Origin of the sequence: Flavonifractor sp. An92 (assembly GCF_002159175.1) — a bacterium.
Classification (GTDB): domain Bacteria; phylum Bacillota; class Clostridia; order Oscillospirales; family Oscillospiraceae; genus Pseudoflavonifractor_A.
Map to the genome: position 1 here is coordinate 114808 of NZ_NFGZ01000003.1, position 55851 is coordinate 170658.

Genomic DNA, 55851 nt, shown 5'->3' on the forward strand with positions numbered 1-55851 from the left:
GTCTCTCCGTGGCCCTGGAGTACGAGAATGGCGTCTTTGTCCGGGGGGCCACCCGGGGCGACGGCCAGGTGGGGGAGGACGTCACCGAGAACCTGCGCACCATCCGCTCCATCCCCCTGCGCCTGCCGGAGACCCTGCCGTCCCTCATCGTCCGGGGCGAGGTGTTCATGCCCCGGCAGGTCTTTGAGGAGTTGAACGAGGCCCTGGAGCTCCAGGGCAAGCCCCTCTTTGCCAACCCCCGAAACGCCGCCGCCGGGTCCCTGCGTCAGCACGACCCCAAGGTGGCGGCCAGCCGCAAGCTGGACATCCGGGTGTTCAACATCCAGTGGGCGGAGGGAAAGACCTTCACCACCCACAGCGAGACCCTGGAATATCTGGAGAGCCAGCGCTTCAAAGTGATTCCCCATGAGACCTGCGCCGATATCGCCGCGGCTGGTACTATCATCCAGCGCATGGGCGACGAACGGGAGAGCTACCCCTTCGACATCGACGGCGCGGTGGTGAAGGTGAACGACCTCTCCGACCGGGAGACCCTGGGCTCCACCGCCAAGTTCCCCCGCTGGGCGGCGGCCTATAAGTATCCCCCCGAGCAGAAGCCCAGCCGGGTGGTGGACATCGTGGTCCAGGTGGGGCGCACCGGCGTGCTCACCCCCAAGGCGGTGGTGGAGCCGGTACGTCTGGCGGGCACCACCGTCACCAACGCCACCCTCCACAACCAGGACTTCATTACCGAGAAGGACATCCGCATCGGGGACACGGTGCTGGTGCAGAAGGCGGGGGAGATCATCCCCGAGATCGTCTCTGTTTTGAAGGAGAAGCGGCCGGATGGAACGGAGCCCTATTTCCTGCCTAAGGAGTGCCCGGTGTGCGGCGCGCCGGTGGAGCGGGACGAAGACGGAGCCCATGTGCGCTGTACCGGCGCGGAGTGCCCGGCCCAGCGGCTGCGCCACCTGGTCCACTTCGCCAGCCGCGACGCCATGGACATTGAGCACCTGGGCCCCGCCGTGGTGGAGGCCCTGGTGGGGGCGGGGCTGGTGAAGGGCCCCGGTGACCTCTACCACCTGGAGCCCCAGAGCGTGGCTGCCCTGGACCGGATGGGGCAGAAGAGCGCCGAGAACCTGATGGCTGCCATTGAGAAGTCCAAGTCGGCGGGGCTGGGGCGGCTGCTCTTCGCCTTCGGCATCCGGCAGGTGGGGCAGAAGGCGGGCAAGGTGCTGGCCGCCCGGTTCGGCACCCTGGACGCCCTGATGGCCGCCACCGAGGAGGAGCTCACCGCCGTCCCCGACATCGGGGCCATCACGGCCAAAAGTTTGCTGGACTGGTTCCAGAACCCCCAGAGCCGCCATCTGATTGAGACCCTGCGGGAGGCCGGTGTGTCCTTCGACAGCACCGAGGAGCCGGTGGGGGACGCCCTGGCGGGTAAGACCTTCGTCCTCACGGGCACGCTGCCCACCATGGACCGGAAGGAGGCCGCCGCCCTTATCGAGGCCCAGGGGGGCAAGGTGACGAATTCGGTGTCCAAAAAGACCAGCTACGTGGTGGCGGGTGAGGCCGCCGGGTCCAAGCTGAAAAAGGCCAACGACCTGGGCATCCCCGTCCTCAGCGAAGAAGAGCTGCTGGCCATGCTGGGCCGCTGATCTATAAACAAAAACAGCCTGGACCGATCTGGTCCAGGCTGTTTGGCATTTAAAGAGCCGCTTCGATGGCGTCAATGACGATCTTCATGGCCTTGATGCGGGCGTAGCGCTTGTCCACCGACTCCAGAATGTGCCAGGGGGCGTTTTCGGTGTTGGTCTTTTGGAGCATCTCGTTGACCGCCACCTCGTAGGCGTCCCACTTCTCCCGGTTGCGCCAGTCCTCATCGGTGATCTTCCAGTGCTTTTCCGGGGTGTTCTGCCGCTCGTTGAAGCGGGCCAGCTGGGTGTCCTTGTCGATCTGGACCCAGAACTTGACGACCACCATGCCCGCGTCGGTGAGCTCCCGCTCGAACTCGTTGATCTCGTCATAGGCCCGTTTCCAGTCGTTCTCGGTACAAAAACCCTCCAGGCGCTCCACCATCACCCGGCCGTACCAGCTCCGGTCAAAAATGGCGATGTGGCCGGTCTTGGGGAGCCGCGTCCAGAAGCGCCACAGATAGTGCCGGGCCAGCTCATCGGGGGTGGGGCTGGCGATGGGGATGACCTCATAGCCCCGGGGGTCCAGCGCCGAGGCCAAGCGCTTGATGTTGCCGCCCTTGCCGGCGGCGTCCCAGCCCTCGTAGAGCACCACCACCGGTACCTTTTTCCGATAGAGCTCGTTGTGGAGGGCCTCCAGCTTCTTGCGGCATTTCTTCAGCTGCTCCTGGTACTTTTTCTCCTCCAGGTGGTGGTCCAGCGACACCTCAGCCAGGGGCTCCATGGGGAAGAGAGGCCAGGCCCGCCGGGGCGGCGCGGGATAGACCGGGTGCTCCAGCGCGGCGCAGATGCGCTCATAGAGATAATCCGCCGCCGTGAGGTTCGCCTGGGCGGCGTTGGTACTCTCGATGATCTTCCAGGGCGCCCAGGGGTAGTGGGTGGACTCCAGATAGTGGTCGAAGGCCTCCAGCGTGCGGTGGTAGTTTTTGTTCTGCCGCCAGTCCGACTCGGAGGCCCGCCAGGCGGTGTCCTTATCGTCGGCCAGCTTGGTCAGGCGGGTGTGCTGGGTCTCGGCATCGATGTGGAAGAACAACTTGATGAGCAGATACCCCGCCGCGGCCAGCTGCCGCTCAAACATCTGGATGCTCACCAGCCGCCGGGCGTACTCCTCGTCGGACAGATCGCCCCGCAGGTACTCCCGCACCGTCTCGTCCATCCAGCCCAAGTCCAGAAAGAGGAGCTTCCCCTGGGCGGGGATGGCGGCGAAATGCCGCTTGAGGAAGGGCCAGCGGCGTTCCTCCTCCGTGGGCATCCCCACGGAGCGCACCTGGAAAAAGCGGGGGTCCAGCTCTTTGATGAGCGAGCGAATGGCGCTGCCTTTCCCAGCGGCGCCCCAGCCCTCGATGAGCACGATGACCGGCAGTTTATGCTCCCGCAGCTTCTGCTGGAGACCCGCCAGATCCAGACGGCGGGTCTTGAGGAGTTCCTTACACTCGGCGGTCGTGCGCGTGTCTTCGCCAAAGTTCCAATCGGTCAGCATCTCCGTGTCCTCCTTTTGTTCAAATTGCCTGCTTAATCATAGTGTACCGCACTCCGACCCGGATGACAAGCCGCAAGCTGAAATCCAAATCGGGCTTACCCTTGTGGGAGAGCGGCTTTTGTGCTATAATTCCTACGTTAGACATGCCGGGGCGGGGAGGCCGCTCCGGTGGGAAGCGAGGTTGAGCGATGAGTAAAAACGCGTACGAGAGCCCGCTGTGTTCCCGCTATGCCAGTGCGGAGATGCAGTATATTTTCTCCCCCGACCAGAAATTCTACACCTGGAGACGGCTGTGGGTGGCCCTGGCCCGGGCCGAGATGGAGCTGGGTCTGCCGGTGACCCAGGAGCAGATCGACGAGATGGAGGCCCATCTCACCGACATCGACTACGAGATGGCCGCTGAGAAGGAGAAGCAGCTCCGCCATGATGTCATGGCCCACATCCACACCTTTGGAACGGCCTGCCCCAAGGCCATGTCCATCATCCACCTGGGCGCTACCAGCTGCTATGTGGGCGACAACACCGATGTGATCCTCATGCGCCAGGCTCTGGAGCTGGTGCGGGACAAGCTGGTGCAGGTGCTGAACCATCTGGCCGCCTTCGCCAGACAGTATAAGGCCCTGCCCACCCTGGGCTTCACCCATTTCCAGCCCGCCCAGCTGGTCACCGTGGGCAAGCGTGCCACCCTCTGGATGAACGAGCTGCTCATGGACCTGGAGGAAGTGGAGCACCGCATCTCCAGCCTGAAGCTGCTGGGCTGTAAGGGCACCACCGGCACCCAGGCCTCCTTCCTGGAGCTCTTCGAGGGCGATCACGAGAAGTGCCGCGCCCTGGAGCAGAAGATCGCCGCCGAGATGGGCTTTGACGCGGTGGTGCCGGTGTCCGGCCAGACCTATTCCCGCAAAATGGACTACGCCGTGCTGTCCACCCTCTCCGGCATCGCCCAGAGCGCCAGCAAGTTCGCCACCGACCTGCGGCTGCTGTGCCACCTGAAGGAAGTGGAGGAGCCCTTTGAGAAGCATCAGATCGGCTCTTCCGCCATGCCCTACAAGCGCAACCCCATGCGCTGCGAGCGGATCTGCTCCCTGGCCCGCTATGTGATGTGCGACGCCCTCAACCCCGCCGTCACCGCGGCCACTCAGTGGTTCGAGCGGACCCTGGACGACTCGGCCAACAAGCGCATCTCGGTGCCCGAGGCTTTCCTGGCCGTGGACGCCATTCTGAACATCTATTCCAACGTGGCAGCCGGACTGGTGGTCCACGAGAAGGTCATCCGCAAGCATGTGATGGAGGAGCTGCCCTTCATGGCCAGCGAGAACATCATGATGGACGCCGTCAAGAAGGGCGGCGACCGGCAGGCCCTCCACGAGCGCATCCGCGTCCTGTCCCAGGAGGCGGGCGCCAACGTGAAGGACCGTGGTCTGAGCAACAACCTGGTGGACCTTATCGCCGAGGACCCGGCCTTCTCCATGCTCAGCCGGGACGAGCTCACCGCCCATCTGGAGCCCGAGCGCTACATCGGCCGCTGCCCGGAGCAGGTGGAGGAGTTCCTCCAGTCCTGCGTCCAGCCGGTGCTGGAGCGCTACGCCGCGGCTCTGGGCCGCGCGGAGACCGAGCTGACGGTGTAAGCCAGCATCCCACCATCCCAACCGGACCCGCCGAAACGCGGCGGGCATTTGTAAGGAGGTCTTTCTCATGGAAAACAGCAAGGTGCGCCGTATTGGCGTCTTTACCAGCGGCGGCGACGCTCCCGGCATGAATGCCGTGGTCCGTTCGGTGGTCCGTACCGCCATCCACATGGGCATTGAGTGCATCGGCATCCGCCGCGGCTATCACGGGCTCATCAACGGCGACTTCACCACCCTGGACTTCAACAGCGTCAGCGGTCTGTCCCGTCGGGGCGGCACCATGCTCTACTCCGCCCGCAGCAAGGAGTTCATGGTCCCCGAGGGCCGTGAGAAGGCCGTGGCTACCTGCAAGCTGCTGGGAATCGACGGCCTGGTTGGCATCGGCGGCGACGGTACCTTCCGTGGCCTGCAGGAGCTGTCCAAGCTGGGCATCGCCGTGGTGGGTGTCCCCGGCACCATCGACAACGACATCGCCTGCTCCTCCTACACCATCGGCTATGATACCGCCTGCAACACCGCCATCGACTCCATCGATAAGCTCCGCGACACCATGCAGTCCCACGAGCGCTGCTCCGTGGTAGAGGTCATGGGCCGCCACGCCGGGCATCTGGCCCTGTATGTGGGCGTGGCCTGCGGCGCTACTGCCGTGGTGGTCCCGGAGCAGGACATCGACTATGAGCACGACCTCATCGAGCCTATCCGCCGTGCCCGTATCAGCGGCCGCACCCACTTCATGGTCATCGTGGCCGAGGGTGTCGAGGGCGGCGCTTACGGTGTGGCCGAGAAGATCCGCGAGGCCACTTCGCTGGACACCCGCGTCACCATCCTGGGCCACGTGCAGCGCGGCGGTGCGCCCAGCGCCCGGGACCGCGTCACCGCCACCTATATGGGCTATGAGGCGGTGAAGCTCTTGGCCGCCGGCAAGACCAACCGGGTCATCTGCCTCCAGGAGGACAAGTACGTGGACTTCGACATCAACGAGGCCCTGTCCATGAAGAAGAGCCTGGATGTGCAGACCTACACCGTCATGCGGGCGCTCACCGGTATGGAGCAGGTGAAGCTGAAGAATCCCTAATTGGATCAAAGCAAACCGGAGAGGAAATCCTCTCCGGTTTCTTTTTGACCATTTTCGAACATGATTGACGAATTTATAGAGAACTGTTATAATCCCATCAGCTGCTTGGAATACATGACGAGAGTTCTGCTGGAACACCAAATGGCGGATCACAGCCTTTTAGGCAGCAAAGCGATCGGAACGATTCTGTTGAAGCTGGCTCCTCCGGTGATGCTGGCGCAGTTGATCCAGGCTCTCTATAACATCGTCGACAGCTTTTTCGTCGGAAAATACTCCACGCACGCCCTCACGGCGCTCAGTGTCATTTTTCCCATTCAGGTCATCATCATTGCGCTGGCGGTGGGAACCGGAGTAGGGGTCAATACCTATATGGCCCGGATGTACGCACTGGGACGGGACGACGAGGCGGACCAGACCGCAGGGACCGGCGTTGTGTTGGCGCTGCTGACCTGGGCAGCCTTTGCACTGGTCTCATCGGCCATCATGAAGCCCTATGTGATGACCTCTGCCACCTCGCCCATCGCCATCGAATACGCGATGACCTATGGTACCATCGTCTGCGTCGGAAGTATTGGCACATTCCTGGAGGGGATCTGGACCAAAGTCCATCAATCCTCCGGCCATATGTGGATACCCATGGCGGCGCAGGCGACCGGCGCGGTTACGAATATGATCCTGGACCCGCTTCTGATCTTTGGAATCGGACCGATTCCGGAATTGGGCGTTGCCGGAGCGGCCTGGGCCACTGTTTCCGGCCAGGTCGTCGCCGCGGTCATTACCGGGATTGGCGGCTTTCGCATCCCGCCGCTGCCGCGCACGATGCGGTACATCGCCGGCAAAATTTACTTTTACGGCTACTCGTCCATAGCCATTCAGATCCTGTACACAGTATATATCGTGATCCTGAATATGATCCTGGCCGGCTTTTCCGACGCCGCGATCACCGTTCTGGGACTGTACTACAAAATGCAGAGCTTCTTCTTCATTCCGCTGTTTGGCTTACAGACCTGTGCGGTCCCCGTCATCAGCTATAACTATGCCCATGGAAGCCATGACCGCTGCCGAAGCACCATGCGATGGTCTCTGTTGATCTCGTCGGTGTTCATGATCGCCGGAATCCTTTGCTTTGTCTTTTTTCCGAGCGGAATCATCCGCCTGTTCTCTGACAGCGCAGAAGTTTTGGAGATTGGCAGGATCGCGTTCCCAATCATCGGATGCAGCTTTATTTCTGCCGTGTTCTCTCTGATGATGCCGGTGTTTTTCCAGGCGATCGGGGACGGAAAGACCAGTCTGCTTCTGGGCTTCACCCGTCAGATCTTCTGTTTAGTCCCCATCTTCTGGCTGCTGTCTCAAATCGGCCTGAACTACACCTGGCTGGCATTTCCGCTTTCTGAGACGATCACCGGTGGAGTAGGCACCTGGATCTACCTGAAACGAATCCGTACCTGGAGCGCGATACAAAAAGCTTAAGGAAAAGGAAAAATCGGAGCCTTTGGCAATATGCCAAAGGCTCCGATTTTCTATATCAGGCTGCTTTCGCCAGGGTCTCTGTCAGATAATCAAAGAAAACGGTGCCGCCCACATCGCAGTCAAGTGGGATCAAACTCTCCAGGAAGGTGCGTTCCCCGTTTTCGTCCAGGGTGCAGACCAGGAAGTTGCTTTGACCGTAGAGGATGCCACCGGCCCAGCCATTCTCGTCCATATAGGCGCCGCCGGCCAGCACCATGTTGGCGGGATCGGCGGAGTGAAACTCACAGACCACTCGGTAGACCTCCACCTCCGGACCGTCCCAGCTCCAGCCGTAATAGCTGAGGGGAACCTTCTCCACGGCAGAGACGCGCCAGTCATCCAGATCCCCGTCCTGGGCGCTCTCATAGCGGGCCTCGCCCATGGCCAGGGCCTCCTGGAGCACCTCCTCCGGCACGTCGATGGTACCCAGGATGTGATTCTCGGTGGGGCGCTCATCCCGGTAGACCAGGATGTTTTCACCATTAAAGTAAATATCCCGATCGCAACTGGCCAGTTGTTCGCCCCAGCCCTCCACAGTCATCAGACCGCTGAGGGAGACCGCCTTGGTGTTGGGATCCAGAGAGGAGTAGTCCCAGTATTCCAGCTCCGGCCAATGGTCGGTGAGCAGCTCCTTCAGATTGGCTTCATAGAGCTTGCCGTCCCGCTGATAAAAGAACTGGTAGGGGGAGGCCAGTTCATTCTCTCCATCGCCGTCCAGGTCCAGGATCTGTCCCTCGAAATAGACCCGGGCCAGGATAGACGGGGTCCCATCCTCCGCGAAGGTGTAGTAGTCCTGAATGGTGGTGGAGTAGCCCGGCTCCATCTCGCCAAAGTAGCTGATGACCAGACCTTCCTGCCCGAAGAGGTCGGAGAAGAAGGAGATGGACCAGCTCTCGCTGTCGGGAAACGTGACAAAGCATCGCGCGTCCCAGGTACCGTCGGTGCTCTCCACATCGACCACGGCGGCATAGATGTTGCCGTCGGTGGAGCGGTAGGGCCGGATGGTGTGGTCACTCGTCTGGTAGCCGCCCAGCCGCTCGGCGCAGTCGTTGGTGTGGCGCTCTACGGTGACGGTGGGGGCTTGATAGGGCTCCAGATCCTCCAGAGGGATGGTCAGGGTCGGCTCCCAGTCGGGGACCGCGGTTGGGATAGTAGGCTGTTCGGCGGCGACATTGGAGCGGAACTGCCAGGTGCCGTCCTCCATCTCCTCCAGGGTCACGCACTTCCAGCCGTCGCCGAAGAAGCTGTCCTCATAGTAGAGGGAGACCAGGTTCCCGTTCCGGGTACCGGCGGAGATAATGACGTTTCCCCGGTAATTGGTGTCGCCGTGGAAGTGGTAATAGAGGTCAAAGTCCGCGAGATACTGGAAGTGGTCGAAGCCGACCTGGTTCATGTCCTCCAGGGTGAGGCCGGTGTTGGCAGTGAGGACCGCGTCCATCTGCGCCACGGTCAGGATGGTGGCCGGGCACGCCTGGTTTTTCATATCCAGCGCGGCGTCCAGCGCCTCCTGGTCCACCCCCTCCGGGGCGGTGCGGTCATTACCGTCGCCGTTGTAGAAGAGCTCGAAGAGATCGATGTCCTCGGGCTTTTCATAGGAGCAGCAGAGGAACTGGTTATGCATATTGATGCCGGTGTTGTAGGCGTTATTGAAAAACTGCTCGTTGAAAAACGCCAGCTCCTCACCGGTGAGGGGCGTGTCCTCCGAGGAGTGGGTGGGCTGGGGCGCGGCGAAGGTACAGGCGCTCACCACAGCGGCCAGCAGCGCCGCCGACAGGATGGCCGGGGCCGCCCACTTGGGCCGGCGTGCGATGCGCTGGACCCGGTCCTTGAGCTGCCGCTTTCCGGCGGCCATGGTGGTGGCGGTGAGCAGGGGATTGGCGGGGGTGCGCTCCACGGGAATGAGGGACAGCAGGGTCTGACCGTAGGCGAAACGCTCGCCGTCGCCCAGTCGGTGGAGGGCGCCCTCGTCACAGGCCAGCTCGCAGTCGATGCGGGAGCAGATGGCCGCCGCCCATACCAGCGGATCAAACCAGTAGATGGTGAGGCACACGCAGCGCAACAGGGACCAGAGGGGGTCCAGGTGCCGGGCGTGGGTCTCCTCGTGGATGAGCACATGGCGCAGCCGATCCGGGTCAGCCGCCACCTCCGGCGTCAGATAGATGGAGGGACGGAAGAGACCGAAGAGACAGGGGGAGGCGAGGCTGGGGCAGAGGTAGACCGGCCGCCGCTGGTGTTCCAGGGGGAAGGGAGTGCGCCGTCTGCGCAGCTGATACCAGAAGTGGAGGTTACAGCCCAGGAAATAGAGGGCCATCACCGCCATACCCGCCGCCCAGATCCAGCCCAGTACCTGGGACAGAGGGATGGAGTGGTTTTGGGCGGGTGCAGGCGTATTGCTCTGAACATCGGTGGTAACGGCCGTTTCCGGCGCGTGGTTGAGGACCGGCGCGCCCGCAGACGGCTTCCGGTCCGTCTGGGGTTGGATGGGAAGGTACACCGGGCGGGCCATGGTCTGGCTGACCGCCTGTTGGACCTCAGTCCCGGCGTTGAGCACCGAGAAGGGGAGGGCGGGCAGCTCCACCGGCACCAGCAGGCGGATCAGCACCAGCCCCCACAGGGCGTACTGAAAGCGGCGGGGAATGCGGCTGCGGAAACAGAAGCGGAGGATCAGCAGCGCCGCAATGAGGACCGAAGAGGTGATGAGGATGTCTTTCATAAAGCGTCTCCCTCCTTTGCCTGCTCCAGAATGGAGGCCAACTCGTCAATGTCCTGCTGGGAGAGGGCCCGGCCGCGGACCATGGCACTCATCATCAGACCCAGGCTTCCGCCATAAACTTTGCCGAGAAACTGCTCGGTGGCGGTGCGCTGGGCGTCGCTGCGGGAGAGGAGCGGGGCATACCGCTTGGCGCGGCCCTCCTCCGTGTGAGTCACCGCGCCCTTGCTCTCCAGACGGGCGAGCATGGTGATGATGGTGTTCTTGGACCAGCCGGTGTCCGGGGCCATGGCCCGGGTGAGCTCGGTGATGGTGGACCCGTTTCCGCTCCAGAGCGCGTCCATCAGCTTCCACTCACTGTCGGACAGATGCACTCTCATGTGATTTCCCTCCTTTCGGTATACAAGTGTCTACCTTCATCTTGAGCATAGCAGAAAGGTAGACGTCTGTCAACCTCTTTTCGGTGTTGTACAGCCGGGCTTTTTTTGCTAGAATAAAACCGGAACGATGCCTCACGACGAAGGAGGGATCCCTTATGCGGCGAACCGGAACGGTGTTTTTGCTCCTGCTTATCCTGTTCCTTCCCATCTCCGCCTCGGCGGATACCGGACCCAAGCCCTCGGTGCGCATCGCCTTCACCGGCGGAGAGGGGTTGACCTTCTACGGGACGCTCCTCTCGCGGTACGACTCTACCGGGCCAGCCTCGGCCTGGAATGGCCAGGAGGAATATGCCTCTTATCATCCGGGGGAGGAGGGCTATGAGGTCTGGCGGAAGTTTGTGGACTACAAGGACGCCGACGGCTTCTATTTCCTCCAGGAGTGGTGGGACTGCTCCGAGAATCAGGCGCTGAACTGGATCTATTACCCGCCGTCCACCTTCAAGATCCTGCTCTATTTCCCGGACAGCGACACCTTCTGCATCAGTCCTGTTTATGAGAAATACGCCTTTGACAGCTACTATACCGCCGATCTCTCCCAGTGGGAGAGCGGGACGCTCTCTGCGGTGCGGAGCTACGACTATACCGGAGAAATACTTGCTCTGGCGGCCCGCATCGTGCTCACCATCGCACTGGAGCTGCTCGTGGCCTTCTGTTTCGGCTACCGGGGGAAGCGTGTTTTTGCTTTGTTGGCAGTGGTCAATGTGGTCACCCAGGTATTCCTGAACGTGTTCCTGAATGTGGTCCACTATCGCTCCGGCCCATGGGACTTTACCTTCTGTTATGTCTTTTTGGAGCTGATCGTGTTCCTGCTGGAAGCCTGGATCTACGCCGAGCGGTTGCCGCGGATGGATGGAACCAGGCGTATCCGTGCGGTGGGCTACGCCTTTGTGGCGAACCTGCTCTCCTTTGTAGCCGGACTGGCCCTGGCTTTTTGGCTCCCAACGCTCTTTTAACAATCAAAACAATCAATAGGAGGCGAAGTACATGTATCAGATCAACAACTTCATCAACAACGACGACATCCGAGTCCTGAACGAACTGGGCCCGTTTACGGTCATTGAATACCAGCATGATCTGAGCGTCATGCCCGGGGACGCCGCGCTGGCCTACTACTGCAACGCCATGAACGTGCGCAAGCGCCAGGTTATCTGCCAGGTGGGCACCTCCCACATCACCACCCAGGCCGGAGCCATGCAGTGGACGGTGGGCGATGTGAATGCCACTGGAGCGGAAGCCTGGACTTCACGGTGGAGCGCTCGGGCAAGACCCTGCTGGGCTCCGCCGCCTCCGGCGAGGGACTGGTGAACGTGTACCGGGGCACCGGAAAGGTGCTGCTGGCGCCTGTGGTCAACGGCATCGTATAAGGATCAAAACCGCCGCACCAAAGTTCGGGTGCGGCGGTTTTTTCTATTCATGCACTTCAAAGGCATAGGTCCCGGTATAGATGAGGCTCTCCTGGGCCTTGGAGAGAATCGAAATGGTGTAGGTGGCTGGTCGGGGCAGGAGGTCCAGCGTATACTGGCCGCCCTCCCGGGAGAGCACCGGCTCGGTCACAGTCCCGTCGGGCTCCTGGGCGGAGACCATGATCTGCGCCACCGGCAGATCAAAGGCCAAACGTGCCCGGATAGGGAATGGCTCGCCGTAGAAGCCCGCAGACGAATCATCCCGCCCACGGACCCGCAGTACCTCGCCGGTCTCAGCGTCCTGGACCCAGAGGGAGCGGCAGAGCAGGAAGAAGGGCTCGTCAGATGCGAGAATCTCGCTGTCGTCATTCCACTCCAGTTTAAAATACAGATGCGGGTCCAGAAGGTCCGACGTCTGTGGCTCCTCCGCTTCAAAATCCAGAGCAGCTCGAATCGCGGCCCAATCCGGCGGAGAGGGGAGGTGGTAGTACATCGTCCGGTGGTCCTCTGTGCTCCAGACCGTCATATGCTGTGGCCAACAGGTCACCCACCAGGACTGGCTGCCCCGGCTCAGTCTGAGAGAAAACTGCTGCGTCTGCGCCTCCTCTTCGGGACGGGTAAGCCAGCCCATCCGCTCTACGTCCAGTTGTGACAGGATGGATAGCAATTTTTCCTCATCCCAGGCCCATACAGACTCCGTCGTGGATGCGCCTTCCGCATGGTAGGACACCGACTGGACGATCAACGGTAGGCGACTATCCACATGGGACGTCTCAAAAAGTTCCACAGCCGGTCTCCGGTCGGTACTCACAGACAGGATGCCGAACGCCATGGTAAAGACAAACATGAACACACCCAACAGCAGGGTGCCCGGACGGCGCCTGCGCACGTTGATCACATTGCGCAGGCGGTAGCGCATGGACTGGGCAGCGGCAGACAGGCAGGTGGTAAATCCACGGGCGTGGCCAGCGGAACGGAGCAGGAGGGAGGCATATTGTTTCCGCTCCTCCTCGCTGCAATCCTGGAGGACCTGTTCGTCACAGGAGAGCTCCAGATCGGCGCTGGCCTTACGGATGGCGGCCCAGACCAAAGGATTGAACCAGCACAGGGCCTGGCAGAAGGCCAGAAAAATCTTGGTGTCTACATCTTTGCGCTGGATGTGGCAGAGCTCATGGCGGAAGATGAAGCGCAGTTCCTCCGCCGTGTAATCCCGCTCCGGAAGCACCGTAACACGGACTCCGATCGTCCTCCCCATGGAGAATGGTGCCTTGGCAGCGGGGCTGCGCAGGAGCCGAATGGGCCGGTAGTACTCCGCCCACTTCTGAGCGTCCTGCCACTGGACGATGACCTCCGGCTCCGTCACGGGAGAGGCGTCCTTCAGCATTTCCCGGCGGAATATCAAATGGGAGATGATTTTGCCAACAAATATGACGGAAAATCCGATCATCAAGAGCAGGCTGCACACTCTCAGCACTACGCCGGGGATGTAGACGAAAAAGAGGGGAGGGCTGGAGGTCCGGATCAGGGGATAGAGCTGGTAGAACAGAAAGACCGGCAGCAGCCACAGCGTGGCGCAGGCCCGGGCGCTGAATGAACGCCTCAGCACGGGCAGAAGCAAAAACAGGGCCAGAAAGTAGACGCTGATCGTGAGCATAACGTCCAGGACAAAGAGGAAAAAGTGGTTGATATCCTCGTCCAGCAGGAGTAAGAGGACAAACGTGATGATGATCAGGATCGGAAAGATCAGCGGTGTGACCCAGACTACGGTGTCCTTGGAGAGATAGCGGCTCGTGTCGCCAAACAGCGGAACTGGAATAAATCCGCCATGTTCCCAGCGCCAGGAGCGATGAAAGGCGAACGCCACCAAACCGGACAGAAAAAGTGCCCAGAGCAGACGAAAGACGACGATCATAACTGCCCCCTTTCCAGCAGGTCCCGAAGCTCGTCCAGCTCCTCCTGCTTGATCCCACTGTCGCACAGGGACACGGCAAAGGCGCTGAGGGAGCCCCCGTAGAGCTTATCCAGGATGCTGCGGCTCTCACTGGCCAGATACTCCCGCTCCGTGATGAGAGGGGTGTACCAGTTGACCCGATGGACCCGCTCCGAGGACAGGAAGCCCTTTTCACACAGGCGGGTGAGGAAGGTCAGGATGGTAGTGGGGGCCAGAGCCTTGTCCGGGCCCAGAGCGGCCTCAATGTCCGAGCGGGAGACCGGCGGCTCCCGGTGCCAGATGATCTGCATGATCTCCAGCTCGCCGTCGGGCAGGTGCTTGACCGGATGCTTCATATGCTTGCACCTCCTTTATCTCTACGCTTGTAGAATTTCCATTTATATTCTACGAGTGTAGAGAGTATTTGTCAAGCGAAAATCAAAAACCGGGAGCCCAGCAGGGAAGTGGGCTCCCGGTTTTTATTCTGCCGATTCTTCGGTATTTTCTGATTTTTTGGCCTTTTTCCGCGCTTTTCCCAGGGGATTAGCCCGGGCGGCCAGGCGCAGGCTGTCCGAATCCACATGGGTGTAGATCTGAGTGGTGTTCAGATTCTCATGGCCCAGCACCTCCTGTAAGGTGCGCACATCTACGCCGTTTTGGAGCATCAGAGTGGCGGCAGTGTGGCGGAGTTTGTGGCTGGAGTAGAGCGTCTGATCCAATCCGGCCTTTTTCAGCCGCTGCTTGACCATGTAGTGGACCGCGTCCCGGGTCATGCGGGTGTGACGCCGGGTGATAAAGAGCGCGTTGGGGTCGGCGGCAGCGATGTGGCTGCGTTCCTCCAGCCAGTCATCCAGCGCGCCCCGGCAGGCCTCATTGAGGAACAGAATGCGCTCTTTGTTGCCTTTACCCAGCACCCGGATCTGATCGCCCCGCACGTCGGTGAGGTTCAGCGCCACCAACTCGGAGATTCGCATGCCGCAGTTGAGGAAGAGCACCAGGATGCAGTAGTCCCGGGCCCGGTTGGGCTCGTCCACAGCGTCCAGGAGCTGGAAGCACTGGTCCAGCTGGAGGTACCGGGGCAGCGTCTTTTTCAGGCGCGGCGAGTCCAGGTCCTGCATGGGGTTTTCGGTCAGCAGTTTGGCCTTGCTGGTGAGGTATTTGTAGAAGGAGCGGATGGTGGCGACTTTGCGGGCGCGGCTGGCGGCGTTGAGGCTGCGGTCACGGTCCAGATAGTCCATGAAGGCGTACACGTCGCTGAGCGTGACCGACCGGGCCATGTCCAGATCCACGTCGTCCACAGGAATGGCTTCAAAGTCCACGTCAGGCCCGGTGGGCGCTTTGCCCTTGAGCTGCTTGATGAATCGGAAGAAGGTCCGCAGGTCCAGATAGTATTCGTCCACCGTTTTGGCGGAGTGACCCTGGATGGTGCGGTGATACGTTAAAAAAGAACGGATGATTTCCGGTGCTTCAGTGCGATAGTCCATATTGGCTGCGGGCAGGCCCGGACCGGTCCAAACCGGCCATTTTCGGGAGAGGGGCCGTTTTTGCCTCCCTCCAACTCAACAAAATTTTTATTTTGTTGAGTTGCCGCAATGCCCGCAAATACCCCCCTTTCGGTGTCTGGCCCGGCCGGCTGCTCACAGCAGCGCGGCCATGGCCTCCCGGATGTTCTTGACTCGGATGAGCTGCAAACCGTCCGGCTCCACCACGGATGCGCTGCCCCGGGCCGGGATCAGACATTTGGTGAAGCCCAGGCGGCGCACCTCGGTGAGCCGCTGGCCCAGCGCGCCCACGGCGCGCAGCTCGCCGGTCAGGCCGACCTCTCCAATGGCCGCCAGATCGTCCGGGATCGGCCGGTCCCGGAAGCTGGACGCCAGCGCCATCACCATGGCCAGGTCTGCCCCCGGCTCGTCCAGGCTCAGACCGCCGATAACGTTCACATAGGCGTCGCAGGTGCCGACCATCAGTCCGCCCCGCTTCTCCAGCACAGCCAGCAACATCATGGCCCGGCTGAAGTCGAAACCGTTGGCGGTGCGCCGCGGCACATTGAAGCTGGTGGGCGTCAGCAGCGCCTGCACCTCGGCCAGCACCGGGCGCACGCCCTCCATGACGCAGGTCACGCAGGTGCCCGGCGTGTCGGTGGGCCGCCCGGACAGCAGCAGCTCCGACGGGTTGGGAACTTCTACCAGCCCCTTGTCCACCATCTCAAAGACGCCGATCTCATTGGTGGCGCCAAAGCGGTTTTTGGCCGAGCGCAGGATGCGGTGGGTCATCTGCTGCTCGCCCTCAAAGTAGAGCACGCAGTCCACCATGTGCTCCAGTACCTTGGGGCCGGCGATGGAGCCCTCTTTGTTCACGTGGCCGATGACAAAAACGGTGACCCCCTCCCCTTTTGCCAGCTGCATCAGGGCCATGGTGCAGTCCTTCACCTGGCCGATGCTGCCCGGCGCGGCGGTGAGGTCGCCGTTGTAGAGGGTCTGGATGGAGTCTACAATGAGAATATCCGGCTGGAGCGAGTGGACCGCGTCCAGTACGTCCTCCAGATTGGTCTCCGAGAGCAGATAGAGGTTTTCACCATAGATGCCCAGGCGCTCCGCCCGCAGCTTGATCTGCCGTTCCGACTCCTCGCCGGAGACGTAGAGCACCGTGGCGAAGCGGCACAGCTGGTCACAGATCTGGAGCATCAGGGTGGATTTGCCGATGCCCGGCGCGCCGCCCACCAGCACCAGGGAGCCCTTCACCGCACCGCCGCCCAGCACGCGGTCCAGTTCATCCATGCCGGTGGCAAAGCGCAGCTCCTGGGTGGTCTCCACCTCTTTCAACGTGCGGGGCTGCCGCAGAGGCATCCGCACGCCGCCGTCGGAGGCCCGGGCCGCAGCGGCGGTCTTTTTTCGAGGCGCCTCCGACGGGCGCTCCACAATGGTGTTCCAGGCACGGCAGGCCGGGCACTGGCCCGCCCATTTGGGCAGCTCGTTGCCGCATTCCGTGCAGTAAAACAGGGTCTTTCCTTTCATGCAGGGTTCTCCTTTGCTTGCTCTCCGGTCAGCCAGCCCGCCGCCAAGACAGCGGCGATCTGGGTCTGGTATTCGCTCCGGGCCAGCCGTGCGGCCTCCTCCGGGTTGGAGAGGAATCCGCACTCCACCAGCACGGCGGGACAGGAGATGTGATTCATCAGATAGACGGTGTCCGGGATGGCTTTCGCCGCCCGGGTGTTTTCCGGGTCCAGGTGGGTGCGCAGCAGCTCCTGGATGTACTCCGCCAGCGGAAGACTGGCCTCTCCGGCGTAAAAGACCTGGGCGCCATGGTAGCGGGAGTCCGGATAGCTGTTCTGGTGGATGCTCAGGAGTGTGGCTCCCTCCACTTCCTCCACCATGGCCACCCGATTCTGGAGGTCGGAGCGCTTTTTCTCCCGCAGGGTCGTGGCGGACGAGTCGTGGAGGGAGATGTCCTCCTGCCGCAGCATCACCGGCGCCTCTCCATAGAACCCCAGCAGCAGGTCCAGCCGCTGGGCGATGGCCAGGTTGATGCCACTCTCCACCGTGCCATCGGCGGCTACCGCGCCGCCGTCCTCCCCGCCGTGTCCGGCGTCGATGACCAGCGTTTGACCGGTCCGGCGCAGGGAAAAGCAGGCCTCTGCCTCCCCAGTTGTTCGGCTCCAGGCGTACAGCGCCGGCGCGGCCAGGACCACCGCCAAGGCGGCCAAAACCGCCCAACTCCCCCAGTTCGCGCGCATACCGCGTCCCCCCTTTCGGGCTATCCTATGCGCGGGGGGCGCGGGTTATCCTCATTGTACCACACTCCCCACTCCCCTTCAAGCGCCCCTGTTTTTCCGACTGGGAGGCGGTTTTCATTGCAATTTTAGCCGAATGGGAGTACCATAAAGGTGACGGAAAACCACAAAGGAGGAGACCCCTATGGTATTTGACAATATGCAGAATCTGGCGCGCTACCACGGATTGGGTGAGCGCTTCCGCACCGCGCTGGAGTGGATGGCCAAGGCCGACCTCACCGGCGCCAAGAGCGGCGACCGGCTGGAGATCGACGGCGACAACGTGTTCGCCCGTTACTTCGAGGTGGACACCCACCCCGCCGAGGGTTCTATGCCCGAGGGACACGAGCACTACGCCGACATCCAGTGCCTGCTGGAGGGCGAAGAGGCTGTGGGCTACGCCCTGAAAGCCGGCCGCGCCCCCGCCAAGCCCTACGATCCGGCGGGTGACATCGCCTTCTGGGATGTGCCCTTCAGCACCATCCGCCTGAACCCCGGCGACTTCTACATCGTCTGGCCGGAGGACCTCCACGCCCCCCGCATCGCCCTGGGAGACCCCTCCCCTGTGCGCGTGCTGGTGGTCAAGGTAAAGCTGGACTGAAAAAAGACCCGGAATGGAGCCTGAATGCTCCGTTCCGGGTCTTTTCTATGGGAAAGCGCGGGAAGGCTTCTCCTCCCGCGCTCAGCGTTCCAGTACATAATAGGTCTTGCTCCCCTGCTGCTCCTTGCGGAGATCCTTCTGGAGGAGCATATAGTCCAGCAGTGCGTCCAGAAACTTATCCGGATCGGTGACGCCCAACTGCTTGCTGCTGAAGGGCTGCCGGGCGGTCAGATTCTTGACCACGGGGATCAGGTCCTTCCGGGTCATCTTGCCGTTCTTGCGCACGGCACGCTTCACACGGCTCCGGGCTTTGGCGTAGAGCTGCCGGGTCAGGTCACCGGTCTGACGCTGGGTGCGCCACAGGCCCCAGCCGTAGATGAGCATGGTAGCCACCATAAACAGGAGCACATAGGGGATGTAGCGGAGCACTTCACTCATTTCTCCATCCCCCGGTAGTAGATGAATTTCTCCTCTTTCATGGTCTCCAGGAACTTGATGACCCGGGCCATGCTCTTCTCGGGAGAGTCAAACTGTGCATCAAAGGCATTGACCAGATCCATGACGTCCTTCTTCCCGTCGATCTGGTTCCAGAGGAAGCTGCCGTAGGCATCCATATGGATCTGGCTCACGCGGGGTTTGCGGAAGAGCTTCTGGGACAGGCGGTAGTAAAACCCCTTCCACTCCACCAGAAGGGTCACCAGACCCTCGTCATCGGTGGTGAAGCCCAGTTCTTGGTTGCGGCAGGGCACCCGGTCCAGGTAGTTTTCAGCGCGAATCGGTTTCTTTGCCATGGGATTCCTTTCTTGCAGCCGTCCAGGCCGCCATAGGGCTTGAATTTAGGGAAGGCAGGGCGGCCTCGCAGAGAGGCACGCCCTGCCCAGACAGGAAATAGAAAATGGTGCTTGCAGACGAGCTGTTTACTTCTTGGAGGGCTTGGTGCAGACCCGGACCAGAGTGGCCAGCAGCAGGGCAAAGACCACCAGGCTGCCGATCTGGCCAATGGAGATGCCGAAGCGCTCCTTGAGGTTGATGGCGTCGGCCACGCCGGCCACCGTGAGGATGGCCAGGATGACGCCCATCAGACCCTCGCCGGCGATGAGGCCGGAGGTGTAGAGGATACCGCGGTCCACGCCGGCGCGCTTCTCCTCCTCGGAGACGCCCTTACGGCGCTCCATGAACCAGCGGATCACACCGCCGGTCATGATGCCGGCGCTTAGGCTGAAGGGCAGGTACATGCCCACCGCGAAGGGCATGACGGGGATGCGCAGGATCTCCACCACAATGGCGACGAACACGCCGGTGAGGATGAGGGCCCAGGGCAGCTGGGCATTCATGATGCCCTCAACCAGCATCTTCATCATGGTAGCCTGAGGAGCGGGGATGGCGTCGGTGCCGTAGCCCCAGGCGTTATTGAGCAGGTTCAGCACGAAGCCGATGACCGCAGCGGAGGCCACGACACCGATGATCTCGCCGATCTGCTGCTTCTTGGGGGTAGCGCCCACGATGAAGCCGGTCTTGAGGTCCTGAGAGCAGTCGCCGGCGATGGCGGCGATGACGCAGATGATGCCGCCGATGGTGATGGCGCCCATCATGCCGGCGGTGCCGACGGTGCCGGTAGCCTTCAGGATCAGGGTGGTGATGATGATGGTGGCGATGGCCATGCCGGAAACGGGGTTATTGGAGGAGCCGATCAGGCCGACCATGCGGGAGGAGACGGTGGCAAAGAAGAAGCCGAAGATGACCACGATGATGGCGCCGATCAGGTTCACGGGGAAGGCGGGCAGCAGCCAGATGGCCAGGGCGCAGACCACCATGACGATGATCAGGGAGATCATGGGGATGTCCTGCTCGGTGCGCAGGGAGCTGCTGCTCTTGGCGTTGACGCCCTTCATGGCCTGCATGAAGGTGCGGCTGATCAGAGGCAGGTTCTTGATGAGGCTGATGATACCGCCGGTGGCCACAGCGCCCGCGCCGATGTACTTCACATAGGTGCCCCAGAGGTCGCTGGGGGCCATGGCGCTGATGGGATCCGTGCCGGGGAACACCACGGCGTCAGCGCCGAACAGGGCGATCATGGGCATGATGACCAGCCAGCTCAGAGCGCCGCCCGCCAGCATGTAGCTGGAGATCTGGGGACCACAGATATAGCCCACACCGGCCAGAGCGGGCAGCACCTGGATACCCACAGAGGAGCCTTTGTAGCCGGGGATATCATAGCCGATCTCGTTGGGGAATACGAACAGGCCGTCCGCCACAAACTTGTACAGGGCTGAGAGGCCCAGACCGGCGAACACAGTGCCGGCCTTGCTTCCGCCTTCCTCACCGGCCAGGAGCACCTCAGCGCAGGCAGTACCTTCGGGGAAGGGCAGCGTGCCGTGCTCCTCGACGATGAGGGCCTGGCGCAGAGGCACCATAAAGACGACGCCCAGAACGCCGCCCACCAGGGCCACCAGGCCGATGGTAATCATGCTGGGGAACTCCATGGTTCCCTCTTCCGCCCACAGGAACAGGGCGGGCAGGGTGAAGATGGCGCCGGCGGCGACGGACTCACCGGCGGAGCCGATGGTCTGCACCAGGTTGTTCTCCAGGATGGAGTCCCGGCGCAGGATGATGCGGATGATGCCCATGGAGAGCACCGCTGCAGGGATGGACGCGGAGATGGTCATGCCCACCCGCAGGCCCAGGTAAGCGTTGGCCGCACCGAAGACGATGGCCAGAAGAATACCCAGGATGATGGAAGTCACCGTAAATTCCGGCACCACGCGGTCAGCCGGGATATACGGCTTAAAGCTTTCTTTGTTACTAGACATGAAACGATTCCTTTCTCACCTTTCTCATCTCACCACTTTCTATTTCGCCCTGGGAGGAATTGTATCATTATTTCACAATCTTGAAAAGGGTGAAATTATACAGTTTTACCTTAAAATTTCGGCTATTATTACCATTTGGGCCTAAATAGTCCGATTTTTACACAATAATCGTCCATTCTGCGGTTCTGTCTCCCGGAGAAAGACATGAAAAAAACGTAAAAATGCGGGCCGTCCGGAAAGATTTTCCGGACGGCCCGCCGTATTCAGGCCCGGGCGCGCGGGATGAGGAGCAGCTGTCCGTCGGGGAGGGAACCCTCTTCCAGGTGATTGGCCTGGCGGATCTCGCCTGCCGTGGTGCCGTAGCACTTGGCGATGTCCCACAGGCGCTCCCCCCGCTGGGGCATGCGCAGGACGATGGAGGGCCCGCCGTTTCGGGGACTCTCGGTGTCCAAACGGGCCGCCGCCACACCCATGCGCTCCTCCCGGCGGGTGAGCAGGCACTGGAATTCCACCGGGAAACGGACCTCCACGCCGGAGGCGGTGGCCGCCGCACCGACGGCCTCGGGACACCGGCAGCGGCAACGGCACTCCACGCCCTCTCCGGCGTCCACGGGGCAGGAGACCTCCCAGCGGCCCGCCGCCACATCCAGAGCGCCGTCCTCCCCACGGAAGAGGACGGTCACCTCCACCGGCGCGGTAAGGGTGAGCCTCCCCCCTTCCCTGCTCTGCTCCACCCGGCCCACGCTGGCCCGGGCGTCCACCACCTCGGCGGGGAGCACGGGACACTCCAACACCTCCCGCAGGGTCTGCATCCGGCTGGAGGCATCCACCCGGTGCTCCAGACGGCAGGGCTTGGGGTCGGCCTCCAGCGCCCAGGCGGTGCTGTAAAGGTCGGTGAGCAGGGAAAAGCTCTGTTCCTGGCGCAGCACCGCCTGAGCCAGCAGCTCCAGCGCCACCTCCACGTGCCGCCCCTCCCCATCCAGGGAGCAGGACACCGACACGGGAAGCACCTCCACCGTGCAGTCACACTCCTCGCCCGCCTCGCCGGTCTCCAGGATCTGAGAGAACGGGAGCTGGAAGCGGCACTCCCGCACCGCGCCCTCCTCCTCCCGGCACAGCAGGCTCAACTCGGCCTCCCCCTTGAAGAGAAGCTTGCTGCCGATGACCTTGGCCTCCGAGCACCGGAGGGACAGGCGGTGGCGCAGCAGCTCCGCCACCGGGTGACTGCCCGGGAGGGCCACCTCGTCCTCAAAGGAGAAGGGCTTCTCCCCCACCCACACCGCGCCATAGGTGCGGCAGGGCTCCTGGAGCTGCTCCACCGTCTCGCCGCCTTCTCCGGCCACGCCGGAGCTCCAACGCTTTTCCCGGGGGAGCCAGGCCTGGGTCTCCAGAGCCAGGGCGGTGCGCAGCAGGACTTTGCGGGGGTTGAGCACCCGCGTCTCCGCCTGCTCTACCCGCGGCTGCACCGTGAGGGTACAGGCCGGGGTGACGCGGGGCGTATCCGCACCGCAGTGGAAGGGAATGGCGGCCTCCAGCCGCCGGGGGCCCTCCTCCCCCTCAGGCAGATACAGCACGGCGGCGCGCACCGTGCCCGACAGCTCCACGCGACCCTCGCCCGCCGTATGTCCGCCCAGCTCCACCCAGGCCTGGGTGTCCAGAATGCGCCGGATGTCCGGGCAGGCGTCAGGCACGATCATCTCCAGCGTCTCTTCCGGGAAGAGAGCGCTCTCCGCCGCGCAGGCGCAGCCGCGCACCAGGGTCTGTTCCAGTTCCAGTTCCATCGTGTTCCACTCCCTTTTGCGGGGCGGCACGCCCCTTTGGTCAGAACACTATATGCGCCTGCAGGCGTGGGTATTACCGCAGGCCGAACAGGGTCCGCAGCAGGCCGCGCAGGGCCTTGGGGGACCGGACCACCACGATCTTCATTCCCTCGCCTCCTTTCCCAGGGATTCCAGCCAGCCCCGCCCCCGGTATCCCAGCACCGCACCGGCGCACAGCGCCGCCACGCCGCCCGGGAGGAGGAGGAGCGCCAGCGCACCCGCGCCGGCCCACAGGGCCCAATGCTTCCCTTCGGAACGATACAAAAACCGCCGCCCCCTTTCCACTGGTCTAAGCCAGTATACGCCGGAGGCGGCGGCTGGTGTGAATGATCTCAGTTCTCCCGCTGAGTGCGGATCAGAAGAGCCCGCCCGGCGGCGATCGATACGGTGACGGGCCCGTCCAGGGGCTCGTTGCTCACCGAAAGGGTGTCGCCTCGGGTGAGGGTGGCGTTGTCCAGGGGGTATTTCGCGCCCCGGATGGTGACGCCGTGGACCTTCCGGTCCAGTGGGATGAGGGAAAAATAGTGGTAACGGGGATAGGACGGCAGGACGACGCACTCATCGCTGAGCAGACGCACCTCGCTGTCCCAGTCCAGCAGAAGTCCGGTCCCACCCCGATCCCGGAACCACTCCAGGATGGTCAGGTTGGACGCGGTGTGGTCCAGTCTGGGCCCGCCCATACAGGCGCAGAGCAGGACGTCCTTCCAGCCCCGCAGGAGGGCCTGCTCCAGGGCGGCCTGGAGATCGGTCAGGTCTTTCTCGGCGGGCAGCGTGACATTGTCCGCGCCCACCTCCGGCGCGCCGCCCGAGTCCCAGTCCCCGATGACCACATCGGGGGTAAGGCCGGCGGCAGCGGCGTTTTTCACGCCGCCGTCGGCACAGATGACCTTCTCCGCCCCGGTGAGGTAGGGCGACAGAAAGGACCAGTCCTTGCAGGGGGCCGCGCCAAAGATCAGCACCCGTGGTCCTTGCGTTTCCACTCGGGCACCTCCTTTGCCTGCTGGTAGAGCCGCACATAGCTCTCGTGGCGGCTCTTGGCAATCTCCCCGGCCTTCAGGGCGGCCAGCACGGCGCAGCCCTTCTCCTTCACATGGGCACAGCCCTGGAAGCGGCACTGGTCCAGATAGGGGCGGAACTCCGGGAAGGTGGCGGCCAGCTCCTCGGGGCGGCAGGTCTCGGAGAACTCCTCCGTGTCGAAGGAGGAGAAGCCCGGGGTGTCGGCCACCACCGCGCCGTTTTTCAGCCGGAAGAGCTCCACATGCCGGGTGGTGTGGCGGCCGCGGCCCAGCCGAACGCTGACGTCTCCGGTCTCCAGGCCGAACTCCGGCTCCAGCGCGTTGAGGATGCTGGACTTGCCCACGCCGGAGTTGCCGGTGAAGGCACAGATCCGTCCGGCGATGGCCTCCGAGAGGGCGTCGATGCCCTCTCCGGTCTCGGCGCTCACCCGGAAGGTGCGGAAACCCGCTCGGGTATAGGTCTCAAAGAGCTCGTCCGCGCCATCCAGGTCGCATTTGTTGAAGCAAATGATGTTCTCACAGCCCTTGTAGGTAGCCAGGGAGGCCACCCGGTCGATGAGAAAGGGGTCGGTGATGGGAATGGCCCCCGACGCGATGATGACCAGCGCGTCGATGTTGGCCACTGCCGGGCGGCGGAAGGCGTTGCGCCGGGGCAGGATGCTGTCCAGTGCGCCGCTTCCGTCCTCCAGCTGCGTGTAGGTTACCCGGTCCCCCACCAGGGGGCTCTCCCCCCGGTGGCGGAATTTTCCCCGGGCCCGGCAGGTCACCGGGCCGTCCGGGCCGTCCACATAGTAAAAGCCGCTGAGTGCTTTGAAAATGATGCCTTCCCCCATGGCTTAATCCTCGTATGTCGTATCGTCTACCAATTGCTCGTCGATGTAGACCCGCACCTGAGCGGGCGGGGTGTAGGTGATGTTGGGTTTGACCACCTTGAGGCTGGTCTCCACCTGGGGGTTGTCATAGACGCTCTGCCCATTCACTTCCACGCGGACGTGGACCACGTCCCGGTCATCGGGCAGCGTGATGTTGAGGGTGCGGGTCACAGAGGCCGGAGGCTCCGGAGTCTGCTCCACCGGCGGAGTATTTTCAGGTTCCTTGGACGGACTGGGCGCTGCCGGCTCCGGACCCTTACTGACGGTGAGGGTGATGGAGGCTCCCTCGGAGACCTCGGTACCGGCCTTGATGGACTGGTCGATGACGATGCCCTCGGACACGCTCTCGTCGTACACGTCCTTCCGGACCACATTCAGCCCGGCTTTGGTGAGGTCATCATACGCCGCTTCATAGGACTGACCGATATAGGGGATGATCGTGATGGTCTTGGTGTCCCGGCCGGTGCTCACATAGAGGGTGACGGTCTGCCCCTCGGTGAGGGGACTGTTGGCCGCCGGGTCCTGGCGGATGACATGGCCGGAGGCGATCTCCTCGTGGGCCTCTTCCTCCAGCTTGATCTCCAGGTCCAGATCCAGCTGCTCCAGGGTGGTCTTGGCCAGATTGGCCTCCTTGTCATAGAAGTCCGGCATTTCCGGAGAATCCAGACCCTTGCTCACATGGACGGTGATGGTGCGGTTGCCCTCGGTATCGGTCACCTTGGTATTGGCGTCCGGGCTCTGAGAGGCGATCTTGCCCTCCTCTTCCGCCGAGCTCTCCTGCTCCCCTTCCACGATGCGGAAGTTACCGTTGAGCACTTCGGGCAGGTTCTGGGCCTCCTCCACCGTGTAGCCCCGCACATCAGGAACGGTGATCTCCTGGGTGGGATTGGAGAGGCTTCCGAACAGGGCCGTATAGAGGAAATAGCCGATTCCGATGAGGAATACCAGGATCACCGCCACCGCGCCCACAATGGGCCAGGGATTACGGCGCTCCTCGTCAACCTCCTCACGCGGGGGCCGGGTCCGGTTTTCCGCTCGGGAACGTCCAGTGTCCGGATTGTTCCGGCGCGTAGAACCGGTGTCCTGCCGGGGGATGCGCCGGGTGGCGTCCTCCATCTCCTCTTCCCGGAGGACCCGGCGGGAGCCGTGAGTGATGGCGCTGGGGGTATTGGCCCCGATGATTTGGGTGGGCTCATCTTCCCCGCTGGCCAGCTCAGGGGTGGGGATATCAAAGCTGATGTTGGGATTCTTTCGGAACGCCTCCAGATCGGCCAGCATGGCGTCGGCGGATATATAGCGCTTATTCACATCGGAGGCCATGGCCTTCAGCGTGATGGCCTCCAGAGCTTCGGGGATACCGGGCTCCAGTTCCCTCGGCGAGAGGGGCACCGAATTGATGTGCTGGATGGCCACCGCCACAGGGGAGTCTCCCTCGTAGGGCAGGCGCCCGGTGAGCATCTCATAGAGCACCACACCGGCCGAGTAGATGTCGCTGCGGGCATCGATGTGGCTGCCCCGGGCCTGTTCGGGGGAGATATAGTGGACCGAGCCCAGGGCCTCCTGGGTCATGGTGTTCTGGTTGGAGGAGGTCACCCGGGCGATGCCGAAGTCGGCCACCTTGATGCTCCCGTCCCGGAGGACCATGATGTTGTGGGGCTTGATGTCCCGGTGGATGATGCCTCGGCTGTGGGCGTGGGAGAGGGCCTTCATGATCTGGGTGATGAAGTGCAGGGCCTCTTTCCAGTTCAGCTTACCCCCCTGGCGGTGCATATACTGCTTGAGGGTGATACCGTCCAGCAGTTCCATGACGATATAGTCCACGTTCTCCCAGCGGGAGACGTCGTACACCGCCATGATGTTGGGGTGGGACAGCATGGCCACGGCCTGGGACTCATCGTGGAAGCGGCGGACGATGTCCGCGTCCTGAGCCAGATCCTCTTTCAGGATCTTGATGGCCACCAGGCGGTTGAGCCGGTGATCCCGGCCCTTGTACACCACCGCCATGCCGCCGGTGCCCACCCGCTCCAGGATCTCATATCGGTCGTCGAGTAATTTTCCTATGTATCGATCCATAGTCATTACCCTCCCTTATTCAAAGTGGATGAGCACGCACGTCACATTGTCCGGCGCGCCGCGGGACAGCGCGATGTCCAGGAGCCTCTGGCAGCAATCCTCTGCCGCGCCGCCGTGGATCACCTCATAGAGCATCTCCTGGTCGCTGACCACGTTGCTCAGTCCGTCGGAGCAGAGCAGCAGGCTCTCCCCCGCCGCCACGCTCTGGCGGAAAAAGTCGGGCCGAAGCTGTTCCTCGGTACCTAGTGCCCGGGTGATCAGATTTTTCTGCGGATGGTTACGGGCCTGTTCCGGGGTGATATCCCCCCGCCGGACCATGTCCTCCACCAGCGAGTGGTCCCGGGTGATCTTGCGGATGCCCTCCGGGGTGATGTGATAGGCCCGGCTGTCCCCCACATTCAGGAGATATGCCGTATCGCCCGCCGCCATCACGGCCACCATGGTGGTGCCCATGCCCCAGCAGTCCGGGTCGTGTTTGGCCCGGTGGTAGACCGCCGTGTTGGCCGCCTCGCTGGCCTGGGCCAGAACGGCCTCCGGCGCGGCGGGGGTGCCCTCCGGCAGGTGGCGCATGGTCTCCACGAACTGTTCCACCGCCAGGGTGCTGGCTACGTTGCCCGCCCGGGCGCCGCCCATGCCGTCGCAGACCAGAGCCACGACCAGCTTTTCCGAGCGCACGTCCAGATAGTAGGAATCCTGATTCTGCGCCCGGACGGCACCTTTGTCTGTGATTCCCCATGCTTTTATCATAAAAGACAGCCTCTTCTCCGCACGGATTTGACCTGCCCGCCTCCGTGCGGAGGGAGACGGACCGTTTCTTTACTGCTGCTCCAGCATCTGACGGCGGCGGAGCTGGCCGCAGGAGGCGTCGATGTCGCCTCCCAGTTTGCGCCGCACTGTCACCGTGACCCCCTGCTGCTCCAGACGGCGCTGGAAGGCCGCCACCCGGCGGCTGGGCTTCAGGGGGCTCTCCTTCACCTCATTGAGGGGAATGAGATTCACATGCCCCGGCGTCCCCTTCAGATGGGCGGCCAGCAGGTCGGCCTGCCAGTCGCTGTCGTTCACGCCGTCGATCATGGCGTACTCGTAGGAGATCCGCCGGCCGGTCTTTTCAAAATACCGACGGCAGCTCTCAAAGAGCCGCTCCACCCCCACCGCGCGGTTGACCGGCATAATGCGGGAGCGGGTCTCGTCGTCAGGGGCGTGCAGGGACACCGACAGAGTCAATTGTAACCGAAGATCGGCCAATTTGTCAATTTGGTCCACCAATCCGCAGGTGGACAGGGAGATGTGGCGCATGCCGATGTTGAGCCCCTCCGGATGATTCACCAGGGTGAGGAAGCGCATCACGGTGTCGAAATTGTCCAGCGGCTCTCCGATGCCCATGAGCACGATATTGGAGATAGGGGCTCCGGAGTCGATCTGGGTGAAGAGCACCTGGTCCAGCATCTCGGCGGGGGTCAGATCCCGCACTTTTCCGGCCAGGGTGGAGGCGCAGAAGGCACAGCCCATGCGGCACCCCACCTGAGAAGAGATACAGACAGTATTCCCATGTTTGTAGCGCATCAAAACGGTCTCGATGCAGTTGCCGTCGTGGAGCCGCCAGAGGTACTTGATGGTCCCGTCCAGGGCGGACACCTGCTTGCGCTCCACCGTGGGCGGGGCCAGCAGACAGGTTTCAGCCAGCTTCTCCCGCAGGGCCTTGGAGAGGTTGCTCATCTCGCCAAAGGAGCGCACCCCACGGTGCAGCCACTGAAAGACCTGCTTGGCCCGGAACGCGGGCTCTCCCAGGTCCTTGAAATAGGCGGTCATCTCCGCCAGGTCCATGGATTTGATATCGGTCATTTCTACTCTCCTCCGCCAAACGTGTCGGGCGGTTGCAGTCCGTATTTTTCGGTCAGGACCTCCGCCAGATCCGGTGTCAGCTCCTGCACCGGGCCCTGAGGCGCCGGGTGGTAGGGGCCGCCGCTGTAAGGTGCGCGGCCGGGCTCCAGCGGGAAGTTGGCCCGGGGGTCGTCGCTCTGGGCCCACACCTGGAGAAACCACCAGCCGTGCTCCTGCTCATACTCCAGATTCTCCGGCAGCGCCCCGATGAGCTCCCGGAACTCCGGGTTGTTTAGCAATTTGGGGTGGTACACCGTTTCCCGCCACAGCTCCAGGCCCAGCGCCGGGATGCGATAGGTGTAAGCCAGCTCCGGGTCCTCGCAGTCACACTCCACCTCGCCCTCCTGGGCCAACGCGGGGATCAGCTCCTCCACATGGGTCCGGATCAGGTCCACCCCGTGGTAGAGCACCCGGTACTCGGGCTCTTTATCCAGGCCGATGCGTGCCAGCCTGCCGTCCAGAAATTCCAGCCGGAAGGGGTGGGGCACTCCCGCCTGTACCGCCTGGGCCTCCTCCTCTGTCATACCTAGCCGAAAAGGTCCCAGGCCCTTCCGGGGGTAGAACTCATAGGTCTCCATCGTCACGTCTCCTCAGCTTGGCGAAGAAAAAGCCGTCAGTGCCGTGGATGTGGGGCCAGAGGGTGAGCATCCCGCTCTCCACCGTGCCGATGGGGCCCGGCAGGGTGAAGGGTTCTAATGTAAAGTCTTTTTGCTTGTCAAGGAAATCAGCCACCACCGCGCTGTTTTCCCGTTCCAGAACGGTGCAAGTGGCGTAAAGTAAAGTTCCTTGCGGGCGCACATATTGGGCGCAATTGTTCAGAATTTCGCTCTGGATTCTAGGAAGTCCCAACAATAGCTCAGGGTCCTTATAGCGGATGTCCGGCTTCTTCCGGATGATGCCCAGACCGGAGCAGGGCACGTCCGTCAGCACGGCATCAAAGCTGTTAAGCCATTCCACTTTACACTGTTTTCCGTCCTGCACCATGGCTTCCAGGGTCGAAATCCCCAGCCGCGCGGCTCCGGATCGGATCAGCTCCACCTTTTTGGGGTGGATATCGCAGGAGGTGATGCTCCCCTCCCCCGCCATCTGAATGGCGGCGGCAAAGGACTTGCCGCCGGGGGCGGCGCAAGCGTCCAGCACCCGATCTCCCGCACGGACGCCGGAGGCCAGCACAGCCAGCCGTGCTGCCGGGTCCTGGATGTAGAAGAGGCCCTCCTGGAAGGAAGGCAGGGCCTCCAGATTGCCGGTACCGCTCAGGAGGAGACAGCCCTCCAGCCAGGGGTGGGGCTGGGCCTCCACCCCTTCGGACTCGAGCCGCTCCAGCAGGGCCTGGGGCGTGATGCGCAGGGTGTTCACCTGGGCGGCCGTGGGGACTTCCCCGTTGTCGGCGGCCAAGAGTTCCTCCACTCCTTCCCCGCCCAGAGCCTTGGAGAACTCCTCCACCAGCCAGGCCGGGTGACTGTACCGGGTAGGCAGATCCTCCGGCATCGCGAGGCTCTCCCGCTCGCGCAGGAGGTTCCGCAAAATGGCGTTGACCAGCCCGGCGGCCCGGGGATTGCGGCAGCGCCCACGAGCCAGAGAGACCGACTCGTTTACTGCCGCCGAATCGGGCACCCGATCCAGGAAGAGGATCTGATAGAGACCCAGGCGCAGGCAGCCACACACGGCGGGCTCCATCCGCGCCACCGGAGGTTTGGCGAAGCGGTCCAGCAAGGCATCCAGGAGCATCTCATTCTGAAGTACCCCGCAGCACAGTCGGGTGCACAGACCCGCATCCCGGCTGTCCAGGCCGGCTTCGCGGATGGCTTTTTTCAAATACCCGTCGGACCAGGCGCCCTGGTTCTCACAGGCCAGAAGGGCGTCCAGGGCCACAGAGCGGGCGGTTTGCTGTTTCCCCATCAGTCTCTCCTCCTGCCGGCAAAGGCCAGCACAAAGCGCAGGAGCTGGGCCAGAGACACCAACAGCGCCGCCACATAGGTGAGCGCCGCAGCGGAGAGCACCTTCCGGGCGCCCCGCAGCTCGTCCTCGTCCAGCATCCGGGCGCTGCCCAGGGTCTCAATGGCCCGGTGAGAGGCGTTGAACTCCACGGGCAGGGTCACCAGCTGCACCGCCACGGCCAGGGAAAAGAGCACGATGCCGATGGCGAACAGCGGCTCGATATAGAGCACGAAGCCCAGGATGATGAAGATCAGGGAGAGCTGGGAGCCCACGTTGCACACCGGGATCATGGCGCTGCGCAGGCGGATGGGCTGATAGCCCACGGCGTACTGCACGGCATGTCCAGCCTCGTGGGCGGCCACCCCAATGGCGGCCACGCTGTTGGAGCCATAGACGCTGTCGGAGAGGCGGATGATATTGGTCCGGGGATCAAAGTGGTCGGTGAGGTGGCCGCTCACCCGCTCGATCCGCACGCCGGTGACGCCGTTGGCCCGCAGCACCGCCTCAGCGGCCTGGGCGCCGGTGTAGCCCCGACGGGCATAGACCGTGGAGTAGCGGCGGAAGGTGGAGCTCACCCGCAGCTGGGCCCAACCGGCGATGAGCATGGCGGGCACCAGCAGCATCCAATAATAGGGGTCCACATAGTAGAAAAAGGGCATGATATCCTCCTGTGAGTTACATGATCTGTCCCCCTGCCAGATACCCGGTCAGGAGCAGCACAAAACACACCAGCATCCCGGCGCTCAGGGCCGCCGACCGGCGGGGCTTCCCGTCGGTGAGCAGAGCGGCGAAGAGGAAAAAGGGCAGGGCGCAGGAGAGATAGCGCCCGGCGCTGAGCAGCCAGGACAGAGAGTAATCCAGAACAAGGGTGACATAGGCGTAGAGGGTCCAGGCGCTGCGGCACCTCTTCCCCGCCCACCAAAGGAGGGCGAAAAAGAGCGGGAAGAGCAGCACCTCGGGGATCCAAAGCTCCCACCGCACCGACACCGTTGGATAGGTCAGGGCGTTGCGCACCAGATAGGCCAGGGTGCGGGAGATCCACAGAAATCCCTGGGACCAGTGCTCCTGATGGACGGTGAAGGCGAAGGGATCTCCGTCCACCGCGTAGTTGAGGAGCAGATAGCCTGCCGCACCCAGCAGGGGCAGCAGCAATGCGGGGAGTTTTCGTAAGATACCCTTGACCCGCACCCAAAGGCTCCGCCCGTCCGGGGCGAAGAGCCGCTGTTCCACACACAGCTCGGCGGCGGCCACCCCGATGAGGAGCAGGCCGTGCATCCGGGTGAGGGCGGCCAGCACACCCCACAGACCAGCGGCGTACCACTGGTGGCGGCGAATGTGCCAGAGCGCGGCGGCGGTGGTGAGGAAAAAGAGTCCCTCGGTCATCATGGAGCCGAAAAAGAAGGCGTAGGGGAAGATGGAGAGGTACCACACGGTCCGCCACGCCACTCCTTTTCCGTAATCCAGAGCGGTCAAACGGAAGAGGTACACACACCCGCCGGCGTAGCTCAGCCAGGACACCAGGAGCCCGGACACCAGGGTATCCCCCACCACCAGGCGCACCAGACGGGTGATCCAGACATAGAGGGGGTAAAAGACCAGGAAAAGGTGCTGTCCGTTCTCCACATAGCCGTCGTAGCCCAGTTCCACCAGCCGGACATAGTGCCAGCCGTCCCAGCGCTCCCAGATACCCAGGAGCCCCTTCCCTTCCAGCTCACCGATCAGAGCGGCCAGCAGGGCTCCCAGCAGAAAGACGGCAAGGCGCACGCCCAGGGCCGCACCAAAGACCTGAAGGCAGGTGCGGCGGTCCACCTCACAGCCGTTTTTTTCGGTCAAGGCGGGGGCACGGAAGCGCTCTCCCAGCGGTGCACCGCAGGCGGAGACCCACCGCAGCACCAGGGAGAGGCCCAGCCCCACCACCAGGAGGCTGACCACCACGTCCCACAGCATCCAAAACCGCTCCATCTCTTACTTCTGAGGCTGGATGGGGTTGCCTCGCAGGTAATCGGCGGCCTTCATCCGCTTCTTTCCCACTGCCTGAAGCTCCAGGATACGGAGCACGGTTCCGTTGCCGCAGGCCATGTCGATGCCGTTTTTCCCGGCCTCCAGAACAGTGCCGGGGGCGGCATTCGTGGTGCTCTCCAGCACCTTGGTGACAAAGAGCTTCAGCGGCGCGCCGGTAATAGTCTCAGTGGTAGCGGTGGGCCAGGGCAGCAGGCCCCGGACCTGGTCGTGGATAGCCGAAGCCGGACGATTCCAGTCGATGGGCGAGAGCTCCCGGCTCAACATGGGGGCGAAGGTGACACCAGCGCTGTCCTGGGGCGTGCGGGGTGCGGTGCCGTCGGCGATGCGCGCCACCGTCTCCACCAGCAGCTCCCCGCCCATCTGGGCCAGACGGGCATACAGGGTCTCGGCGTTCTCGTCCGGGTCAATGGGCGTGCTGACCTGGGAAATGATGTCCCCGGCGTCCAAATCGTGGGCCATGTGCATGATGGTCACACCGGTCTCCCGGTCGCCGTTGAGAATGGCCCAGTTAATAGGCGCTGCTCCCCGGTACTTGGGCAGCAGGGACGAGTGGACGTTGATGCACCCCTTGGGGGGCGCGGCCAGGATATCGTCGGGCAGGATGCGCCCGTAGGCGGCCACCACGATGAGCTCGGGGTCCAGCTCCCGGATCTGGGCCAGGGCGGTGCCGTCCCGCAGTTTCGTGGGCTGGAACACCGGGATGTCGTGGGCCTGGGCGCACACCTTCACCGGGGTGGGCAGCAGCTTCATGCCGCGGTTCTTAGGCTTGTCGGGCTGGGTGAAGGCTCCCACCACGGTATGGCCCGCCTGAATGAGGGCCTCCAGAGAGGGCACGGCGAAGTCGGGCGTGCCCATGAACAGGATGCGCATTTACTCCTCCTCCTGTTCTTCCATCAGTTTGTCCAATTCCTCGTTGGTATACAGCTTGGGGGCCCGCTCGGTGAAGAGATGGCCGTCCAGATGCTCCAGCTCATGGCAGAAGCAGCGGGCCACGATCTCCTCGCCCTCGGCCTCAAACCAGTTGCCGTGGCGGTCCTGGGCCTTCACTTTGGCCTTCATGGGGCGCTTGACCACACCCCAGCGGCCGGGCACCGACAGGCAGCCCTCAAAGCCCTCCTGCTCGCCCTCGGTGGCGATGATCTCGGGGTTCACCAGCTCCAGCATCTGGTCATTCCCGTCCACCACGATGACGGCGCGGCGGAGAATGCCAATCTGAGGGGCGGCCAGACCCGCGCCGTTGGCGTGGGCCAGGGTTTCCTTCATGTCGTCCAGCAGACGGCCCAGCTTCTCATCGAATTTGGTGACCAGATGACATTTCTTGTGCAGCGCGGGGTCCTCGTCGGTCAGAATGGTGCGAATTGCCATAAAAATCTCCTCCTAGTCCAGGGGATCGATGTCAGCCGACACCGAGACACCCCGGTTATATGGGTCGCTCATGGCGCAGCGGAGGAGGTCCCCCACCAGCGTCCGGAGCGTTTTATTGTTTTTTCCGCTCATAGTCAGGCGGTAGCGATAGCGGTTGTTGACCTTGGCCACCGCCGCCGGGGCCGGACCCAGCAGCAGCACCGGGGGGCTCCCCGGCCTGGAAAGCCAGCTCTCCAGGGTGCGGCGCAGGCGCATACAGGTGCGCAACACTGCCCCTTCCTCCGCGCCGGAGGCGGTGAGGACGAAGAGGTCCCGGAAGGGCGGACAGCCCCGCAGTTCCCGCAGGGCGATCTCCTGCCGGTAGAAGGAATCGTAGTCCTGCCGCTTGGCGGCCAAGATCACATCGTTCTCCGGCGTATAGGTCTGGATGATGGCCCGTCCGGTCTTGCTCCCCCGCCCCGCCCGGCCCACGACCTGGGTGAGCAGAGAGAAGGTGCGCTCAGCGGCCCGGTAGTCGTCCACATAGAGGGACGCGTCCGCTGAGATGACCCCCACCAGCGTGACATTCTCAAAGTCCAACCCCTTGGCCACCATCTGGGTCCCCACCAGAATGGGGATCTTCTCCTTCTGGAAGCGGTCGAAGAGGGCCTCGTGGGTGTGAGTGGCCGACACGGCGTCGGCATCCATCCGCAGTACCCCTACACCTGGGAATCGCTCCTCCAGGGCGTGCTCCAGCCGCTGGGTGCCCGCCCCCACGGTGTGCAGCGTGCCGCCGCAGCTGGGGCAGGTCCGGGGCGCGGGCTCGGAGTGGCCGCAGTAGTGGCACATGAGCCGCCCGTTGGCCGAGTGGTAGGTGAGATACACCGAGCACCGGGGGCACTGGGGCACCTCGCCGCACTCCCCACAGGAGAGCATCCGGCTCTCCCCTCTCCGGTTGAGAAAGAGGATGGTCTGCTCGCCCCTGTCCAGATTCTCCTGGATGGCGGCGCACAGCGGGGCGCTCAGAAGCTCCCCATTGCCCTCCTTCAGCTCCTGCCGCAAATCGGCGATCACCACCTCCGGAAGAGCCTGCTGATTGTAGCGTCGGGGCAGGGTGAAGAGGTGATACACCCCCGTCTGAGCCAGGTACATGCTCTCCACCGATGGCGTGGCGGAACCCAGCAGCAGCAGTGCTCCGTGCTGCTTACAGCGGAACTTGGCCACCTCCCGGGCGTGGTAGCGGGGGACGTTCTCCGACTTGTAGCTCCCCTCCTGCTCCTCGTCCAGGACGATGAGCCCCAGGTTCTGCACCGGCGCGAACACCGCCGAGCGGGTGCCGATGACCACCCTTGCCTTGCCGGAGCGCACCCGCTTCCACTCGTCGTACCGCTCTCCGGCCCGGAGAGAGGAGTGGAGCAGGGCGATCTCATCGCCGAAGTGGGCGGTGAAGATGCGCAGGAGCTGGGGCGTCAGGGCAATCTCGGGGACCAGCACGATGGCCCCCTCGCCCCGGTCCAGGGCGGCCTGGATGAGGCGCAGGTAGATCTGGGTCTTGCCGCTCCCCGTCACGCCGTAGAGCAGCGCGGCGGCGGGGGCCTCACGGACCGCCAGGGCGTTCAGCCCCTGAAAGGCCTCCTCCTGGTCGGCGTTGAGGACCGGCGGGTCGGCGTGCTCCACCGGCGGGCAGAACACCCGGCGGTAGCACTCCCGCTGCTCCAGGGTGATGAGCCCGCTCTTTACCAGGGAGCGCAGGGTGGGCATGGAGGCCCCGGTGAAGTAGCACACCTCTTTGGCGGCGGCCTCCCCCACAGCGCTCAGCAGCTCCACCACCGCATAGCGCATGGGGGCTGACTTGCGCCGTTTGGCCACCTGTTCCAGGGCCTCCTCCGGAGGGACAGCCAGGGCGGCCACCGCCTCGGTTTTGTCCCCCACGCCCCGCATGGCGCTGGTCTCCACCTTTAGGATGCCCTTGTCTACCAGGGATTTCAACGCCGGGTTGGGGTCCCGGGTGCCGAAGGCGGCGCGGATGTTGCCCCGCTCGGCTCCGTTTCCGGCGCAGACCATTTCCACAATGGTCCGCTCGTGCTCGGAGCGTCCGGCGGCCTCGTAAGCCGCGGCGCGGTCCACGCCGGGCGCGAACACATAGCGGTCCTGGAGGGAGAAATAGAGCCCCGCCGGGAGCATGGCCCGGCAGGCGTCGTAGACTGTGCAGAAATACCGCTCCCGCATCCACAGGGCCAGGCGCAGGCCCTCCGGAGAGAGGACCGGCTTCTCGTCCAGCTGGGTGAGGATGGACTTGCACTTCGGCGGCGGCTCCATGGTCTCCACCGAGAGCACCAGCCCCTCCACCCGCCGGTTGCCCGCCCCAAAGGGCACCACCACCCGCACACCGGGGACCAGGCGGTCCCAGAGCTCCTCCGGCACCTGGTAGGTATAGGGCTTGTCGATGGCGTAGGTGGCGGCGGCCAGGGCGATGCGGGCCGCCCGGATGGGTTCCATGTCATCCCTCCTAAATCCCGGAAAAGGCAAGCGTCCGGTCTTGACGGCCAGGCGCTTGCCTTTGTGGTATGATTACTCCTCTTCCTGGGGGGTCAGCTTGCCCTCAGCCACCTCGCGGATGGCCAGGGTCACCGGCTTGTCCTCCAGGGACGTGCCGCTCTCCTCGGCCTCGTTGGCGATCTGGCGCGCCCGCTGGGCCACCACGTTGACCAGCATATACCGGCTGGGAATCTCCTCCAGCAGCTTATTCATGGGGGGATAGAGCATCATATGTCATCATTCTCCTTTTTCTTCCGCTGCGCCTTGCCCGGCCACATCGCTGATGAGGTGGATGCGGTTGCGGGTGCGGCAGCTCTCCGCGGTCAGGATGGCCATGATCTCGGCGGCCGCTTCGGACACCTTGTCATTGACCACCATGTAGTCATACTGTTGGATGTGGCGGTACTCCTCCCGGGCCTTCTGGAGACGGCCCTGGATGACCTCCTCCTGGTCGGTGGCCCGGCGGTGGAGGCGGCGGGACAGCTCCTCAAAGGAGGGCGGGACAATGAAGATCAGCACCGCCTCCGGGCACTTGGCCCGGACCTTGGCCGCGCCCTGGACCTCGATGTCCAGCAGCACGTCGATCCCGGCGTCCAGTTTCTCCTGGATGACCTTGAGGGAGGTCCCGTAGTAGTTTCCCACATACTCGGCATGCTCCAGCAGCTCGTCCCGCTCGATCATGCCCTCGAACTCCTCGCGGGAAACAAAGTTGTAATTGACGCCGTCCGCCTCGCCCACCCGGGGTTTACGGGTGGTGAAGGACACGGAAAAGTGGATGTCCTTCCACTCGCTGAGCAGCTCCGCGATCACCGTGCTCTTGCCGACGCCGGAGGGACCTGACAGCACAATGAGGGTCCCGCGTTTCTTTTTCTTCGATCTCATGCCTCGTCCTCCTCCGGCTCCGCAGGGGTCTCACGTCCCGCCAGCCGCCCCGCTACCGTTTCGGGCTGGAGCGCCGAGAGGACGATGTGGTCGCTGTCCATGATGAGCACCGCCCGGGTACGCCGTCCATAGGTGGCGTCGATGAGACAGCCCCGGTCCCGGGCCTCCTGGACCATACGCTTGATGGGGGCCGACTCGGGGCTCACGATGGCGATGAGCCGCCCGGCAGAGACCATGTTGCCAAAGCCGATGTTGATCAGTTTCATGCCTGGGGCCTCCCGTTATTCGATGTTCTGGATCTGCTCACGGATCTTCTCGATCTCGCCCTTCAGATCCACCACATAGCGGGCGGTCTCAATGTCGCTGCACTTGGAGCCAATGGTGTTGGCCTCCCGGTTGAACTCCTGGATGAGGAAGTCCAGCTTCCGGCCCACCGCGCCTCCCTCGCTGAGCATATGCTCCAGCTGGGACAGGTGGCTGCGCAGGCGCACCGTCTCCTCGTCCACCGCCACCTTGTCGGCAAAGAGGGCGGCCTCGGTGAGGATGCGCCCCTCGTCCAGCTGGGTGTTCTGGAGGACCTCCTGCATCTTGGCCTCCAGCCGGGCGCGGTAGTCGGCCACGATGCCGGGGGCGCGCTCCTCCACCTTGCCGGTGAGCTCCGCGATGGTAGCGGCGCGGTTGCGCACATCCTGGGCCAGCTTCTCGCCCTCCCGGACGCGCATGGCGTTGAAGTCATTCAGCGCCAGGTCCAGCACCGTGCAGATGTCCGCGGCCACCGTCTCCAGGTCCTCTGTGGCCTTTTCCACAAGGAACACATCGGGGAACCGGGAGAGGAGCGACACCGAAATGTCATCCCGCAGCTCGTAGCTGTCCCGCAGCTCCCGCAGAGCGTTGAGATAGCCCTCCGCCACCGGGCGGTTGACCGAGATGCGGGCGTCGCCCTCCTCCGACGGGCCGATGGTGACAAACACATCCACCTTGCCCCGGGAGATGCTGGCCTGGACCCGGCGTTTGATGGCGTCCTCGGCAAAGACGTAAATGCGGGGCAGCTTGACGGTGCAGTCCAGGTAACGGTTGTTCACCGAGCGCAGCTCCACTGTGATGGGACGGCCATGGAGGACCGCCTCTCCCCTGCCATAGCCGGTCATGCTTTTGATCAAAGGGGACTCCCTCTTTTCTTCCTCTGGATTGGGGCGCACCCGCCCCGAGAGCGGACGGCCTGAGCCGTCCTGGGTATTAACTTATTATATCAGATTCCGCGCCGCTTGAAAAGTCATTTCAGCAGCACGGGGTCCACCCGATGGAGATACAGGGCGATGAGCTTGGAAAAGCCGTAGTCGTAGACGAGGAAGGCGAGGTTGCCCACCAGGTACACCAGGCCGGTGCCCACCAGAGGCTCCGGCAGGAAGGGCAGGAAAAACTCCGCCAACAGGAAGTAAAAGAGGGTGAGGATGGCGTTGAAGAAGAGCAGCTTGGCCAGCAGCTCCAGTCCCCGGGGCAGGCGCTCGCACAGGGACTTCACCACCGGATAGAGCCCGAAAAAGAGCAGGTACAGCAGCGCGCAGCCCTTGTCCGGCACCACCAGCAGCCCCAGAATGGCCGCGGCGGCGTAGCACATCAGGCCGCCCCGCAGGCCCACGGAGATCACGGCCGCGGCGGGCACCAGCCCGGCCAAAGCTACCATGCCCAGCCGGCCGCCGGGCACCACCGAGGCCACGTACAAAAGCGCCAGAGACAGCGCACTGAGCAGCGCGGGAAGGGTCATGCGCCGGGTCCCTCCCCGGGATGCAGGCCGGGCCACGTCAATATCCTCCGCAGCCGCCGCACAGGCAGTTGAGGCACATCATGGTGGTACAGCAGTCGCAGGCGTCCGACCCGCCGCCGTAGCCGTAGGGACGGTAGGCCTGCCCACCCTGCTGCATCATAGCCAGTGCCTGGCGGTACTCGCCGTTGGTGGGGTCCAGCCGGCAGGCCATCTGGTAGTGCTGCATAGCCTCGTCCAGCCAGCCCTTGCGGTAGGCGATGCTGCCCATGAGGAAATGCCACTCGCCGTTCTGGGCGGGGGCGGTACGCAGAAGCTGTTCGGCCCGGTTCAGATCCCCCAGGTTGATGGCCTGGCGGGCCTGCTGGTAGATAGTACCGCTGCTGCTTCCCTGCTGCTGATAGCCGCCGCTGCGCTGGTAGCTTCCGGCGCTGCCGTAGGTACTCTGAGAACCGCTGCCCCGGCCTGCCCGCTCCTTGGTGATGGCCTCATAGGCGGCGTTGATCTCCTTCATCTTCTCCTCGGCCAGATCGGCCAGAGGGTTATTCTGATAGTTGTCCGGATGGTACTTCCGGGCCAGCTCCCGGTAGGCCCGTTTGACCTCGTCATCGCTGGCGCTGGGGTCTACGCCCAATACACGGTAAGGGTCCATGTGTCCATTCTCCTTCTATCGCGGCCTGCCGCGTTTTTTCGCGCTCCAGCAGCCCTGGAACACCAGGTCCTCCGCCCATGGGAGACCCAAATATAAGATATTCTCTACGATGCCCTGGCGGCATCCCAACTCCAGCAGTGCGCAGGCGGAGCAGGCCAGATTGCGGGAGTGGCGCAGAGTGAGCCGGACCTCCTCCCGGTGCTCCCGGGCCTGTCCGGGAAAACGCCGCAGAATCGGATTGTAGCTTCCCGACTGCTCGTCCTCGTTCAGGTCGTCCCAGGCGTCCACCAGGTAAATCCACCGGCCCACGTGGTACAAGAGCTCACCCATGGCCCGGTCCCGCATGGGGTCGCCGGTGGGAGGCGCCGCAGCGCGCAGGATGCGGGCAAAGGCATCGGCGGGCCGGTCCAGCGAGGGACAGCCCTCCCGCTCCAGGGTGGAGAGCTCCGCAAGGCAGGTCCGGGTGGTCTCATCGAATGCGGGCTGCGCCTTCGCCGCCCGCCGGTAGGCTCCCCGCAAGAACAGCCCTGCCGCCCGGCAGGCCATCGCCTTCCAGAAGGAGCCGTCGGCCACGCCGTCCCGCAGCTTCCACCAGGTCAGGATGATGCTCTCATCGGCGGCCAGATCCAATGCCGGGTGTGCGGTGAGGCAGGTGCGCTTCCCACACCAGAGCTTGGCGGGACAGCGGCAGGAGGTGAGATTCGGCTTCTCTTCCGCAGGCAGGAGCAGCAGCGCCAGAAAGGTGAAATCGTAGTTGAGGGACAGCTGGGCCCACAGCCCGTGCCGGCGGCCCAGAGCGGCGCACAGCGCGCAGTAGGCCGCGCGGTAGTGCTCCCACTCCTTGACCTTCAGCTCCCCACGCAGCGGACGCACATAGCCGAACACTCAGCGGCCCTCGACGGCGGTGATGGAAAAGGCGGTCATGTTCCGCTGCTTCACCACCCGGTTGACTGCCACGGCGACGGCGATGCCCGCTGCAAATCCCACGCCGCCCAGAATAAGGCCCGTGTTCTCCGAGCCGGTCACGGCAGCGCCTGCAAAGCAAAACACAAAGAAGAGGAGCAGCGGCAGCAGATAGACCACCGCGGCGATCCAGAGCACCTGTCCCGAGCGGCTCTCCACCCGCACGGTGTCTCCGGGCTGGGCGCCCAAAGGATTGGACGCCACCGCCGTCACCTCACTCTGTACCAGCATTTCGCTGCACCCGCCGCCGCATTTGGAGCAGTCGTGGCCGCAGGCCGATTTCCGTTTCACCGCGATCTCCGCCCGGCCGCCGGGCAGGAGCCGATTTACGCGGGCTGTCTGTTCCATGGATCATGCCTCCTGAGTGTTACCGTCAATTGCGCTGGACGTTGACGACGATCTTGTACTCGCCCACCACGCCCACGTTGCTGCTGCCGTCCAGATAGACCTTGGCGTCTACGGTCTGGTTGCCCCGTCCGGCGTTGGACAGGTCGGCCACGATGCGCAGCTGGGAGGGGATGACGGCATCCACCGCCTCCTGCTCGCCCCGGATCTGCACCTGGCAGGACAGGGTGACCTTCTCCGGCGTACAGCCCTCCGGGTAGTTGATGAACTGAATGTTGTCCACTTCCAGCGTACGGGTGGCAAGGCCGGTGATCTTCACCGTGACCTTGGCCTGGGTAATGCCGCTGACATTGTTCAGCCCCGCCTCCAGCGGGATATCAAAGGTATAGGTGTTCTGACTGAAGACCTGGCTCAGATCGATCTGGCCCAGAACGATCTCGTCCTTGGTGGCCAGGTCCTCCTCACTGCCCGAGATGGTGATGGTGCTGGGCTCGATGTCCACCTCGGCGTTGTCCGCCGTGGCGCCGCCGCCGGGCAGCAGGTCCACCTTCAGCTCCACTTCCTTGAGCTTCACCACCGGCAACGTCACCTGCACGGTGCTCACATCGGTCTCCAGGTTCAGGCTCTTCACGTCCAGCACCTGGCCGTCAAAGCCGATGAGCTGGAACGGCATTTCGCCGGTAAAGGTCTCGCTGAGGGGTTCGTCCCGGGAGATGGTGACCAGCGCGTAGTCCACCTGGTTCACCGCATCCTCTTCGCCGTCCACCAGGATGGTAGAGGGCGAGAAGGCAAATTCACCCTGCTGGAACCCGTCGGCCACGTCTCCGTCAAAGATGCCCTTGACCTCGATGCTGCGCTGGGTGCGGCGGGCGACGGTATAGGCGATGTTCTGTGCGGTGGAACCGGTGATGCTCACCGCGTTGTTAGACACGCCCACCGGCAGAACGATGCGGTAACCGGTGGAGTAGGTGCCGGGATTCTCGATGCCGGAGACGTCCACCGACACGCTCATGGTGCTGGAGCCCAGCTTCAGCAGCGTGCTCCAGGTGGTGCGCACCGACAGGTTGATAGTCTGGTTGGCGCCCTCTGTGATCATCAGGCCCCGCTCGGCCAGCTCCTCTTCCCCGGTAAAGACCACCGGGACATTCCGAATAGTGTAAGTATCCTCATTGCTGTTGATATAGCCCACATAGACCCACAGCACAATGGCTATGAGGATGGACAGTGCGATGTATGCCCCTCGTTTATTCGTGTTCTCCATCGTCGTTGGCTCCCTTCTTAGACTTCAGGAGGTTGAAGAGATTGAATTTTTGATCGCCGACGCTCTTCTGGGGCAGCAGCTCATTGTGGAGCACCCGGTTGAGGGTCTCGGGAGCCAGGTGCCGCTTGAGCATGCCGCCCACGGCCACCGAGATGGAGCCGGTCTCCTCCGAGACGATGGCCACCACCGCGTCGGAGTGCTCGCTGGCGCCGATGCCGGCCCGGTGGCGCATGCCCAGATCGCGGGACAGATTCACATTGCCCGACAGAGGCAGCACACAGCCCGCGCCCACAATGCGTCCCTTGCGCACGATGACCGCGCCGTCGTGAAGGGGCGCCTTGTTCCAGAAGATGTTCTTGAGCAGCTCACTGTTGACGCTGCAGTCCAGCGCGGTGCCGGTCTTGATGGCGTCATCAAAGAGGTTCTTGCGCTCAAAGACCATCAGCGCGCCGGTCTTGCTCTTGGACAGAGAGGCATAGGCCTCCACCGTCTGCTGGATGGCATGTTCGATCTCATCCGGCACTTCCGGATGGCTGAACATGTCTCCCAGGCTGCTGCTGCCCACCTGCTCCAGCATCTTGCGGATCTCGGGCTGGAAGAGGACCACCAGAGCCAGGACACCATACTCCAGCACACGGCTGAGGAAGAAGTTGATGGTCTTGAAATTGAAGATCTGGGCCACCAGCAGTGCCACCAGAATGAGCAGAACGCCCTTTGCCACCTGGCCGGAGCTGGTTCGGCGGACCAGTACGATCACTTTATAAATGATGAAGGCCATGATGCCCATATCGATGATATCGGCGATATGGACCAGGCGCAGATAGCTCAGCGCATTTTCAAACAACATCAGCAGTTGTTCCATGGATAACGTCTCTCCCTCCGGGCGCGGGACAGCTCTTTTCGTGCAATCGCGCGGCTTACGCCGCGCGATTTGCCCCAGCCATTCATTCAGTAACCATTATTATACTGTCTTTCCCGGCCCTTGGCAAGCCGCCAGGCTATGAATGTTCTGTTAATTTTCCGCCTGTCCCACCGCGATGCAGCAGCCGGCGCAGCCTCCGGTCCAGCCGGATGGCGCCCGCTGAGAGCGGAACCCAGAGCAGCGAATAGGGCAGGCAGATCTGCCCCAGCAGGTTGAAGGGCACCCGGGAGTAATCCCAGACATCCAACCCCAGGACAAGATTGATCCAGATCCCCGCCGACAGCTCGCAGGCGGTGACGATGGTCCCGCCCAGAGTCGCCTGGAGCCAGAGCGGAGCCCCTTCTCCCAAGTGCCGCCCGATGTCGCCCAGAATGACGAACAGCACGCCGCCCAGCAGGGCCATGGTCCAGTGCGAATGGCCCCGCCAGGTCAGCTCGATGGCGTAGTAGACCGCCCCGCCAATGCTCCCGCAGAGGAGTGCTTCGCCGGGGCGGCGTGTATTGGTCTGTTGCATCGCGTTCCTCCCCGGTCCGCCGGTCAAAGGAGGCGGACACGGGTTTATCATACCCAGCCGAAGGCATTTTCCTGCGCCAACGCCGTTTTTTTGTCAGCCGCGGCGGCTGGCAAGTCCGGCGACGGCGGCGGTCAGCGCCTCCACCTCCCGCAGATGATTGAACGCGGAAAAACTGACGCGCACCGTGCCGGTCTCAAAGGTCCCGGCGGTTCGGTGGGCCAGGGGCGCGCAGTGGAGCCCGGCGCGGACGGCAATGCCCCGCTGGGCCAGGGCCTCCCCCACCGCCTCACACTCCAGCCCGGCCAGGCGGAAGGACAGCACGCCCGTCTGGCTTCCCAGAGGACCGGAAAAGACCTGTGCGCCGGGGACCCGGCGGAGCCGGGCGGCAGCCGCCGCAGTGAGCTTCGCCTCGTGCTCCCGGATGCGGCGCAGGCCGGTGCGCTGCACAAAGCGCAGGCCCTCCAGGAGCCCCGCCACACCGGTCATGTTGTGTGTGCCCGCCTCCAGCCGGTCGGGCAGGAAATCCGGCATCATGGGCTGGGCCGAGGCGCTGCCCGTCCCGCCCTCCAGAAGGGGAACGGCGTCCTCCCGGCCGCACAGCAGGAGCCCGGTGCCCTGGGGCCCATAGAGCCCCTTGTGACCCGGCATGGCGATAAAGGTGGCCCCCAGCTCCTCCAGAGACAGGGGCAGCACCCCCGCCGACTGGGAGGCGTCCACGATGAAGGGTACCCCGCGCCAGCGGCACAGGGCGGCGATCTCTTCGACGGGCAGGGCAAATCCAAAGACATTGGAGACGTGGGTGCAGATCACCGCGTCGGTGCCGGGGACCACCAGGCGCTCAAAGGACCGCAGCATGGCCGAGCGGTCAAAGAGCGGCGCCTCTGCCACTGCAATGCGGGCGCCCAGGCCGTGGAGGGGCCGGGTGACGGCGTTATGCTCGTAGCCAGAGATGACCGCCCGGCCTCCCGGGGGCACCAGGCTCTTGATGGCGATATTCAGGCCGTGGGTGGCGTTGAAGGTAAAAATGACCCGCTCCGCCGGACAGCCGAAGAGCTCTCCGACCAGGGCACGGCAGCGATAGGCCGTCCGGGCGGCCCGGGCGGCGGCGGGATGACTCCCCCGCCCCGGGGTGGAAAGGCTGCTCACCGCCCAGGCACAGGCCCGGGCCACCTGGGGCGGCTTTTGCAGGGTGGTGGCGGCGCTGTCCAGATAGATCATAGCCCCACCTCCCGGTAGCTCCCGTCCCCGTTCTGGAGAAAGACCCGCTTGGGGCTCAGGCCCTGCCGGGCCAGGGTGGTCAGGGCAAGGGCCAGGTTGCGCTCGGCGATTTTGACCGAATAGCCGCACCCCTCTCCGGCGATGATCCGGGGCGAGCGCATCAGGCGGGCGGCGATCCCCACCCGCTCCAGCACGGCGGCAGTGCGCTGGGCATAGGTGAGGGAACGGCAGACAATGAGATAATAGACCATGACAGAACGCTCCTCTCGCCTCAGTCTATGCCGTCCCTCCCCGTCCGGACACAGCAAAAGGCGGCAGAGAATTGCTTCTCTGCCGCCTTGGTTCAAATTTCCTCCAGCAGGGCCACGGCGTGGGCCGCCATGCCCTCTCCGGAGCTGGTGAAGCCCAGCCCCTCCTCGGTGGTGGCCTTCACGTTCACCCGGTCAGGAGAAATCCCCATCCGCTGGGCCAGATTCTCCCGCATCTGGGGGATGTGGGGAGCCAGCTTGGGACGCTGGGCTAGGATGGTGGCGTCCACATTGCCCACCCGGAGCCCCTTGGCCCGGAGCATTTCCATCACCCGGTCCAGCAGCACCAGGCTGTCCGCACCCTTGTAGGCCGGGTCGGTGTCCGGGAAGGCGTGGCCGATGTCCCACAGCCCCGCCGCCCCCAGAAGGGCGTCCATCACCGCGTGGGTGAGTACATCCGCGTCCGAGTGGCCCAGCAGGCCTTTTTCATAGGGGATATCCACGCCGCCCAGGATGAGAGCCCGCCCTTCTGTCAGGCGGTGAACGTCGTAGCCGTGTCCGATCCTCATGTCCGCTCCCTCCATTCCAGCAACGCCTCCGCCACCGCCAGGTCCTCCGGGGTGGTGATCTTCAGATTGGTGTAAGAGCCCTGGGTCAGGGCCACCGGGACCCCCATACGCTCCACCGCCGCGCAGTCATCCGTGAGGGAGATCCCGTCCTCCACAGCCCGGGTCAGGGCGGTGCGGATGAGGTCTGTGTCAAAGACCTGGGGGGTCTGTACCGCGAAGAGCCTAGAGCGGTCAGGCGTGGCGGTGACGATGCCACGCTCCGCCTCTTTGACCGTGTCTTTCACCGGTACCGCCGGGGCGGCGGCACTTCCGGAGGCCGCGGCGGCGATGGCCGCCTCCACTACCTCCCGGCTCACCAGCGGCCGGGCCCCGTCGTGGATGGCGACGATGGGGTACTCCTCCCCCACCGCCTCCACACCGGCTAGCACCGACTCGGTGCGGGTGGCTCCGCCGGAGACCACCTTGCTCACCTTGGAGAGCGCCGCCTCCCGGCAGAGCTTTCCCACCTCGACCAGGTGGTCCGACCGGGTGACCACGATGATGGCCCCCACGGAGGGGCAGCTCTCCAGTGCCCGCAGGGTATGTATCAGCACCGGTACGCCCCCCAGAGGGGCGAAGAGCTTGTCCTGGCCCATCCGGGTGGAGGAGCCGGCCGCGGGCACCACCGCCGCGCAGCAGGGCGGCTGCGCCCCTTTGCGCCGCCGTTGGAAGATCCCCATGTCGCTTCCCGCCTTTCATCACGAAAAAGGAGCCCGAAGGCTCCTCCTCGAACCGTATTCCATCTTATTACGCCAGGGCCGTGTTGATGCGCTCCTCCACATCCTCATAGCTGGCATTCTGGGAGAGGACGATCTCGGAGATGAGGATCTGTCGGGCCGAGTGGAGCATCTTCCGCTCCCCGGTGGAGAGACCGCGCTCCCCGTCCCGCAGGGACAGGCCCTTAACCACCCGGGCCACTTCCATCAGATCTCCGCTCTTCAGCCGGAGCATGTTCTCCCGGTAACGCTGGTTCCAGTTGGAGGTCATCTCCACCTGGATGCCGGGGATGGCCGCAATCACACGCTCCGCCTCTTCCCCCTGGACAATGGGCCGCACGCCGATCTCCTCGCTGTTGTGGGTGGGGATCATGACCAGCATACCGTTCAGCGGCAGCTTGAGCACATAGTAATCCCGTACCACACCGTTGACCTTCTTCTGCACGATGCTGTCGATCACACCGGCGCCGTGCATGGGATGAACGATTTTGTCACCGACCTGAAACATAGCTCCCACCTCCTGGGCACTCCGTCGCAGTCCAAAACTCCCTTCGCTTCCATAGATGTACTTCTATTATATACCCCGGCCGAAAACCTTGCAAGAAAAATCCGCGTCAAGTCCCGGAAAAAATGCCGTGACGGGGTAAAAAAAGGCCCGCTTTCCTATGGAAAGCGGGCCCAAAAAGGACTCTGGATTACTCCTCGTCCGCCTCGGCCTCGGCGCGCTTGGCGTCCTCCAGCAGAGCACGGATGGACAGAGACACCTTCTTGTGCTCGAAGTCGATGTCGGTGATCTTCACGTCCACCATCTGACCCTCGCTGAGCACATCACCGGGCTTGTCGATGCGGTGATCGGCGATCTGGGAGATGTGGATCAGGCCGTCCACGCCGGGAACGATCTCGGCGAAGGCGCCGAAGGTCATCAGCTTGACCACCTTCACGTTGGCCACGGAGCCCACGTCGTAGGTGGAGGTGAACTTGGACCAGGGATCCTCGGTGCGGTCCTTCATGCCCAGGGAGATCTTCTTCTTCTCCTTGTCGGCGGAGATGACGTACACCTCGACGGTGTCGCCAACCTTCACGACCTCGCTGGGATCCTTGATGCGGGACCAGGACAGCTCGGAGATGTGGACCATGCCGTCCACGCCGCCGATGTCCACGAAGGCGCCGTAAGAGGTCAGGGACTTGACCACGCCGGTGTAGCGCTTGCCGTCCTCGATCTCAGCCCAGACCTTAGCGGCCTTCTCGGCGCGCTCCTCAGCGGCCACGGCGCGGATGGAGCCCACCACGCGGCGACGGGCACGGTTGACCTCGGTGATGCGCAGGCGCACCATCTGCTTGACCAGCTCGCTCATGGAAGCGCTGCGGGGCAGACCGGTCTGGGAGGCGGGCACGAACACGCGGATGCCCTTCACATTGACGACGACGCCGCCCTTGTTCTCCTCGGTGACCAGACCCTCGACCACAGTGTGGTCCTCCTTGGCCTGCTCGATATCGTCCCAGCTCTTGACGGTATCCAGGCGCTTCTTGGACAGGGTGACAACACCCTCCTGATCGTTGACACGCATGACGTAGGTCTCGATCTCCTCGCCGACCTTCACGATGTCCTCGACCTTCACAGTGGGATCGTCACTCAGCTCAGACACCGGTATGTAACCGGCGTGCTTGGTGCCCAGATCGACATAGATCTCAGTGGGGGTGATGCCAGTGACAACACCCGTGACCTTCTCCCCTGTATTTAAAGTTTTGATCGATTTCTCCAGCATCTCAGCGAAGGATTCCTCGATCTCCATGTTTTCTGCGCTCATTTTGTCATAGACCTCCTTTATAATCCACCCGGGCGTCGATGCACCCGCGGTGATTCCTATGGAAGCCTTCCCATACAGGTCGGAAGGTTCCAAATCCTCGCCCCGTTCGACCCACAGGACCGTGGGGCAGAGGGCAGCGCACAGCTCGGTGAGACGCCTGGTGTTGGAGCTCTCGCGACCGCCGATGACGATCATTCCATCGTTCCGGGCCGCCAACTCCTGGGCCTCACTTTGCCGTTTACACGTAGCATTACATATTGTATCAAAAATTTTTAAATTTGTACACTGTTTTTTTGCAATTTCTACGCAGAAATTCCACGCATTTTGAGTGGCCGTGGTCTGCGAGACCAGTGTAAGAGGCAAACCGGGGCGTTCAGGGTCCTCCGACAGCCACTCAGCCAGGGCTTTGCCCCCCGAAAGCACCACCGGAGAGCGGCACCAGCCGGCGATGGCCTGCACCTCCGGGTGGGTGGGCGTGCCGATGATGACACAGGTGCGCCCCTCGTCCTCCGCCTGGGACACGATGCGGTGGATGTGGGAGACGTTGGGGCAGGTGGCGTCGATGATGCGGGCGCCCCGGCGCTCCAGCGCCTCAAAGACCGCCCGGCTCTCGCCGTGGGAGCGGATGATGACCGCTGCGCCGGACGGCACGTCCTCCGGGCGCTCCACCAGGCCCACGCCCAGCGCCTTCAGGCGCTTGATCTCGCTCTCGTTGTGGATGATGGGGCCCAGCATGACGCAGGGCTCCCCCGCCGCCGCGGCCTCCTCGGCCAGGCGCACCGCCCGCTTCACGCCGTAGCAGAATCCGGCGGACTTGGCCAGCTCCAGCTTCATCCCGCCAGCTCCTTCAGCGCCCGGATGCGGCTCATCAGGTCCGCGGTAATGGCCTCATACTCCTCCTGGGTCCCCTTGCGGGTGGCCACGGTGGGGGTAAAGGGCTCCCCGATCACCACCGGCGTGCGGCGGAACCACTTCTTCTTCTCGGGGATGTACACCGGCAGGATGGGCACGCCGCAGCGCACCGCCAGCATGGCCGCACCGGCCTTGGGGTGGCTCACCTCGCCCCGGCTCTCATGGACCCGGGTGCCCTCGGGAAAGACCAGGACCTTCTCCCCTTCCCGCAGGTACTTCATGGCCTGCTTCACCGCGCCGATGTCGCTCTTGCCCCGCTCCACGCCGAAGATGCCGGCCTTGGCCAGCAGGAAGCCCACCACCGGGATACGCAGGAGCTCGGCCTTGGCCATGGGGCGGATCTGATTCTTCAGGCGGAAGGCGAAAGCCAGGTACAGCGGGTCGCTGTCACTGGTGTGGTTGCAGCAGATCATCAGTCCACCCTCGGGGATGTGCTCCCGTCCGATGACCCGGCCCGGATGGACCAGATTGAAAAAGGGATAGACGATGCAATAGAGGAAGTTGTACCAGCGTCTCGTGCTCTTCATGCCAGCACCCCCGCCCGGATCACGGACAAAAGCCGCTCCAGGCTCTCCTCCAGGGAACAGCCGGTGGTGTCCACCTCCACAGCGTCCTCCGCCCGGCGCAGCGGCGCGGCCGCCCGGCCGCTGTCCTTGGCGTCCCGCTCCACCAGGTCCTTCAGAACCTCCTCGTAGGCCTCGGGCGTCCCCCGCTGCTGCAATTCCTCCCAGCGGCGGCGGGCCCGCTCCTCCGGCGAGGCGGTGAGGAACACCTTCACATCAGCCGCCGGCAGGACCACCGTACCGATGTCTCGGCCGTCCATCACCACGTCGTTGCGCCGGGCCAGATCCCGCTGCATATCCATCAGGTGGGCCCGGACCTCCGGGATGGCCGACACGCCTGAGGCGTAGCGGGAGACCTCCGGCAGGCGGATGGCCTGACTCACGTCCTCCCCGTTGAGGTACATCCGCTGCATCCCGTCCCCGCCGTGGCGGAGATCGATGGCACAGTCCTCCAGAAGCGCCACCACGGCCGCCCCGTCCTGCGGGTCCACGCCCCGGCGCAGCGCGGCCAGACCCAGCGTGCGGTAGATGGCTCCGGTGTCCACATAGAGGTACCCCAGAGCCGCGGCCACCTGTCGGGCCAGGGTGCTCTTTCCGGCCCCGGCAGGCCCGTCGATGGCGATACTTTTAAAACCCATGTCCGTTTGCTCCTTCCCCGTCTTGCAGAAACTGAGCGGCGCCCGCTCCCGCCGCCCGGCCAGTCGACCAGGCGATCTGGAGGTTGAAGCCGCCCGTATAGGCGTCCACGTCCAGCAGCTCTCCCGCCAGGAAGAGCCCCGGCGCCTTTTTGGACGCCATGGTGTGGGGGTCTACCTCCGACACCTTCACCCCGCCGCTGGTCACGATGGCCTCGGCGATGGGGCGCGGCCCGGCGATGTCCACCCGGAAGCCCTTCAGGAGCTCCAGAAGAGCCCGGCGCTGTCCCCGGGTGACGGCGTTCACCGGCGTGTCCCCCGGGATGCCGCTGCGCTTGACCATCACCGGGATCATCAGCCGGGGCAGCAGCCCCTCCAGCACGTTGTGGAGGGCGCGGTTGGGGCTCTCGCCGAAGTCCCGCAGCAGCCGCTGGTCCAGCTTCTCCTCGTCCAGTGCCGGCTTCAGGTCGATGAGGACATGGTACTGCCGTTTACCAAAATCCCGCATGTGGGCGCTGGCACTGAGGATCAGCGGCCCGGACAGGCCGAAGTGGGTGAAGAGCAGCTCCCCCTGCTCGGCGTAGACCGTCTTTTTCCGGTCGTCCCGCACCTTGATGGCCACGTTGCGCAGAGAGAGGCCCTGCATGGCCTTGCAGTCCTCCCCCACCGCCTCCAGCGGCACCAGGGAGGGCTTGGGCGGCAGGATGGTGTGGCCCACCGCCTCGGCCATGGCGTAGCCGTCACCGGTGGAACCGGTGCCTGGGTAGGACGCGCCGCCCGTGGCCAGGACCACCGCCCCGGCGGGATAGCGTCCGTGCTCCCCCTGTACGCCGGTGACCGCGCCGGTCTCATCGGTAAAGAGAGACACCGCCCGATCCTCCGTGATGGCTACCCGGCTGCGGCGCAGGGCCAGAAAAAGGGCGTCCACGATATCGGCGGCCTTGTCGCTCTCGGGAAAGACCCGGTTGCCCCGCTCGGTCTTGAGCGGGACCCCCAGGGCACGGAAATACGCCTTGACCTGCTCCGGCGGGAAGCGGGTCACGGCGCTCATGAGAAACTTGGGATTGCGGGGCACGTTCTCCAGCACCTGGGCGGGAGAACAGTCGTTGGTCAGGTTGCACCGGCCCTTGCCGGTGATGTAGATCTTGCGTCCCACCTTGGGGTTGCGCTCCAGAAGGCGCACATCTGCGCCCAGCTCGGCGGCGGTCAGCGCAGCCATCATCCCGGCCGCGCCGCCGCCCACCACGACGATCTCGTTTGAATCCGCCACGTTACGCCCCCGTCTCCGGCTCGGCCTGCTCATAGACCTGGTACTCCGCCCAGATCTTCTCCAGAGCCCCGAAGGTCTGGGAGAGGTCGCTGTTCTTCCGACGCCCGATGGCCACGATCAGGGCATTGACCAGGCTCAGCGGGGCCACCAGGGAGTCCACGAAGGAGGCCATGTCGCTCTTGGCCATGAGGGTGTGGGTAGCGATGGCGGCCAGCGGGGAGGTCTCGCAGTCAGTGATGGCCACCACCCGCGCGCCCCGGTCCCGGGCGAAGGTCATGGCGTTCACCGTGCGGCGGGAGTAGCGGGGGAAGCTGATGCCGATGATGACATCCTCCGGGCCGATGTGGAGCATCTGCTCAAAGACCTCGCTGACCGAGGTGGTGTGCATGAGCACCACGTTTTCGAAGATGAGATTGAAGTAGAAGCCCAAAAAGCTGGCCAGCGCCGTGGCAGAGCGCACGCCCAGGATGTAAATGCGCCGGGCGGACACGATGGTGTCCACCGCCCGCTCGAAGCTGCCCCGATCCACGTCCTCCAGGGTCATGCGGATCTTCTCCACGTCGGACTGCATGACCATGGACAGCACGTCCTGATCGCCGATGCGGTCGTTGGACACCTCGATACGCTGGATGGAGGTGAGCTTGTTGCGGATCATCTCCTGAAGGGCCTTCTGCATGGCGGGATATCCGTCATAGCCCAGCTCCGCGGCGAAGCGGACCACCGTGGACTCGCTGACGTTCACCGTCTTGCCCAGACGGCTGGCGGTCATAAAGGCCGCTTTGTCGTAGGAATCCAGGATAAAGTGGGCGATCAGCTTCTGCCCCTTGGAAAAGGTGCTCATATTGTTCTGTATGGCAGCCAGGATGTCTTTTGGCATCGCCGGTCCCTCCTGTCGTTTGCCCGGGTCCGGGCAAGGGTTCATCTTAATATCATAGCGGCAAGCGACCCAAAATGCAAGAGGGCTTTGCAGGATTTGCGTAATTTTCGTGCAAGTGTCGTGTAACGTCAGCGCAGGCCCAGCTGATGACGCTCCTCTTCCGTCAAAAGACGCCACCGGCCCACCGGCAAATCGCCCAGGCGCAGCGCCCCCTCCCGCACCCGGCGCAGGCGGCGCACCTGCAGTCCGGCCAGGGCGCACATCCGCCGCACCTGGCGGTTCTTCCCCTCGTGGATGGTCACCGAGAGGACGCTCTCCCCCTTCTCCCGGCCCAGCAGCTCCACCCGCGCCGGGCGGAGAGGCACGCCGTCCAGGGTGATGGGCCCGCGCAGGACCGGCAGGGCTTTTCCTGCGTCGCCGGTGACCCAGACGTGGTACTCCTTCTCCACCTCGTGACTGGGGTGGATGAGGCGGTGGGTGAGCTCCCCGTCATCGGTGAGGAGGAGCAGCCCCTCCGAGTCCAGGTCCAGCCGGCCCACCGGCCACACCCGGGCGGGGCAGCCCTTCACCAGGTCGGCCACCGTTTTCCGGCCCTTCTCATCGGAGAGGGTGGTCACGTAGCCACGAGGTTTGTTCAGCATCAGGTAGGTCCGCGCCTCTCCATGGCGCAGGGGCTTGCCGTCCACCCGGATGTCGTCCCGCTCCGGGTCGGCCTTGTCCCCCAGGGACGCGGCGCGGCCATTCACCGTCACCCGCCCGGCCAGCAGATATTGCTCCGCACCCCGGCGGGAGGTCACCCCCGCCGCCGACAGGATCTTTTGCAGCCGCTCTTCCAAAGCCCTCTCTCCTTTTTCTCTCTAATCGGACCCCAGCCACAGCAAGCGCAGCCAGTCCAGCAAAGACCGCTCTCCCGCCCGCAGGTCGGAGACGCTCTGCGTGACCACCAGCGGGGTCTCCCCCACCGTCTCGCCGTCTAAGGTAAAGACCATCCGGCCCACGGTCTGCCCCGCTTCCAGGGGGGCCTCCAACGTATCAGGCAGCTCCACGGTCTGCTCTACGGTTTCTCCGGACTCCAGGGCGCAATACACGCTCTCCCCTGCTGCCACGGAGACCAGACCGGGCACCGCCCCTGTCACTGGGAGGGTGGCGATCTCCGTTCCCGCTGCCACCAGCTCGGTGCGGGGGAAGGTGGAAAAGCCGTAGTCCAGCAGCTCCGCGTGGTCGGCCCAGTCGTCCCGGTCGTTGAGGGTGACGGCAATCAGGGTCTGGCCCTCCCGCTCCGCCGCCGACACCAGGGTGCGCCCGGCCTTCTGGGTGTACCCCGTCTTAAGGCCGATGCAGCCCTCATACCGCCAAAGAAGCTTGTTGTGGTTCAGGAGGGTACGCGTCCCGATGGTGGTCACCGGGGTGGCGGCAATTTTGGCCAGCGGCTCCACCGACAAAAAGGCCCGGGCCAGCCTGGCCAGGTCCGTAGCGGAGGCGTAGTTCCCCTCATCCTCCAGGCCGCTGGGGGTGGAGAAGTGGCTCCGGGTCATGCCCAGCTCCGCCGCCGTTTCGTTCATCCGCTCGATGAAATCCGAGCTGTCCCCGCCGCAGGAACCCGCCACCGCCTCCGCTGCGTCGTTCCCCGACACCAGCAGCACGCCGTAGAGCAGCTCCTCCAGGGTGAGCCTCTCCCCCGCCCGCAGGTACAGGGAGGAGCCCTCGATCCCCGTCCACTCCGGCTTGATCTCCACCACGCTCTGGAGGGTGGGGTCGTACTCGTATGCCACCAGGGCGGTCATCAGCTTGGTGGTGGAGGCGATGGGCAGGGCCTCGTCCCCGTTCTGAGACCAGAGTATCCGGCCGGAATCGCCGTCCATCAGCACCGCACCCTTGGCGGAAACCGACGGCCCGGCCCCCAGGGCCGGGCCGCTCAGCACCGACAGGATCAAGAATAACGCCGTAGCGCGCTTCATGGGGCATCACCTCGCAGTAAGATGCCATCAGTATGCCCCGGTCTGGTCCAGAATATTCCTTACAGGACCTCGCCCTGCTCGTCCTTTTCCTTCTTCCGGCTGTCCAGGTAGTCAGTCAGACGGTCGACGAGCTCGGGCACCATCTCCACCACCCGGTCGGCCGGGCCCACCGCGGGCTGGGCCACCGGCAGCAGGCGCACGGTGTCCCCCTTGATGACCAGGAAGGACACGGGCTTGACCTTCACGCTGGCGCCGCCGCCACCGCCGAAGATGTTGTTGGACTTCTCCTTCTGGGTGTTCAGATCCAGATCGCTGCCGCCCGAGGCGAAGCCCACGCTCACCTGGGAGATGGGCAGGATGGTCACGCCGCCGGCCTCAATGGGGTCGCCCACCACGGTGTTCACATCCACCATTTCCCGGATTTTCTCCATGGTGGTCTGCATCAGGTCGTTGATGGAGTTCTTATTTTCCATGATTGATCGCCTCTTTCTCGTTGGATGGCGCCGCGTCTCCGCCCCGGTCCAGGCGGCGGACGGCCTGCGGCAGGAACCAGAAGGTGAATACCACGAGCTGCCCCAGGGTCAGGGAAATGTCCGCCCGGAGATGGACCCGGGTGGATTCCGCCTCGAAGTCCACGGACGTGGAGATGCGGCGCTCCCGCACCTGAAAAGCATGCTCAAAAAGGGGAAGGATCATACCCAGAAGGGCATTGGCGCCGCCGTACAGGAGGGCCGTGTCCCCCGGGTCGGAGCCGCCCACCGTCAGGCGGAGCTCCAGAAGGTCCACGCGGATGGCCCGGCGCAGACGCCCGGCCGCCTCACACACCAGCGGCAGCCAGGTCTCTAGAAGTTCGGCGATCCCGGAAAAGGAGGCGGGTGCTTCCGGCGTTTTCGGGGGCTTGTCCGGCTTGGGGGCCTCCGCCTTTGCGGGCTTCCGCTTCTTTTTCCGCAGGGGCCAGACCTGCACACGCAGCAGGCCCACCCGGGCCCGAACGGTAAACTCAGTCCCGTTCCAGAGGACGCTCCCCCCCAGCCGCAGGCGGCTGAGCAGAAACAGCGCCGCCGCGATCAGAAGGAGGACCAGCGGCCACCTCATGGCTCCACCGCCTCTTCCTCTCCCCGCAGCTGGGCCAGTCGCTCCTCCAGGGCCCGACCGGTCTTTTCCTCCTCGGTGGACACATTGGGCAGATCCGGCAGATCGTTCAG

59 protein-coding genes (2 of these 59 cut by a window edge) are annotated in these 55851 nt (G+C 63.8%); 8 read left to right on the forward strand and 51 right to left on the reverse strand.

Annotated elements, in window-relative coordinates; all coding sequences use genetic code 11:
* A protein-coding gene (gene ligA, locus B5G43_RS03625) for an NAD-dependent DNA ligase LigA (protein ID WP_087259111.1) crosses the window boundary here: on the forward strand, positions 1–1637 show its 3' portion. The gene continues 343 nt to the left of window position 1, outside the view; only the last 1637 of its 1980 coding nucleotides appear in the window; its start codon lies beyond the left edge, outside the window; the stop codon is at positions 1635–1637.
* A gap of 49 nt (positions 1638–1686) precedes the next feature.
* On the opposite strand, the gene pap is transcribed toward ligA, so the two are convergent.
* On the reverse strand, positions 1687–3153 hold the full coding sequence (pap, locus tag B5G43_RS03630; protein WP_087259112.1) for a polyphosphate:AMP phosphotransferase: 1467 nt from the start codon (positions 3151–3153) through the stop codon (positions 1687–1689).
* Positions 3154–3341: 188 nt separating this feature from the next.
* On the opposite strand from pap, the gene purB reads away from it, so the two are divergent.
* The 3 genes from purB (at position 3342) to B5G43_RS03645 (ending at position 7326) form a co-directional block, all read left to right on the forward strand.
* Positions 3342–4781 (forward strand): adenylosuccinate lyase, encoded by a 1440-nt coding sequence (purB, locus tag B5G43_RS03635; protein ID WP_087259113.1) that lies wholly within the window; start codon positions 3342–3344, stop codon positions 4779–4781.
* A gap of 67 nt (positions 4782–4848) precedes the next feature.
* Positions 4849–5856 carry a 6-phosphofructokinase gene (gene pfkA / locus B5G43_RS03640; RefSeq protein ID WP_087259114.1) on the forward strand — a complete coding sequence of 336 codons (1008 nt, stop codon included), beginning with the start codon at positions 4849–4851 and terminating at the stop codon, positions 5854–5856.
* Between the two features lie 114 nt (positions 5857–5970).
* The gene (locus tag B5G43_RS03645) at positions 5971–7326 is read left to right on the forward strand and encodes an MATE family efflux transporter (RefSeq protein WP_242960441.1); all 1356 of its coding nucleotides are present in this window, start codon (positions 5971–5973) and stop codon (positions 7324–7326) included.
* 55 nt (positions 7327–7381) lie between these two features.
* On the opposite strand, the gene B5G43_RS03650 is transcribed toward B5G43_RS03645, so the two are convergent.
* Entirely contained in the window at positions 7382–10078 is a 2697-nt protein-coding gene (locus B5G43_RS03650; protein ID WP_087259115.1) for a M56 family metallopeptidase, read from the reverse strand.
* Complete coding sequence (locus B5G43_RS03655; protein ID WP_087259116.1) at positions 10075–10455, reverse strand: BlaI/MecI/CopY family transcriptional regulator; 381 nt, start codon at positions 10453–10455, stop codon at positions 10075–10077. Before B5G43_RS03655 ends, B5G43_RS03650 begins: the two co-directional genes overlap by 4 nt.
* 155 nt (positions 10456–10610) lie before the next feature.
* Here B5G43_RS03655 and B5G43_RS03660 point away from each other — a divergent pair, with 155 nt between their 5' ends.
* The 3 genes from B5G43_RS03660 to B5G43_RS18100 are packed head-to-tail and all read left to right on the forward strand — an operon-like array spanning position 10611 to position 11879.
* Complete coding sequence (locus B5G43_RS03660) at positions 10611–11468, forward strand: hypothetical protein (RefSeq protein WP_087259117.1); 858 nt, start codon at positions 10611–10613, stop codon at positions 11466–11468.
* Between the two features lie 31 nt (positions 11469–11499).
* Positions 11500–11820 carry a hypothetical protein gene (locus B5G43_RS03665; RefSeq protein ID WP_343214382.1) on the forward strand — a complete coding sequence of 107 codons (321 nt, stop codon included), beginning with the start codon at positions 11500–11502 and terminating at the stop codon, positions 11818–11820.
* The gene (locus B5G43_RS18100) at positions 11787–11879 is read left to right on the forward strand and encodes a hypothetical protein (RefSeq protein ID WP_343214384.1); all 93 of its coding nucleotides are present in this window, start codon (positions 11787–11789) and stop codon (positions 11877–11879) included. Before B5G43_RS03665 ends, B5G43_RS18100 begins: the two co-directional genes overlap by 34 nt.
* Before the next feature lie 43 nt (positions 11880–11922).
* Here the strand turns inward: B5G43_RS18100 and B5G43_RS03670 are convergent, their stop codons facing one another.
* The 5 genes from B5G43_RS03670 to B5G43_RS03690 form a co-directional block, all read right to left on the reverse strand.
* A complete protein-coding gene (locus tag B5G43_RS03670) occupies positions 11923–13830 on the reverse strand; it encodes a M56 family metallopeptidase (protein ID WP_087259118.1) in 1908 nt (635 codons plus the stop codon).
* Entirely contained in the window at positions 13827–14204 is a 378-nt protein-coding gene (locus B5G43_RS03675) for a BlaI/MecI/CopY family transcriptional regulator (protein ID WP_087259119.1), read from the reverse strand. The genes B5G43_RS03670 and B5G43_RS03675 overlap by 4 nt, the downstream gene beginning before the upstream one ends.
* A gap of 123 nt (positions 14205–14327) precedes the next feature.
* A complete protein-coding gene (locus tag B5G43_RS03680) occupies positions 14328–15332 on the reverse strand; it encodes a tyrosine recombinase XerC (protein ID WP_087259120.1) in 1005 nt (334 codons plus the stop codon).
* A gap of 153 nt (positions 15333–15485) precedes the next feature.
* Positions 15486–16862, reverse strand: a complete 1377-nt coding sequence (gene radA / locus B5G43_RS03685) for a DNA repair protein RadA (RefSeq protein WP_087259121.1) — start codon at positions 16860–16862, stop codon at positions 15486–15488.
* Complete coding sequence (locus tag B5G43_RS03690; protein ID WP_087259122.1) at positions 16859–17581, reverse strand: N-acetylmuramoyl-L-alanine amidase; 723 nt, start codon at positions 17579–17581, stop codon at positions 16859–16861. Before B5G43_RS03690 ends, radA begins: the two co-directional genes overlap by 4 nt.
* A gap of 181 nt (positions 17582–17762) precedes the next feature.
* Between B5G43_RS03690 and B5G43_RS03695 the strand changes: the two genes are divergently transcribed.
* Positions 17763–18218 (forward strand): YhcH/YjgK/YiaL family protein, encoded by a 456-nt coding sequence (locus tag B5G43_RS03695; protein WP_087259123.1) that lies wholly within the window; start codon positions 17763–17765, stop codon positions 18216–18218.
* An 81-nt stretch (positions 18219–18299) separates the two neighbouring features.
* Here the strand turns inward: B5G43_RS03695 and B5G43_RS03700 are convergent, their stop codons facing one another.
* From B5G43_RS03700 to scpB, 43 genes are all read right to left on the reverse strand, one after another.
* Positions 18300–18656, reverse strand: coding sequence for a hypothetical protein (locus B5G43_RS03700; RefSeq protein ID WP_204244505.1), 357 nt, complete (start codon positions 18654–18656; stop codon positions 18300–18302).
* Positions 18653–19009 (reverse strand): PqqD family protein, encoded by a 357-nt coding sequence (locus B5G43_RS03705; RefSeq protein WP_087259124.1) that lies wholly within the window; start codon positions 19007–19009, stop codon positions 18653–18655. Before B5G43_RS03705 ends, B5G43_RS03700 begins: the two co-directional genes overlap by 4 nt.
* Positions 19010–19135: 126 nt before the next feature.
* On the reverse strand, positions 19136–21028 hold the full coding sequence (locus B5G43_RS03710; RefSeq protein ID WP_087259125.1) for an oligopeptide transporter, OPT family: 1893 nt from the start codon (positions 21026–21028) through the stop codon (positions 19136–19138).
* Between the two features lie 263 nt (positions 21029–21291).
* The gene (locus B5G43_RS03715; RefSeq protein ID WP_087259126.1) at positions 21292–22809 is read right to left on the reverse strand and encodes an SPOCS domain-containing protein; all 1518 of its coding nucleotides are present in this window, start codon (positions 22807–22809) and stop codon (positions 21292–21294) included.
* Between the two features lie 141 nt (positions 22810–22950).
* Positions 22951–23112, reverse strand: coding sequence for a hypothetical protein (locus B5G43_RS17275; protein ID WP_158097352.1), 162 nt, complete (start codon positions 23110–23112; stop codon positions 22951–22953).
* A gap of 68 nt (positions 23113–23180) precedes the next feature.
* Positions 23181–23828, reverse strand: a complete 648-nt coding sequence (locus B5G43_RS03720; RefSeq protein WP_087259127.1) for a thiamine diphosphokinase — start codon at positions 23826–23828, stop codon at positions 23181–23183.
* Positions 23801–24697, reverse strand: coding sequence for a ribosome small subunit-dependent GTPase A (gene rsgA, locus B5G43_RS03725; protein WP_087259128.1), 897 nt, complete (start codon positions 24695–24697; stop codon positions 23801–23803). The genes B5G43_RS03720 and rsgA overlap by 28 nt, the downstream gene beginning before the upstream one ends.
* Before the next feature lie 3 nt (positions 24698–24700).
* Positions 24701–26809, reverse strand: coding sequence for a Stk1 family PASTA domain-containing Ser/Thr kinase (gene pknB / locus B5G43_RS03730; protein WP_087259129.1), 2109 nt, complete (start codon positions 26807–26809; stop codon positions 24701–24703).
* A 15-nt stretch (positions 26810–26824) separates the two neighbouring features.
* On the reverse strand, positions 26825–27556 hold the full coding sequence (locus B5G43_RS03735) for a Stp1/IreP family PP2C-type Ser/Thr phosphatase (protein WP_087259130.1): 732 nt from the start codon (positions 27554–27556) through the stop codon (positions 26825–26827).
* A 69-nt stretch (positions 27557–27625) separates the two neighbouring features.
* Entirely contained in the window at positions 27626–28651 is a 1026-nt protein-coding gene (rlmN, locus tag B5G43_RS03740) for a 23S rRNA (adenine(2503)-C(2))-methyltransferase RlmN (RefSeq protein WP_087259131.1), read from the reverse strand.
* A gap of 2 nt (positions 28652–28653) precedes the next feature.
* Positions 28654–29268, reverse strand: a complete 615-nt coding sequence (locus B5G43_RS03745; RefSeq protein WP_087259132.1) for a hypothetical protein — start codon at positions 29266–29268, stop codon at positions 28654–28656.
* Complete coding sequence (gene rsmB / locus B5G43_RS03750) at positions 29255–30589, reverse strand: 16S rRNA (cytosine(967)-C(5))-methyltransferase RsmB (protein WP_087259133.1); 1335 nt, start codon at positions 30587–30589, stop codon at positions 29255–29257. The genes B5G43_RS03745 and rsmB overlap by 14 nt, the downstream gene beginning before the upstream one ends.
* Positions 30589–31287, reverse strand: coding sequence for a zinc metallopeptidase (locus B5G43_RS03755; protein WP_087259134.1), 699 nt, complete (start codon positions 31285–31287; stop codon positions 30589–30591). The genes rsmB and B5G43_RS03755 overlap by 1 nt, the downstream gene beginning before the upstream one ends.
* 16 nt (positions 31288–31303) lie before the next feature.
* A complete protein-coding gene (locus tag B5G43_RS03760) occupies positions 31304–32590 on the reverse strand; it encodes a glycosyltransferase family 39 protein (protein ID WP_242960442.1) in 1287 nt (428 codons plus the stop codon).
* Positions 32591–32593: 3 nt separating this feature from the next.
* Positions 32594–33520: a methionyl-tRNA formyltransferase gene (gene fmt, locus B5G43_RS03765; protein WP_087259136.1), complete on the reverse strand. Its 927-nt coding sequence runs from the start codon at positions 33518–33520 to the stop codon at positions 32594–32596.
* The gene (gene def / locus B5G43_RS03770; protein WP_087259137.1) at positions 33521–34015 is read right to left on the reverse strand and encodes a peptide deformylase; all 495 of its coding nucleotides are present in this window, start codon (positions 34013–34015) and stop codon (positions 33521–33523) included.
* A 12-nt stretch (positions 34016–34027) separates the two neighbouring features.
* Positions 34028–36493 carry a primosomal protein N' gene (gene priA / locus B5G43_RS03775; RefSeq protein ID WP_087259138.1) on the reverse strand — a complete coding sequence of 822 codons (2466 nt, stop codon included), beginning with the start codon at positions 36491–36493 and terminating at the stop codon, positions 34028–34030.
* A gap of 72 nt (positions 36494–36565) precedes the next feature.
* Entirely contained in the window at positions 36566–36763 is a 198-nt protein-coding gene (gene rpoZ / locus B5G43_RS03780; RefSeq protein WP_087259139.1) for a DNA-directed RNA polymerase subunit omega, read from the reverse strand.
* 6 nt (positions 36764–36769) lie between these two features.
* A complete protein-coding gene (gene gmk, locus B5G43_RS03785; protein WP_087259140.1) occupies positions 36770–37414 on the reverse strand; it encodes a guanylate kinase in 645 nt (214 codons plus the stop codon).
* Positions 37411–37680, reverse strand: a complete 270-nt coding sequence (locus tag B5G43_RS03790; RefSeq protein WP_087259141.1) for a DUF370 domain-containing protein — start codon at positions 37678–37680, stop codon at positions 37411–37413. Before B5G43_RS03790 ends, gmk begins: the two co-directional genes overlap by 4 nt.
* Positions 37681–37695: 15 nt before the next feature.
* Entirely contained in the window at positions 37696–38574 is an 879-nt protein-coding gene (locus tag B5G43_RS03795; RefSeq protein WP_087259142.1) for a YicC/YloC family endoribonuclease, read from the reverse strand.
* 113 nt (positions 38575–38687) lie between these two features.
* The gene (locus B5G43_RS03800) at positions 38688–39179 is read right to left on the reverse strand and encodes a hypothetical protein (RefSeq protein WP_087259143.1); all 492 of its coding nucleotides are present in this window, start codon (positions 39177–39179) and stop codon (positions 38688–38690) included.
* Between the two features lie 37 nt (positions 39180–39216).
* Positions 39217–39828, reverse strand: a complete 612-nt coding sequence (locus tag B5G43_RS03805; RefSeq protein ID WP_087259144.1) for a DnaJ domain-containing protein — start codon at positions 39826–39828, stop codon at positions 39217–39219.
* 15 nt (positions 39829–39843) lie between these two features.
* Positions 39844–40713, reverse strand: a complete 870-nt coding sequence (locus B5G43_RS03810; RefSeq protein WP_087259145.1) for a DUF5685 family protein — start codon at positions 40711–40713, stop codon at positions 39844–39846.
* On the reverse strand, positions 40714–41139 hold the full coding sequence (locus tag B5G43_RS03815; RefSeq protein WP_087259146.1) for a SoxR reducing system RseC family protein: 426 nt from the start codon (positions 41137–41139) through the stop codon (positions 40714–40716).
* Positions 41140–41164: 25 nt separating this feature from the next.
* Entirely contained in the window at positions 41165–42397 is a 1233-nt protein-coding gene (locus tag B5G43_RS03820) for a hypothetical protein (RefSeq protein ID WP_087259147.1), read from the reverse strand.
* The gene (cdaA, locus tag B5G43_RS03825) at positions 42381–43259 is read right to left on the reverse strand and encodes a diadenylate cyclase CdaA (RefSeq protein WP_087259148.1); all 879 of its coding nucleotides are present in this window, start codon (positions 43257–43259) and stop codon (positions 42381–42383) included. Before cdaA ends, B5G43_RS03820 begins: the two co-directional genes overlap by 17 nt.
* 136 nt (positions 43260–43395) lie before the next feature.
* On the reverse strand, positions 43396–43833 hold the full coding sequence (locus B5G43_RS03830; RefSeq protein WP_087259149.1) for a hypothetical protein: 438 nt from the start codon (positions 43831–43833) through the stop codon (positions 43396–43398).
* 93 nt (positions 43834–43926) lie between these two features.
* A complete protein-coding gene (locus tag B5G43_RS03835; RefSeq protein WP_087259150.1) occupies positions 43927–45051 on the reverse strand; it encodes an aminotransferase class V-fold PLP-dependent enzyme in 1125 nt (374 codons plus the stop codon).
* Entirely contained in the window at positions 45048–45302 is a 255-nt protein-coding gene (locus tag B5G43_RS03840; protein WP_087259151.1) for a DUF3343 domain-containing protein, read from the reverse strand. The genes B5G43_RS03835 and B5G43_RS03840 overlap by 4 nt, the downstream gene beginning before the upstream one ends.
* Positions 45303–45394: 92 nt before the next feature.
* Positions 45395–45868 (reverse strand): 2-C-methyl-D-erythritol 2,4-cyclodiphosphate synthase, encoded by a 474-nt coding sequence (ispF, locus tag B5G43_RS03845; RefSeq protein WP_087259152.1) that lies wholly within the window; start codon positions 45866–45868, stop codon positions 45395–45397.
* The gene (gene ispD, locus B5G43_RS03850) at positions 45865–46587 is read right to left on the reverse strand and encodes a 2-C-methyl-D-erythritol 4-phosphate cytidylyltransferase (protein ID WP_087259153.1); all 723 of its coding nucleotides are present in this window, start codon (positions 46585–46587) and stop codon (positions 45865–45867) included. Before ispD ends, ispF begins: the two co-directional genes overlap by 4 nt.
* Positions 46588–46654: 67 nt before the next feature.
* The gene (locus B5G43_RS03855) at positions 46655–47131 is read right to left on the reverse strand and encodes a CarD family transcriptional regulator (protein WP_087259154.1); all 477 of its coding nucleotides are present in this window, start codon (positions 47129–47131) and stop codon (positions 46655–46657) included.
* A 187-nt stretch (positions 47132–47318) separates the two neighbouring features.
* Positions 47319–49265 (reverse strand): bifunctional 4-hydroxy-3-methylbut-2-enyl diphosphate reductase/30S ribosomal protein S1, encoded by a 1947-nt coding sequence (locus B5G43_RS03860; protein WP_087259155.1) that lies wholly within the window; start codon positions 49263–49265, stop codon positions 47319–47321.
* Positions 49262–49870, reverse strand: coding sequence for a lysophospholipid acyltransferase family protein (locus tag B5G43_RS03865; protein WP_087259156.1), 609 nt, complete (start codon positions 49868–49870; stop codon positions 49262–49264). The genes B5G43_RS03860 and B5G43_RS03865 overlap by 4 nt, the downstream gene beginning before the upstream one ends.
* Positions 49867–50544, reverse strand: coding sequence for a (d)CMP kinase (cmk, locus tag B5G43_RS03870; protein WP_087259157.1), 678 nt, complete (start codon positions 50542–50544; stop codon positions 49867–49869). The genes B5G43_RS03865 and cmk overlap by 4 nt, the downstream gene beginning before the upstream one ends.
* A complete protein-coding gene (locus B5G43_RS03875; RefSeq protein WP_275532311.1) occupies positions 50534–51811 on the reverse strand; it encodes an NAD(P)/FAD-dependent oxidoreductase in 1278 nt (425 codons plus the stop codon). The genes cmk and B5G43_RS03875 overlap by 11 nt, the downstream gene beginning before the upstream one ends.
* 1 nt (position 51812) lies before the next feature.
* Positions 51813–52688 carry a MurR/RpiR family transcriptional regulator gene (locus B5G43_RS03880; protein WP_087259159.1) on the reverse strand — a complete coding sequence of 292 codons (876 nt, stop codon included), beginning with the start codon at positions 52686–52688 and terminating at the stop codon, positions 51813–51815.
* 128 nt (positions 52689–52816) lie between these two features.
* On the reverse strand, positions 52817–53524 hold the full coding sequence (locus tag B5G43_RS03885; RefSeq protein ID WP_087259160.1) for a pseudouridine synthase: 708 nt from the start codon (positions 53522–53524) through the stop codon (positions 52817–52819).
* Positions 53525–53545: 21 nt separating this feature from the next.
* Positions 53546–54646 (reverse strand): D-alanyl-D-alanine carboxypeptidase family protein, encoded by a 1101-nt coding sequence (locus B5G43_RS03890; RefSeq protein ID WP_087259161.1) that lies wholly within the window; start codon positions 54644–54646, stop codon positions 53546–53548.
* A 59-nt stretch (positions 54647–54705) separates the two neighbouring features.
* On the reverse strand, positions 54706–55119 hold the full coding sequence (gene ytfJ, locus B5G43_RS03895; protein WP_087259162.1) for a GerW family sporulation protein: 414 nt from the start codon (positions 55117–55119) through the stop codon (positions 54706–54708).
* Positions 55109–55741 (reverse strand): DUF2953 domain-containing protein, encoded by a 633-nt coding sequence (locus B5G43_RS03900; protein WP_087259163.1) that lies wholly within the window; start codon positions 55739–55741, stop codon positions 55109–55111. The genes ytfJ and B5G43_RS03900 overlap by 11 nt, the downstream gene beginning before the upstream one ends.
* Positions 55738–55851: the 3' end of an SMC-Scp complex subunit ScpB gene (scpB, locus tag B5G43_RS03905; protein WP_087259164.1), read on the reverse strand. 483 nt of this gene lie beyond the right edge of the window; the window shows 114 of its 597 coding nt (coding positions 484–597); its start codon lies beyond the right edge, outside the window — the gene reads right to left on this strand; the stop codon is at positions 55738–55740. Before scpB ends, B5G43_RS03900 begins: the two co-directional genes overlap by 4 nt.

Coding starts and splice junctions, on each gene's coding strand:
- pap (WP_087259112.1), bottom strand. CDS start 3,153: ATGCTGACCGATTGGAACTTTGGCGAAGACACGCGCACGACCGCCGAG.
- purB (WP_087259113.1), top strand. CDS start 3,342: ATGAGTAAAAACGCGTACGAGAGCCCGCTGTGTTCCCGCTATGCCAGT.
- pfkA (WP_087259114.1), top strand. CDS start 4,849: ATGGAAAACAGCAAGGTGCGCCGTATTGGCGTCTTTACCAGCGGCGGC.
- B5G43_RS03645 (WP_242960441.1), top strand. CDS start 5,971: ATGACGAGAGTTCTGCTGGAACACCAAATGGCGGATCACAGCCTTTTA.
- B5G43_RS03650 (WP_087259115.1), bottom strand. CDS start 10,078: ATGAAAGACATCCTCATCACCTCTTCGGTCCTCATTGCGGCGCTGCTG.
- B5G43_RS03655 (WP_087259116.1), bottom strand. CDS start 10,455: ATGAGAGTGCATCTGTCCGACAGTGAGTGGAAGCTGATGGACGCGCTC.
- B5G43_RS03660 (WP_087259117.1), top strand. CDS start 10,611: ATGCGGCGAACCGGAACGGTGTTTTTGCTCCTGCTTATCCTGTTCCTT.
- B5G43_RS03665 (WP_343214382.1), top strand. CDS start 11,500: ATGTATCAGATCAACAACTTCATCAACAACGACGACATCCGAGTCCTG.
- B5G43_RS03670 (WP_087259118.1), bottom strand. CDS start 13,830: ATGATCGTCGTCTTTCGTCTGCTCTGGGCACTTTTTCTGTCCGGTTTG.
- B5G43_RS03675 (WP_087259119.1), bottom strand. CDS start 14,204: ATGAAGCATCCGGTCAAGCACCTGCCCGACGGCGAGCTGGAGATCATG.
- B5G43_RS03680 (WP_087259120.1), bottom strand. CDS start 15,332: ATGGACTATCGCACTGAAGCACCGGAAATCATCCGTTCTTTTTTAACG.
- radA (WP_087259121.1), bottom strand. CDS start 16,862: ATGAAAGGAAAGACCCTGTTTTACTGCACGGAATGCGGCAACGAGCTG.
- B5G43_RS03690 (WP_087259122.1), bottom strand. CDS start 17,581: ATGCGCGCGAACTGGGGGAGTTGGGCGGTTTTGGCCGCCTTGGCGGTG.
- B5G43_RS03695 (WP_087259123.1), top strand. CDS start 17,763: ATGGTATTTGACAATATGCAGAATCTGGCGCGCTACCACGGATTGGGT.
- B5G43_RS03700 (WP_204244505.1), bottom strand. CDS start 18,656: ATGAGTGAAGTGCTCCGCTACATCCCCTATGTGCTCCTGTTTATGGTG.
- B5G43_RS03705 (WP_087259124.1), bottom strand. CDS start 19,009: ATGGCAAAGAAACCGATTCGCGCTGAAAACTACCTGGACCGGGTGCCC.
- B5G43_RS03710 (WP_087259125.1), bottom strand. CDS start 21,028: ATGTCTAGTAACAAAGAAAGCTTTAAGCCGTATATCCCGGCTGACCGC.
- B5G43_RS03715 (WP_087259126.1), bottom strand. CDS start 22,809: ATGGAACTGGAACTGGAACAGACCCTGGTGCGCGGCTGCGCCTGCGCG.
- rsgA (WP_087259128.1), bottom strand. CDS start 24,697: ATGGGGGAAGGCATCATTTTCAAAGCACTCAGCGGCTTTTACTATGTG.
- pknB (WP_087259129.1), bottom strand. CDS start 26,809: ATGGATCGATACATAGGAAAATTACTCGACGACCGATATGAGATCCTG.
- B5G43_RS03735 (WP_087259130.1), bottom strand. CDS start 27,556: ATGATAAAAGCATGGGGAATCACAGACAAAGGTGCCGTCCGGGCGCAG.
- rlmN (WP_087259131.1), bottom strand. CDS start 28,651: ATGACCGATATCAAATCCATGGACCTGGCGGAGATGACCGCCTATTTC.
- B5G43_RS03745 (WP_087259132.1), bottom strand. CDS start 29,268: ATGGAGACCTATGAGTTCTACCCCCGGAAGGGCCTGGGACCTTTTCGG.
- rsmB (WP_087259133.1), bottom strand. CDS start 30,589: ATGGGGAAACAGCAAACCGCCCGCTCTGTGGCCCTGGACGCCCTTCTG.
- B5G43_RS03755 (WP_087259134.1), bottom strand. CDS start 31,287: ATGCCCTTTTTCTACTATGTGGACCCCTATTATTGGATGCTGCTGGTG.
- B5G43_RS03760 (WP_242960442.1), bottom strand. CDS start 32,590: ATGGAGCGGTTTTGGATGCTGTGGGACGTGGTGGTCAGCCTCCTGGTG.
- fmt (WP_087259136.1), bottom strand. CDS start 33,520: ATGCGCATCCTGTTCATGGGCACGCCCGACTTCGCCGTGCCCTCTCTG.
- def (WP_087259137.1), bottom strand. CDS start 34,015: ATGGCAATTCGCACCATTCTGACCGACGAGGACCCCGCGCTGCACAAG.
- priA (WP_087259138.1), bottom strand. CDS start 36,493: ATGGAACCCATCCGGGCGGCCCGCATCGCCCTGGCCGCCGCCACCTAC.
- rpoZ (WP_087259139.1), bottom strand. CDS start 36,763: ATGATGCTCTATCCCCCCATGAATAAGCTGCTGGAGGAGATTCCCAGC.
- gmk (WP_087259140.1), bottom strand. CDS start 37,414: ATGAGATCGAAGAAAAAGAAACGCGGGACCCTCATTGTGCTGTCAGGT.
- B5G43_RS03790 (WP_087259141.1), bottom strand. CDS start 37,680: ATGAAACTGATCAACATCGGCTTTGGCAACATGGTCTCTGCCGGGCGG.
- B5G43_RS03800 (WP_087259143.1), bottom strand. CDS start 39,179: ATGACCCTTCCCGCGCTGCTCAGTGCGCTGTCTCTGGCGCTTTTGTAC.
- B5G43_RS03805 (WP_087259144.1), bottom strand. CDS start 39,828: ATGGACCCTTACCGTGTATTGGGCGTAGACCCCAGCGCCAGCGATGAC.
- B5G43_RS03815 (WP_087259146.1), bottom strand. CDS start 41,139: ATGGAACAGACAGCCCGCGTAAATCGGCTCCTGCCCGGCGGCCGGGCG.
- B5G43_RS03820 (WP_087259147.1), bottom strand. CDS start 42,397: ATGGAGAACACGAATAAACGAGGGGCATACATCGCACTGTCCATCCTC.
- cdaA (WP_087259148.1), bottom strand. CDS start 43,259: ATGGAACAACTGCTGATGTTGTTTGAAAATGCGCTGAGCTATCTGCGC.
- B5G43_RS03830 (WP_087259149.1), bottom strand. CDS start 43,833: ATGCAACAGACCAATACACGCCGCCCCGGCGAAGCACTCCTCTGCGGG.
- B5G43_RS03835 (WP_087259150.1), bottom strand. CDS start 45,051: ATGATCTATCTGGACAGCGCCGCCACCACCCTGCAAAAGCCGCCCCAG.
- B5G43_RS03840 (WP_087259151.1), bottom strand. CDS start 45,302: ATGGTCTATTATCTCATTGTCTGCCGTTCCCTCACCTATGCCCAGCGC.
- ispF (WP_087259152.1), bottom strand. CDS start 45,868: ATGAGGATCGGACACGGCTACGACGTTCACCGCCTGACAGAAGGGCGG.
- ispD (WP_087259153.1), bottom strand. CDS start 46,587: ATGGGGATCTTCCAACGGCGGCGCAAAGGGGCGCAGCCGCCCTGCTGC.
- B5G43_RS03855 (WP_087259154.1), bottom strand. CDS start 47,131: ATGTTTCAGGTCGGTGACAAAATCGTTCATCCCATGCACGGCGCCGGT.
- B5G43_RS03860 (WP_087259155.1), bottom strand. CDS start 49,265: ATGAAGCTGGAGCTGGCCAAGTCCGCCGGATTCTGCTACGGCGTGAAG.
- B5G43_RS03865 (WP_087259156.1), bottom strand. CDS start 49,870: ATGAAGAGCACGAGACGCTGGTACAACTTCCTCTATTGCATCGTCTAT.
- cmk (WP_087259157.1), bottom strand. CDS start 50,544: ATGGGTTTTAAAAGTATCGCCATCGACGGGCCTGCCGGGGCCGGAAAG.
- B5G43_RS03880 (WP_087259159.1), bottom strand. CDS start 52,688: ATGCCAAAAGACATCCTGGCTGCCATACAGAACAATATGAGCACCTTT.
- B5G43_RS03890 (WP_087259161.1), bottom strand. CDS start 54,646: ATGAAGCGCGCTACGGCGTTATTCTTGATCCTGTCGGTGCTGAGCGGC.
- ytfJ (WP_087259162.1), bottom strand. CDS start 55,119: ATGGAAAATAAGAACTCCATCAACGACCTGATGCAGACCACCATGGAG.
- B5G43_RS03900 (WP_087259163.1), bottom strand. CDS start 55,741: ATGAGGTGGCCGCTGGTCCTCCTTCTGATCGCGGCGGCGCTGTTTCTG.